Annotated in this window: 56 protein-coding genes and 1 rRNA gene (1 of these 57 cut by a window edge); 34 read left to right on the forward strand and 23 right to left on the reverse strand. The window is 73.0% G+C overall.

Going from position 1 to position 55,831, the window contains the following annotated elements; translation table 11 throughout:
• Nucleotides 1–93: ribosomal RNA gene (rrf, locus tag DFQ13_RS11165) — 5S ribosomal RNA — on the forward strand; the annotation flags it as partial.
• A 79-nt stretch (nt 94–172) separates the two neighbouring features.
• On the opposite strand, the gene DFQ13_RS11170 is transcribed toward rrf, so the two are convergent.
• Entirely contained in the window at nt 173–787 is a 615-nt protein-coding gene (locus DFQ13_RS11170) for an alpha-ketoglutarate-dependent dioxygenase AlkB (RefSeq protein ID WP_110080133.1), read from the reverse strand.
• A 132-nt stretch (nt 788–919) separates the two neighbouring features.
• Between DFQ13_RS11170 and DFQ13_RS11175 the strand changes: the two genes are divergently transcribed.
• Complete coding sequence (locus DFQ13_RS11175; protein ID WP_110079756.1) at nt 920–1,321, forward strand: hypothetical protein; 402 nt, start codon at nt 920–922, stop codon at nt 1,319–1,321.
• 38 nt (nt 1,322–1,359) lie between these two features.
• Here DFQ13_RS11175 and DFQ13_RS11180 read toward each other — a convergent pair whose 3' ends face one another.
• Nucleotides 1,360–2,679, reverse strand: a complete 1,320-nt coding sequence (locus DFQ13_RS11180) for an NAD(P)/FAD-dependent oxidoreductase (protein ID WP_110079757.1) — start codon at nt 2,677–2,679, stop codon at nt 1,360–1,362.
• 144 nt (nt 2,680–2,823) lie between these two features.
• Between DFQ13_RS11180 and DFQ13_RS11185 the strand changes: the two genes are divergently transcribed.
• From DFQ13_RS11185 to DFQ13_RS11195, 3 genes are all read left to right on the forward strand, one after another.
• Nucleotides 2,824–3,126, forward strand: a complete 303-nt coding sequence (locus tag DFQ13_RS11185; protein ID WP_035281286.1) for a hypothetical protein — start codon at nt 2,824–2,826, stop codon at nt 3,124–3,126.
• Between the two features lie 72 nt (nt 3,127–3,198).
• Nucleotides 3,199–3,618 (forward strand): hypothetical protein, encoded by a 420-nt coding sequence (locus DFQ13_RS11190; RefSeq protein WP_181399925.1) that lies wholly within the window; start codon nt 3,199–3,201, stop codon nt 3,616–3,618.
• Entirely contained in the window at nt 3,618–4,010 is a 393-nt protein-coding gene (locus DFQ13_RS11195; protein ID WP_035281283.1) for an SRPBCC family protein, read from the forward strand. The genes DFQ13_RS11190 and DFQ13_RS11195 overlap by 1 nt, the downstream gene beginning before the upstream one ends.
• Nucleotides 4,011–4,086: 76 nt before the next feature.
• Here DFQ13_RS11195 and DFQ13_RS11200 read toward each other — a convergent pair whose 3' ends face one another.
• Nucleotides 4,087–4,239, reverse strand: coding sequence for a hypothetical protein (locus DFQ13_RS11200; RefSeq protein ID WP_181399926.1), 153 nt, complete (start codon nt 4,237–4,239; stop codon nt 4,087–4,089).
• A 251-nt stretch (nt 4,240–4,490) separates the two neighbouring features.
• Between DFQ13_RS11200 and DFQ13_RS11205 the strand changes: the two genes are divergently transcribed.
• Genes DFQ13_RS11205 through DFQ13_RS11215 form a run of 3 tightly spaced genes read left to right on the forward strand, consistent with a single transcriptional unit; the run spans nt 4,491 to nt 7,697 of the window.
• Nucleotides 4,491–5,690: a PP2C family protein-serine/threonine phosphatase gene (locus tag DFQ13_RS11205; RefSeq protein ID WP_035281281.1), complete on the forward strand. Its 1,200-nt coding sequence runs from the start codon at nt 4,491–4,493 to the stop codon at nt 5,688–5,690.
• Nucleotides 5,680–7,257 carry a sensor histidine kinase gene (locus DFQ13_RS11210; protein ID WP_110079760.1) on the forward strand — a complete coding sequence of 526 codons (1,578 nt, stop codon included), beginning with the start codon at nt 5,680–5,682 and terminating at the stop codon, nt 7,255–7,257. The genes DFQ13_RS11205 and DFQ13_RS11210 overlap by 11 nt, the downstream gene beginning before the upstream one ends.
• Before the next feature lie 14 nt (nt 7,258–7,271).
• A complete protein-coding gene (locus DFQ13_RS11215) occupies nt 7,272–7,697 on the forward strand; it encodes a response regulator (protein WP_035281299.1) in 426 nt (141 codons plus the stop codon).
• On the opposite strand, the gene DFQ13_RS11220 is transcribed toward DFQ13_RS11215, so the two are convergent.
• Complete coding sequence (locus DFQ13_RS11220) at nt 7,681–8,001, reverse strand: hypothetical protein (RefSeq protein WP_035281279.1); 321 nt, start codon at nt 7,999–8,001, stop codon at nt 7,681–7,683. The genes DFQ13_RS11215 and DFQ13_RS11220 overlap by 17 nt on opposite strands.
• Nucleotides 8,002–8,133: 132 nt before the next feature.
• Nucleotides 8,134–9,546 carry an SDR family NAD(P)-dependent oxidoreductase gene (locus DFQ13_RS11225; protein WP_035281296.1) on the reverse strand — a complete coding sequence of 471 codons (1,413 nt, stop codon included), beginning with the start codon at nt 9,544–9,546 and terminating at the stop codon, nt 8,134–8,136.
• A 214-nt stretch (nt 9,547–9,760) separates the two neighbouring features.
• Here DFQ13_RS11225 and DFQ13_RS11230 point away from each other — a divergent pair, with 214 nt between their 5' ends.
• Nucleotides 9,761–10,534 (forward strand): enoyl-CoA hydratase/isomerase family protein, encoded by a 774-nt coding sequence (locus DFQ13_RS11230; protein ID WP_035281277.1) that lies wholly within the window; start codon nt 9,761–9,763, stop codon nt 10,532–10,534.
• Between the two features lie 145 nt (nt 10,535–10,679).
• On the opposite strand, the gene DFQ13_RS33740 is transcribed toward DFQ13_RS11230, so the two are convergent.
• From DFQ13_RS33740 to DFQ13_RS11255, 5 genes are all read right to left on the reverse strand, one after another.
• On the reverse strand, nt 10,680–11,234 hold the full coding sequence (locus DFQ13_RS33740; RefSeq protein WP_181399927.1) for a DUF6319 family protein: 555 nt from the start codon (nt 11,232–11,234) through the stop codon (nt 10,680–10,682).
• Between the two features lie 112 nt (nt 11,235–11,346).
• Nucleotides 11,347–12,567, reverse strand: coding sequence for an FAD-dependent oxidoreductase (locus tag DFQ13_RS11240; protein ID WP_181399928.1), 1,221 nt, complete (start codon nt 12,565–12,567; stop codon nt 11,347–11,349).
• A 25-nt stretch (nt 12,568–12,592) separates the two neighbouring features.
• Entirely contained in the window at nt 12,593–14,155 is a 1,563-nt protein-coding gene (locus tag DFQ13_RS11245; RefSeq protein WP_110079762.1) for a DUF4153 domain-containing protein, read from the reverse strand.
• Nucleotides 14,156–14,254: 99 nt separating this feature from the next.
• Nucleotides 14,255–15,274 (reverse strand): HAMP domain-containing sensor histidine kinase, encoded by a 1,020-nt coding sequence (locus DFQ13_RS11250; protein WP_035281272.1) that lies wholly within the window; start codon nt 15,272–15,274, stop codon nt 14,255–14,257.
• Nucleotides 15,271–15,978, reverse strand: coding sequence for a response regulator transcription factor (locus DFQ13_RS11255; protein WP_110079763.1), 708 nt, complete (start codon nt 15,976–15,978; stop codon nt 15,271–15,273). The genes DFQ13_RS11250 and DFQ13_RS11255 overlap by 4 nt, the downstream gene beginning before the upstream one ends.
• A gap of 110 nt (nt 15,979–16,088) precedes the next feature.
• On the opposite strand from DFQ13_RS11255, the gene hrpA reads away from it, so the two are divergent.
• A complete protein-coding gene (hrpA, locus tag DFQ13_RS11260) occupies nt 16,089–19,991 on the forward strand; it encodes an ATP-dependent RNA helicase HrpA (RefSeq protein ID WP_110079764.1) in 3,903 nt (1,300 codons plus the stop codon).
• Nucleotides 19,992–20,000: 9 nt separating this feature from the next.
• On the opposite strand, the gene DFQ13_RS11265 is transcribed toward hrpA, so the two are convergent.
• A complete protein-coding gene (locus DFQ13_RS11265; protein WP_035281265.1) occupies nt 20,001–21,077 on the reverse strand; it encodes a type III polyketide synthase in 1,077 nt (358 codons plus the stop codon).
• Complete coding sequence (locus DFQ13_RS11270) at nt 21,074–21,814, reverse strand: methyltransferase domain-containing protein (RefSeq protein WP_035281262.1); 741 nt, start codon at nt 21,812–21,814, stop codon at nt 21,074–21,076. Before DFQ13_RS11270 ends, DFQ13_RS11265 begins: the two co-directional genes overlap by 4 nt.
• A gap of 105 nt (nt 21,815–21,919) precedes the next feature.
• Here DFQ13_RS11270 and DFQ13_RS11275 point away from each other — a divergent pair, with 105 nt between their 5' ends.
• Nucleotides 21,920–22,735, forward strand: coding sequence for a UbiA family prenyltransferase (locus tag DFQ13_RS11275; RefSeq protein WP_035281290.1), 816 nt, complete (start codon nt 21,920–21,922; stop codon nt 22,733–22,735).
• Nucleotides 22,736–22,750: 15 nt separating this feature from the next.
• Here DFQ13_RS11275 and DFQ13_RS11280 read toward each other — a convergent pair whose 3' ends face one another.
• Nucleotides 22,751–23,656 carry a sensor histidine kinase gene (locus DFQ13_RS11280; protein ID WP_181399929.1) on the reverse strand — a complete coding sequence of 302 codons (906 nt, stop codon included), beginning with the start codon at nt 23,654–23,656 and terminating at the stop codon, nt 22,751–22,753.
• Nucleotides 23,657–23,798: 142 nt separating this feature from the next.
• On the opposite strand from DFQ13_RS11280, the gene DFQ13_RS11285 reads away from it, so the two are divergent.
• Both DFQ13_RS11285 and DFQ13_RS11290 read left to right on the forward strand, forming a co-directional pair.
• The gene (locus DFQ13_RS11285) at nt 23,799–24,572 is read left to right on the forward strand and encodes an ion transporter (RefSeq protein WP_035281257.1); all 774 of its coding nucleotides are present in this window, start codon (nt 23,799–23,801) and stop codon (nt 24,570–24,572) included.
• A gap of 98 nt (nt 24,573–24,670) precedes the next feature.
• A complete protein-coding gene (locus tag DFQ13_RS11290) occupies nt 24,671–25,777 on the forward strand; it encodes an aminotransferase class V-fold PLP-dependent enzyme (RefSeq protein WP_219994373.1) in 1,107 nt (368 codons plus the stop codon).
• Here DFQ13_RS11290 and DFQ13_RS11295 read toward each other — a convergent pair.
• Nucleotides 25,774–26,001 (reverse strand): hypothetical protein, encoded by a 228-nt coding sequence (locus DFQ13_RS11295; protein ID WP_035281252.1) that lies wholly within the window; start codon nt 25,999–26,001, stop codon nt 25,774–25,776. The genes DFQ13_RS11290 and DFQ13_RS11295 overlap by 4 nt on opposite strands.
• Nucleotides 25,998–27,194 (reverse strand): S8 family serine peptidase, encoded by a 1,197-nt coding sequence (locus DFQ13_RS11300; protein WP_110079767.1) that lies wholly within the window; start codon nt 27,192–27,194, stop codon nt 25,998–26,000. The genes DFQ13_RS11295 and DFQ13_RS11300 overlap by 4 nt, the downstream gene beginning before the upstream one ends.
• Nucleotides 27,195–27,364: 170 nt before the next feature.
• Here DFQ13_RS11300 and mshC point away from each other — a divergent pair, with 170 nt between their 5' ends.
• A complete protein-coding gene (mshC, locus tag DFQ13_RS11305) occupies nt 27,365–28,591 on the forward strand; it encodes a cysteine--1-D-myo-inosityl 2-amino-2-deoxy-alpha-D-glucopyranoside ligase (protein WP_110079768.1) in 1,227 nt (408 codons plus the stop codon).
• 367 nt (nt 28,592–28,958) lie between these two features.
• On the opposite strand, the gene DFQ13_RS11310 is transcribed toward mshC, so the two are convergent.
• The gene (locus DFQ13_RS11310; RefSeq protein WP_035281245.1) at nt 28,959–29,879 is read right to left on the reverse strand and encodes a PAC2 family protein; all 921 of its coding nucleotides are present in this window, start codon (nt 29,877–29,879) and stop codon (nt 28,959–28,961) included.
• Nucleotides 29,880–30,175: 296 nt separating this feature from the next.
• Here DFQ13_RS11310 and DFQ13_RS11315 point away from each other — a divergent pair, with 296 nt between their 5' ends.
• Together DFQ13_RS11315 and DFQ13_RS11320 are read left to right on the forward strand one after the other, a co-directional pair.
• Nucleotides 30,176–30,868, forward strand: a complete 693-nt coding sequence (locus tag DFQ13_RS11315; RefSeq protein WP_233438365.1) for an HAD family hydrolase — start codon at nt 30,176–30,178, stop codon at nt 30,866–30,868.
• Between the two features lie 37 nt (nt 30,869–30,905).
• On the forward strand, nt 30,906–31,169 hold the full coding sequence (locus tag DFQ13_RS11320; protein WP_035281242.1) for a phosphoribosyl-ATP diphosphatase: 264 nt from the start codon (nt 30,906–30,908) through the stop codon (nt 31,167–31,169).
• A gap of 576 nt (nt 31,170–31,745) precedes the next feature.
• On the opposite strand, the gene DFQ13_RS11330 is transcribed toward DFQ13_RS11320, so the two are convergent.
• Complete coding sequence (locus DFQ13_RS11330) at nt 31,746–32,672, reverse strand: RecB family exonuclease (RefSeq protein WP_110079770.1); 927 nt, start codon at nt 32,670–32,672, stop codon at nt 31,746–31,748.
• Between the two features lie 180 nt (nt 32,673–32,852).
• Here DFQ13_RS11330 and DFQ13_RS11335 point away from each other — a divergent pair, with 180 nt between their 5' ends.
• Nucleotides 32,853–33,983 carry a site-2 protease family protein gene (locus DFQ13_RS11335; protein WP_181399930.1) on the forward strand — a complete coding sequence of 377 codons (1,131 nt, stop codon included), beginning with the start codon at nt 32,853–32,855 and terminating at the stop codon, nt 33,981–33,983.
• A 106-nt stretch (nt 33,984–34,089) separates the two neighbouring features.
• Nucleotides 34,090–34,917 (forward strand): tRNA (adenine-N1)-methyltransferase, encoded by an 828-nt coding sequence (locus DFQ13_RS11340; protein ID WP_035280412.1) that lies wholly within the window; start codon nt 34,090–34,092, stop codon nt 34,915–34,917.
• A gap of 163 nt (nt 34,918–35,080) precedes the next feature.
• Here DFQ13_RS11340 and DFQ13_RS11345 read toward each other — a convergent pair whose 3' ends face one another.
• From DFQ13_RS11345 to DFQ13_RS33745, 4 genes are all read right to left on the reverse strand, one after another.
• A complete protein-coding gene (locus DFQ13_RS11345; protein ID WP_110079772.1) occupies nt 35,081–35,506 on the reverse strand; it encodes a hypothetical protein in 426 nt (141 codons plus the stop codon).
• A gap of 116 nt (nt 35,507–35,622) precedes the next feature.
• A complete protein-coding gene (locus DFQ13_RS11350; RefSeq protein WP_110079773.1) occupies nt 35,623–36,465 on the reverse strand; it encodes a Twin-arginine translocation protein TatA in 843 nt (280 codons plus the stop codon).
• 198 nt (nt 36,466–36,663) lie between these two features.
• Nucleotides 36,664–37,452, reverse strand: coding sequence for a nuclear transport factor 2 family protein (locus tag DFQ13_RS11355; RefSeq protein WP_110079774.1), 789 nt, complete (start codon nt 37,450–37,452; stop codon nt 36,664–36,666).
• 197 nt (nt 37,453–37,649) lie between these two features.
• Complete coding sequence (locus tag DFQ13_RS33745; RefSeq protein WP_035280399.1) at nt 37,650–37,985, reverse strand: hypothetical protein; 336 nt, start codon at nt 37,983–37,985, stop codon at nt 37,650–37,652.
• A 621-nt stretch (nt 37,986–38,606) separates the two neighbouring features.
• On the opposite strand from DFQ13_RS33745, the gene arc reads away from it, so the two are divergent.
• The 9 genes from arc to DFQ13_RS11405 all read left to right on the forward strand — a co-directional run bounded on the left by arc (nt 38,607) and on the right by DFQ13_RS11405 (nt 47,220).
• Nucleotides 38,607–40,427, forward strand: coding sequence for a proteasome ATPase (gene arc, locus DFQ13_RS11365; RefSeq protein ID WP_035280397.1), 1,821 nt, complete (start codon nt 38,607–38,609; stop codon nt 40,425–40,427).
• A 72-nt stretch (nt 40,428–40,499) separates the two neighbouring features.
• The gene (locus DFQ13_RS11370) at nt 40,500–41,423 is read left to right on the forward strand and encodes an aldo/keto reductase (RefSeq protein WP_110079776.1); all 924 of its coding nucleotides are present in this window, start codon (nt 40,500–40,502) and stop codon (nt 41,421–41,423) included.
• Between the two features lie 79 nt (nt 41,424–41,502).
• Nucleotides 41,503–42,204: a hypothetical protein gene (locus tag DFQ13_RS33750; protein WP_181399931.1), complete on the forward strand. Its 702-nt coding sequence runs from the start codon at nt 41,503–41,505 to the stop codon at nt 42,202–42,204.
• A gap of 174 nt (nt 42,205–42,378) precedes the next feature.
• A complete protein-coding gene (dop, locus tag DFQ13_RS11380) occupies nt 42,379–43,887 on the forward strand; it encodes a depupylase/deamidase Dop (protein WP_035280390.1) in 1,509 nt (502 codons plus the stop codon).
• A 109-nt stretch (nt 43,888–43,996) separates the two neighbouring features.
• A complete protein-coding gene (locus tag DFQ13_RS11385; protein WP_035280388.1) occupies nt 43,997–44,191 on the forward strand; it encodes a ubiquitin-like protein Pup in 195 nt (64 codons plus the stop codon).
• A gap of 56 nt (nt 44,192–44,247) precedes the next feature.
• Complete coding sequence (gene prcB, locus DFQ13_RS11390; protein ID WP_110079778.1) at nt 44,248–45,120, forward strand: proteasome subunit beta; 873 nt, start codon at nt 44,248–44,250, stop codon at nt 45,118–45,120.
• A gap of 49 nt (nt 45,121–45,169) precedes the next feature.
• Nucleotides 45,170–45,934 carry a proteasome subunit alpha gene (gene prcA, locus DFQ13_RS11395; protein ID WP_035280384.1) on the forward strand — a complete coding sequence of 255 codons (765 nt, stop codon included), beginning with the start codon at nt 45,170–45,172 and terminating at the stop codon, nt 45,932–45,934.
• Nucleotides 45,931–46,155, forward strand: a complete 225-nt coding sequence (locus tag DFQ13_RS11400) for a hypothetical protein (RefSeq protein ID WP_110079779.1) — start codon at nt 45,931–45,933, stop codon at nt 46,153–46,155. Before prcA ends, DFQ13_RS11400 begins: the two co-directional genes overlap by 4 nt.
• A gap of 108 nt (nt 46,156–46,263) precedes the next feature.
• A complete protein-coding gene (locus tag DFQ13_RS11405; protein WP_052020912.1) occupies nt 46,264–47,220 on the forward strand; it encodes a LysR family transcriptional regulator in 957 nt (318 codons plus the stop codon).
• A 452-nt stretch (nt 47,221–47,672) separates the two neighbouring features.
• Here DFQ13_RS11405 and DFQ13_RS11410 read toward each other — a convergent pair whose 3' ends face one another.
• The gene (locus DFQ13_RS11410) at nt 47,673–49,166 is read right to left on the reverse strand and encodes a bifunctional phosphatase PAP2/diacylglycerol kinase family protein (RefSeq protein ID WP_035290591.1); all 1,494 of its coding nucleotides are present in this window, start codon (nt 49,164–49,166) and stop codon (nt 47,673–47,675) included.
• 147 nt (nt 49,167–49,313) lie between these two features.
• Between DFQ13_RS11410 and pafA the strand changes: the two genes are divergently transcribed.
• Nucleotides 49,314–50,672, forward strand: coding sequence for a Pup--protein ligase (gene pafA, locus DFQ13_RS11415; RefSeq protein ID WP_035290589.1), 1,359 nt, complete (start codon nt 49,314–49,316; stop codon nt 50,670–50,672).
• 82 nt (nt 50,673–50,754) lie between these two features.
• Here the strand turns inward: pafA and DFQ13_RS11420 are convergent, their stop codons facing one another.
• Nucleotides 50,755–50,958, reverse strand: coding sequence for a cold-shock protein (locus DFQ13_RS11420; protein WP_035290586.1), 204 nt, complete (start codon nt 50,956–50,958; stop codon nt 50,755–50,757).
• A gap of 365 nt (nt 50,959–51,323) precedes the next feature.
• On the opposite strand from DFQ13_RS11420, the gene DFQ13_RS11425 reads away from it, so the two are divergent.
• The 6 genes from DFQ13_RS11425 to DFQ13_RS11450 form a co-directional block, all read left to right on the forward strand.
• On the forward strand, nt 51,324–52,298 hold the full coding sequence (locus tag DFQ13_RS11425) for a helix-turn-helix transcriptional regulator (RefSeq protein ID WP_035290583.1): 975 nt from the start codon (nt 51,324–51,326) through the stop codon (nt 52,296–52,298).
• On the forward strand, nt 52,295–53,269 hold the full coding sequence (locus tag DFQ13_RS11430) for a helix-turn-helix transcriptional regulator (protein WP_110079780.1): 975 nt from the start codon (nt 52,295–52,297) through the stop codon (nt 53,267–53,269). Before DFQ13_RS11425 ends, DFQ13_RS11430 begins: the two co-directional genes overlap by 4 nt.
• Nucleotides 53,270–53,335: 66 nt before the next feature.
• Nucleotides 53,336–53,566 (forward strand): bacteriophage holin, encoded by a 231-nt coding sequence (locus DFQ13_RS11435; protein ID WP_035290579.1) that lies wholly within the window; start codon nt 53,336–53,338, stop codon nt 53,564–53,566.
• Nucleotides 53,567–53,601: 35 nt separating this feature from the next.
• On the forward strand, nt 53,602–53,877 hold the full coding sequence (locus DFQ13_RS11440) for a twin-arginine translocase TatA/TatE family subunit (protein ID WP_407643154.1): 276 nt from the start codon (nt 53,602–53,604) through the stop codon (nt 53,875–53,877).
• A gap of 136 nt (nt 53,878–54,013) precedes the next feature.
• Nucleotides 54,014–54,964 carry a twin-arginine translocase subunit TatC gene (gene tatC, locus DFQ13_RS11445; protein WP_110079782.1) on the forward strand — a complete coding sequence of 317 codons (951 nt, stop codon included), beginning with the start codon at nt 54,014–54,016 and terminating at the stop codon, nt 54,962–54,964.
• Between the two features lie 59 nt (nt 54,965–55,023).
• Nucleotides 55,024–55,831, forward strand: the 5' portion of a protein-coding gene (locus DFQ13_RS11450) for a diacylglycerol/lipid kinase family protein (protein ID WP_084176448.1). The gene runs 74 nt beyond the window's last position; the window shows 808 of its 882 coding nt (coding positions 1–808); the start codon lies at nt 55,024–55,026; the stop codon falls past the right edge of the window.

Raw genomic sequence — 55,831 nt, forward strand, 5'->3', positions numbered from 1 at the left:
ACGCCCGGTCCCATCCCGAACCCGGAAGCTAAGCCTGCCAGCGCCGATGGTACTGCACTCGTGAGGGTGTGGGAGAGTAGGACGCCGCCGGACTAAAATTGAGGCCCCAGGCCCGAGAAACCACGTTTCTCGGGCCTGGGGCTTTTTTTGCGTCCAGCACCCGATTGCGAGATCAGCGGACGTCGTGCGGGCGGAATTGGATGCTGATGCGCGGGCCGACCGGACGGGTCGTCTTCGGAATGGCGTGCTCCCAGGTGCGCTGGCAGGAACCCCCCATCACCAGCAGGTCCCCGTGACCGACCGGGAAGCGGAGGCTTTCACCACCCTCTCGCGGTCGCAGCAGCAGCGGCCTGGGGGCGCCGACGGAGAGGATGGCGACGAACGTGTCGCTGTGCGCGCCCCGGCCGATGGTGTCGCCGTGCCACGCCACGCTGTCACGACCATCCCGGTAGAAGCAGAGACCGGCAGTGGTGAAGGCTTCCCCGTAGTGACCGCTGAGGGCGGTCCGCGCCCGGGTCAGAACACGGTGGGGGAGTGGCTTGTCGGCGTTGTAGAAGCTGAGCAGGCGGGGGACGTCGACCACCGCGTCGTACATCTGGCGGCGTTCTGCCACCCAGGGGACCCCGGTCACGAGGTGTTCGTACAGGGTGTCGGCGCCGCTGAGGTAGTCGGGCAGCAGGTCGACCCAGGCGCCGTGCGCCAGGTCGACGCGGCGGGCCCGGGTGAGGTCACCCAGCTCGGGTTCGGCCGAGCTGTCCCACAGCGATCCCTGGAACCCCGACGACATGCCCGGCACCGTACACGAGGCGTCGAACACGTGTTCCACTCCGCGGGTGCCACCGGATTTCGCGTTTGAACCCCGGCGACCCGTGGTACTCCCCGCTGCCGGAACCGCTTGTCCGGAGAACCGAGGTTTCCCGTGGCCACCACACGTGCCCATCTCCCGCTGAACCCGACCAGCCCCAACCTGGCTGTCGAGTCCAGCCGCACCCCCGCGCGCCGACCGCCGCTGCCCCGCCCCGCGCCCGTGCGCCCGGGTCTGCGCCTGCGCGCGGCGATCGACACCGCCCTGTCCGGACTGGGCACCGACGGCGCCGAGACCACCGCGCAGGCGTTGGTGACCGGCCTGGCCTGGACCGCCGCGTGCGGCGAGACCTGTCAGGTCGCCCCCCAGGTCGCCGCCGTCCGCGCCGCGATCACCGCGCTGGGCGCCGGGGACCTGGACTCCGCCGGGGTGCTCCTCACCGAGGCCGCCCGCGTCCTGCACGACCTCCCGCCGCTCCCCGTGCCCCGGCACGCCGCCGCCGACGACCTGCGCTAGTCCGCACCTCCCCCGGCCGGTCCCGACCCGGCAGGCGGTCAACGCGCGTGCCTGCCCTGCTGCGCCGCCCTGGTCGCCAGTTCGAACTCGGCGCGGGGTTCGCGCAGCTCGCCGAGCGAGGCGACCTGCCGGGGGAACAGCGCCGCCAGCACCCAGTCCGCCACGATCCGCGCCTTGCGGCCCGCGGTGGGCATGGTGGCGAGGTGGTAGGCGCGGTGCATGAGCCAGGCGGGCAAGCCGGTCAGCTTCACCCCGTAGACCTGCGCCACCCCGCGGTAGAGCCCCAGGCTGGCCACCGAGCCCGCGTTGCGGTGCCGGTACTCCCGCAGCGGCTGGTCGCGCAGGGCGGCGAGGACGTTGGCGCCCAGCAGCTTCCCCTGCCGCACGGCGTGCTGGGCCGAGGGCGGGCAGAACGCCCCGGGTTCCTCGGCCGCCAGGTCCGGGACCGCCGCGCTGTCGCCGCCCGCGAAGACCTCCGGGTGCCCGTGCACCCGCAGGGTGGCGTCGCAGAGGACCCGGCCCTTCTCGTCCAGCGGCAGGCCGCTGCCGCGCAGCAGCGGGTGCGGCGCCACGCCCGCGGTCCAGACGACGGTGTCGGCGTCGAACTCGGTGCCGTCGGAGAGCACCACGTGCCCGTCGACCACCGACTTGAGCTGGGTGCCGGTGCGAACAGCGATGTCGCGCTCGCGCAGCTTGGCGACGGTGTACTCGCCCAGGTCGGCGCTGACCTCGGGCATGATCCGGTCCATGGCCTCGACCAGGGTCCAGCTCAGGTCGGACGGCTCGACGTTGTCGTGGAAGCGGGTGGCGTAGCGGGCGAGGTCCTGCAACTCGGCCATGGCCTCCACCCCGGCGTACCCGCCGCCGACGAAGACGTAGGACAGCAGGGCGCGCCTGCGGGCCGGGTCGGTGCAGTCGTTGGCGGCGTCCAGTGTGGACAGGACCTGGTTGCGCAGGCCGATGGCCTCGCCGAGGCTCTTGAAGCCGGTGGCGCGCTCGGCCAGGCCGGGGATCGGCAGCGTCTTGGAGATCGAGCCGGGGGCGAGCACCAGGTGGTCGTAGGGGACTTCCTCGGTGCTGCCGTCGGCCAGGTCGGCGGTGACGGTCTTGGCCAGCGGGTCGACGTCGGTGACCCGCCCGGCGACGACGTGGCAGCCGCGCAGCACCTCGCGCAGCGCCACCACCACGTGCCGGGGTTCGACGTTGCCCGCGGCCGCCTCCGGCAGGAACGGCTGGTAGGTCATGGCTGACTCCGGGTCGATGACCGTCACGGTCGCCTCCCCGGGCCCGAGTTCGCGTTGCAGGTGGCGGGCCGCGTACATGCCCACGTACCCGCCGCCGACCACAACCACGCGCATGGTGCTCCTCCAGGAGTCGGATCTCCGGGGCGGCTTCCCCGCGCCGGGACGGGCAAACGTCACCTACTCGGGTGGACCAGCCCGCCAGGGCTCGGTTTCCCGCCCAGGAGGGAGCAGGCTCACGAAAAAGCCTAGGAGTGACCTATGACACGGCAGCTTGACAGGATTCCCTTCCCCGGTTCCCCGTCCCCGGGGCTCGACCTGCGGCTGGCGGTGGCGTCCGCGCTGACCGCCCTCACCCCGCCGGTCGCCGCCCCGACCCTGGTGGACGTGGCCGACGCGCTGCTCGGCGCGCTGGCGCGGACCGCGGCCACCGGCGACACCTGCCTCGTGCTGCCCGCGGCCGAGGCCGTCGCCGACGCGAGGGCGTTCCTGCGCGGCGGTGACCCGCGGTCGGCGACCACGGCCCTGGTGCGCGCCCGCGACCACCTGGACCGCAGGCTCTGAGGGGTGCACGGCGGTCACCGGGGTGGTGATCGGCAGGTGTGGGACCGCCCCGGTCCGGGTAGTCCAAGTGGAGTGAGCACAACATCCCCGGACGAGGCCACCGTCGAGGCGGTCGGCAGGGTCACCGAGGCGCTGGAGACCATCGAGCGCGCCCGCGGTCACCTGTACTCCTTCCACCAGTTGACCGGTTCGGCCGACCTGGCCCTGGGTGAGGCGGTGGACCTGCTGGAGAAGGCGGGGCACCGCGAGCAGGCCGAGCTGCTGCGCCGCGAGCTGGTCGGTCGCAACGTCCTCGAAGGACGGTGGACCTTCCAGGTGATCGAGGAGTACGAGGACGTCTACTACGACGCCTTCCGCGCCCTCGAGCGCCAGGTCCGCGACGACCTCACCGGCGGTCGGCGCCACCTGGCGGAAGCGGCGATGAAGGAAGACCGCCGCACGCACGGCGAAGCCCACCACGAAGCCACCCCGAACGACGCACAGGAGAGCTGATGCCCACCTACAAGAGGTCCGTCACCCTCAACGCCGGTTCCGACCGCGTGTTCAACTACCTGTCCGACGTGAAGAACCTGCCGGAGTACTTCGACCGCCTGGACTCGGCGAAGCCGGTGGGCGGGCAGAAGAACCCGGACGCGGTGCAGGTCAGCGCCGACCTCGACGGCAAGGAGGTCGAGGGCGAGGCGTGGTTCCGGGTGGACCGGACCAACAACAGCATCGAGTGGGGTTCGGAGGAGCACGGCGACTACCGCGGCAAGCTCCAGGTGACCCCGGACCAGAACCGGTCGATCGTCGACCTCGAACTGCACTCCCCGCACGGTGGTGACGAGGTGGTGCGGGGCCTCGACGCGACCCTTGAGCACGTGCGCGGAATCCTGGAGCCGTAAGGCCGTCCACCCGCTGGACAGCGAAAACCGCTGCCGGTCTTCGACCGGCAGCGGTTTTCGGGGTGGTGTGGGGTCCTCAGCGGCGACGGCCGTTGCGGAGCTTGGCGACGGCTGCCTTGGCCCGCTGCTGGTTGCGCGGGTCCTGCGCCGCCTGCCTGGCCTTGTCCATCATCGCCCGCCCCTTGGGGCCGCTGAGGAATGCCTTGATGCGGTTCAACAGGCCTGCCATGCGAGTTCTCCTTCGTCTTCTCTTTCCGGAGAGGTACCCAGCTCCGCGCCCGCCCAATCAGTACGGTGTGCTGGTGAGCAGCTTGCCTTCGACCGACGCGGCCCCGCCGCGCTCGGGGTCCCCCGGGTCCCGGCGGGGGGTGTTGTGTTGATCGTGTCCCGGCGTGTCCCTGGAACGTGACGGCCGCTCCCGTAACATCGCCGCACGACATACCCGGACGCAGCGCGTCGGACACCGTGGAGCAGGTGGAAATGGATGCAGTCCTGGCGACCCAGGACCTGGTTCGGGTGCTCCTGGTGGAGGACGACGCGGGGGACGCCCTCCTCGTCGAGGCCCTGCTGGAGGAAGCCGCCGCCCCGATCCGGTTGACCAGGGCGCACACCGTCGGCGAGGCGGTGGCGCTGCTCGACGGCCAGGACTGCGTGCTGCTGGACCTGGGCCTGCCCGACGCGAGCGGGTTGCAGGCGGTGCGCCAACTGGAGCAGGCCAACGGCGGTGAGGTGGCCGTGGTGGTGCTCACCGGGTTGGCCGACGAGCAGCAGGGCATCGCCGCGGTGGCCGCGGGCGCGCAGGACTACCTGGTCAAGGGGCAGGTCGACGGCGACCTGCTGACCAGGGTGATCCGCTACGCGGTGGAGCGGGTGCGCAGCGACGAGATCCAGCGGCAACTGCACCAGGAGCGGGTCTACGCCTCGGAGAAGGCCAGGCTCGAACGCGGGCTGCTGCCGTCGCCGGTGCTGTCCGACGACCGGTTGCAGGTGGTGCCGCAGTACCGGCCGGGCAGGCAGCGGATGCAGCTCGGCGGCGACTTCTACGACGTGGTGCAGGTCGAGGACGGCACCGTGCACGTGATGATCGGCGACGTCTGCGGCCACGGCCCGGACGAGGCCGCGCTGGGGGTGCACCTACGGGTGGCCTGGCGCGCGCTGGTCATGGCCGACCGCCCGCTGGACGAGGTGCTGGCGACCATGCAGCGCATCCTGCTGCACGAACGGCACCTCGACGGCCTGTTCGCCACCATGTGCGTGCTGTCCATCGCCGCCGACCGGCGCACCGCCGAGCTGCGGCTGGCCGGTCACCCGCCGCCGGTGCTGCTGACCCCGGGCGGCCCCGGTCTGCTCTCGGCGCCGATCGGGGTGCCGCTGGGGGTGCGGGCCAAGGCGGCGTGGGCCTCGGCGACGGTGGAGCTGGGCGACCGGTGGTCGGTGGTGCTCTACACCGACGGGCTGATCGAGGGCCGGATGGGCGACACGTCCGAGCGGTTGGGCGTGGAGCGGCTGGCCGAGCTGGTCGGCGAGCTGTCCAGCGCGGGCCCCGGGTGGCGGGCCACGCTGCTGGAGGACCTGATCCAGCGCGCCAGGGTGCTCAACCAGGGCGACCTGGTCGACGACGTGGCCGCGCTCCTGATCAGCCGGGTCGACCAGGACCCCCCGCCCGGCCATGGGGGCTGAGCGGGCGACGCGGTGGTCGCTGCGCCGGTGGGTCGCGGTGGCGGTGCTGGTGCTGGTGGTGGTGTTCGCCGGTGGGTCCACCGCCGGGGCGCGGGCGATCGCCGACCTCGACCGCGCCCGGGAAGACCTGGTCGATCGGGTCGACCCCGCCCTGCGGGAGGCGTTGCGGCTCGACACGGCCCTGGTCGACCAGGAGACCGGGGTACGCGGTTACGCGCTGACCGCCCACCCCGGTTCCCTGGAGCCGTTCACCTCGGGGGTCGGTCGGGCCGAGGCGGCGGTGTCGGTGCTGCGCGGGCTCGTCGCCGGGCTCCCCGAGGCGCGGGCCGCGCTGGACCGGGTGGTCGCCGAGGCGGGGCGGTGGCGGGTGGCCCACGCCGACCCGGCGGTGGCGCGGCTGGGGTCGGGCGGGTCCGTCGACGCCGCCGCGGTGGCCGGGGGCAAGGCCGCCTTCGACCGGGTGCGGGCCGCCGTGGACGGGTTGCAGTGGACGCTGGGCGCCGCCAGGGAGGCGGGGCGGGCGGCGCTGTCGGACGCGGCGTCGTCGCTGGTGGCCGTGTGCGTGCTGGTCGCGGTCGTGCTGCTGGCGGCGTTCGTGGCGGTCACCGCGGGGGTGCGGGTGGTGGTGGCCGGTCCGGTCGCCCGGTTGGCGGCAGGCGTGCGGCGGGTGGTCGCCGACGACGACTTCGCCCGGCCGCTGCCGGTGGGCGGGCCACGCGAGGTCACCGGGTTGTCCGACGACGTGGACTCCATGCGGCGGCGGATCGTCGCCGAGGTCGCGGCGCAGCGGGCCGTCAACGCCGAACTGGACCTGCGCACCGGGGAGCTCAGGCGGTCGAACTCCGAGCTGGAGCAGTTCGCCTACGTCGCCTCGCACGACCTGCGGGAGCCGCTGCGCAAGGGCGCCGGTTTCTGCCAACTCCTCGAACGCCGGTACCGGGGGCAGTTCGACGAGCGGGCCGACCAGTACCTCGGGTTCGCCGCGGACGGCGCCCGGCGGATGCAGGGGCAGGTCAACGACCTGTTGGCGTTCAGCCGCGTGGGCAGCCAGGACCGCGAGCCCGCGCCGGTGGACCTGGGTGCGGTGGCCGCGCTGGCCGTGGCCGACCTGGGTCCGGCGATCGAGGAGTCGGGCGCGGTGGTCGAGGTCGGGCCGCTGCCGACCGTGCTGGGGGAGGGGCCGCTGCTGACCGGGGTGTTCCGCAACCTCATCGGCAACGCGATCAAGTTCCGCGGCGAGGACCCGCCGCACGTGCGGGTGGAGGCCCGGGACGAGGGCGAGGAGTACGCGGTGGCGGTGACCGACAACGGCATCGGCATCCGGCCGGAGTTCGCCGAGCGGGTGTTCGTCATCTTCCAGCGCCTGCACACCAAGGACGCCTACCCCGGCACCGGCATCGGCCTGGCGATGTGCCGCAAGATCGTCGAGCACCACGGCGGCCGCATCGGGGTGGAGCAGGTCGAGCGCGGCACCCGACTGCGCTTCACCCTGCCCAAGCCGGACCCGGCTAGGCTGGCGGCCGCACACCACACGGGGGACGCCCCCGGGAAAGCCGAGAACCCGTGACCGAGCCCAGCGCCATGAAGATCATCGATGTCCTGCTCGTCGAGGACGACGACGGCGACGTGCTGATGACCCGTGAGGCCTTCGAGCACTACAAGATCCGCAACCAGCTGCACGTGGTGCGCGACGGCGAGCAGGCCGTGCAGTTCCTGCGCCGGGAGGGCCAGTACGAGGGCGCCCCGCGCCCGGACCTGATCCTGCTCGACCTCAACCTGCCCCGGTTCGACGGCCGCCAGGTCCTCGCCGAGATCAAGGCCGACGCCGCGCTGCGCCTCATCCCGGTGGTCGTGCTGACCACGTCCGAGGCCGAAGAGGACATACTGCGCAGCTACCAGTTGCACGCGAACGCCTACGTGACCAAGCCGGTGGACTTCGACCGCTTCATCGAGGTCATCCGCAAAATTGACGAATTCTTCGTCACCGTGGTCAAGCTGCCCCGCTAGGCGGTTTGATCCGGTCACCGGGGTTGCGCCTGGTGCGGCGCGGGAAGCGGCGGACGGTGGGGGCGGGCGGCACGGCGTCCAGCCCGCTGCCCCTCGGCCGTCGCAGCCGCCGCGGCCGGGGGACCCGCGGGTCGGTGGTGCCGGTGAGCTTCATCCGCACCGAGGTGACCAGGCAGGCCAGGGCCACCGCGGCGAGCAGCGCGCCCACCACGGTCCAGAAGGTGGTGTCGGTGCGCAGGCCCACGGTCAGGGCTCCGGCGGCACCCGCCGCCGAGAGCACAGCCTCGACCACGTAACCCCGCATCGCCCCCGCCTCCCGATCACCCGCGACCGCGTCACGGCTGTGGGGGTGGAGTACCCACTCCACCGCTTCTCACGCCACCCGGGCGGGCGACGGCGGATCGGTTGTGGTCCTCGACGCCCAGCGGGTTCCCGCTCACCACGGCGAGGGCGCGTAGTCCTTGAGGAAGCAGCCGAAGACGTCCTCGCCGAGTTCACCGCGGACGATCGGGTCGTACACCCTGGCGGCGCCGTCGACGAGGTCCAGCGGGGCGTGGAAGCCCTCGTCGGCGAGGCGCATCTTCGTCGGGTGCGGGCGCTCGTCGGTGATCCAGCCGGTGTCGACCGCGGTCATCAGGATGCCGTCGGCGGTCAGCATCTCCTGGGCGCTGGTGCGGGTCAGCATGTTCAGCGCCGCCTTGGCCATGTTGGTGTGCGGGTGGCCGGGGCCCTTGTAGGCGCGGGAGAACTGGCCCTCCATCGCGGACACGTTCACCACGTACTTGCGCCGAGCCGCCGCGGCGGCCATCACCGGGCGCAGCCTGCTGATGAGGATGAACGGCGCGGTCTGGTTGCAGAGCTGCACCTCCAGCAGCTCCATCGCGTCGACCTCGTGCACCCGCTGGGTCCAGCTGTTGACCGCGTGCAGGTCCGGCACCAGCCCGCCCGCGTCGATCGCGGTGTTCGCCGCGATCCGGTCGGGGGTGGCGGAACCGGCGGTCAACGCCAGCGCGGTCATGGTGTGCGCGTCCATCGCCCGCCAGTCGGTGGACCCGACCGCCCCGGCCAGCGCCGCCGGGTGCGCGTCGGAGGTGCGGCCCATGCTGATCACCTCCGGCCGCGGGCCGTCCGGCGGCGGCGCGGACTCCGCCTCGGCCAGCAGCGCGTAGGAGCCGGGGGAGCGGCGCACGGTCTGCGCGGCGTTGTTGATCAGGACGTCCAGCGGGCCCGCCGCGGCCACCGCGTCGGCCAGGTCGACCACCTGGGCCGGGTCGCGCAGGTCGACCCCGACGATGCGCAACCGGTGCAGCCAGTCCCCGGCGTCGGGCATCGCGGCGAAGCGGCGCACGGCGTCGTTGGGGAAGCGGGTGGTGATGGTGGTGTGCGCGCCGTCGCGCAGCAGCCGCAGCGCGATGTACATGCCGATCTTCGCCCGGCCACCGGTCAGCAGCGCCCGCCTGCCGGTGAGGTCGGTGCGGGCGTCGCGGCGCGAGCGGTTCAGCTCCGCGCACCCCGGGCAAAGCTGGTGGTAGAACGCGTCGACCTCGTGGTAGCGGCGCTTGCAGGTGTAGCAGGCGCGGGCGCGCAGCAGCGTCCCGGCGGTGGCCCCCGGGGTGTTCGACACCAGCGGGATGCCCTGGGTCTCGTCGTCGATGCGCTGCGGGGACCCGGTGGCGGTCGCCTCGGTGATCCGCCGGTCGTTCTCCGTCACCGCCGCCCGCCGCGCCGACTTGCGCCGCTGCTTCACCGACTTGAACACCCCGGCGGTGGCTCGCCGGATCGCCACCGCGTCCGGGTGCTCGGTGGGCAGTTCGTTCACCTCGGCCAGCACGGCCAGGCAGGCCGCCATCCGCTCCGGGGCGATGCCGGGGTGGTCGTGCTCCGGTTGAACTTCCCCTGCCACCGTGTCGGCCACTGTTTCGGCTGTCATGTCCCCACTCCGTGCTCGCGCGTGCGGCCTACCACTCTAGAAGGCCCGTTCGGGTGACCCGGATCGCACCGGTGGGTGAGGCCCCGGGCGGCACAATGGGCCGGGTCCATCGCAACGGAGCTGGGAGTGCGTCGTGGGTGTGGGTCTGGAGCGCGTCGGGTCGGTCGCCGTGGTCACGGTGGCCTCGCCGCCGCTGAACCTCTACACCGCCGACCTCCAGGAGGAGTTCGCCGCCGTCCTCACCCGCGTCGAGGCCGACCAGCCCCGCGCGGTGCTCTTCCGCGCCGAGGGCAAGCTCGTCAGCGGGGGCGTGGACGTGTCCCTGTTCGACGCCCAGGCCACCCGCGAGGACGCGCAGCGGCTGTTCGACACCATGCTCGACCTGCCCGAGCGGGTCGCCGCCCTGCCCTGCCCCACCGTCTTCGCCGCCCACGCCCTCTGCCTCACCTGGGCGTTCGAGGTCGCGGTCGCCTGCGACATCCTGCTCGCCGCCGAGAAGGCCTCGTTCGGCCTGGTCGAGAACGTCATCGGCCTCACCCCCACCATGGGCGGCACCCAACGCCTCGCCGCCCGCGCGGGCGTCGGCCGCGCCAAGGAGTTCGTCATGACCGGCGACCGCTACCCGGCGGCGGTGCTGGAGCGCTGGAACGTGGTCAACCGGGTCCTCCCCGACGCGGGTTTCGCCGAGGCGGCCCTCGCCTACGCCGACCGCCTCGCCCAGGGCCCGACCAGGGCGCACGCGGCCACCAAGGAAATCCTGCGCCACTTCGAGGCGGGCGGGGTCCCCGAGGCGAACCAGCACGTCACCGCCATCGCCGCCGACCTGTTCGACACCGAGGACCTGCGCGGCGCCGTCCGCTCCTTCCTCACCGAAGGCCCGGGCAAAGCCACCTTCCACGGCCGCTGACCCCCACCGAACCCCGGTCCCGGAACGGCACCGGGCCGGGTGGGCGCCCGGCGCAGCGCGCCACGGCGACCTCCCGGCCCGGTGGTGAGCGGAAACGACCTGCCGCGGCGCCTGCGGTCGAGCCGCCGCCCGGGAGGCCGCGGGCTCAGTTGTCCTGCAGGTCCGACAGCGCGGCCTTGACCTTGGCCAGCTCCGCCTCCAGCTCCTCCATCCGAGCCCGGTGCTGCTCGCGCGCGGCGTCCAGCACGGTCTCGATGGCCTTGGCGATGTCCTCGTGCAGTTCGGCGGCGGCGCGCGACACCGCGGCGGCGGCCACGCTGACGCCCTGCATCATCCGCTTGCCGCCCTGGGTCAGCTCGGCCTGCCACTCGCCCTCGGCGGTGCCGGTGACGGTGAGGGTCAGCTCGACGGTGCGGGTCTTCTTGGCGGTGCTCGCGGCGCGGGTCGCCTTCGGCTTCTTCGCCGGGGCGGGCTTGTCAGCGGGCTGGGCAGTGGGCGCGTCGGCGGGCTTGTCCTGCGCCGCGTCCTCGGCCCGGTCGCCGGACTGGTCCTCCGGCTCGGTCGCGGGGGCCTGCGGCGTGGCGGGCACGACCGCGGCGGCGGTCGTCGGGGTGGGCGCCGCGGTGCTGGTCGCGGGGGTGGTGGCCGGGGCGGGCTCGGCTGGTGTGGTCACGGTCTCGACACCGGTCTCGGTGGACACGATCGACTCCCTCTCAGGGCACGTGGTGAACGCGCATTAGAACACTAGTTCGGTTGGAGCGGATCACCGGGGCGGCCGGGCGGGTCGGCGCGGGCCACCGCTTGGGCGCTGCTCAGCGCGCGGTCAGCACCGCTTTCGCCGTTCGCCGACCGGAGACCAACGCGCCCTGGATCGACGGCGTGTCCCGGTGGTCGCCGCACACGTACAGCCGGTCGCCGATGGACACCGGTCGCCGCAGCGGGCTCCCGGACACCGGCAGCGCCTCGGGTATCCGGTAAGACCGTACCGGCCGCCACGCGGAGGTGTCGCGGTGGTAGAGCCGGGCCAGGTGCGCCCGCACCGCCTCCTCGCCCGGGTCCTCGTCGCCGACGGACGTGGACGACACCAGCACCCGGCCCGGGGCGTAGTCCGGGTTGGCGTTGGTGAGCACGACGCTGTTGGTCAGCGGGCCGCGCCCGGCGGCCTCCAGCACCAGCGCCGCCTCGGCGACCGGCGCCACGTCGGCCAGGTGGTAGTGGGTGACGCAGCCGCGCGTGCGGACCTCGGGCAACCGGTCGGGGAGCAGCCGGTGCGCGGTGGGGCCGCCGGTGGCGACGACGACGTGCCTGGCGGTGACCGCGCCGAAGTCGCCGGTGACCCGGCCGGGCACCACCTCGGTGATCGGGAAGCTGTACTTGACCGCACCCGCGGGCAGCCGCGCGGCGAGCTGGTCGGGGATGGCCCGCATCCCCGCCGCGGGCACCCCGATGGCGCCGCGGGCGAAGCTGCGCAGCACGAACTCGGCGAACCGGGTCGGCACGGTCAGCTCCGGGTCGAGGAACACCCCGGCCAGGAACGGCCGCAGGAACCGCTCCAGCACCGGGCCGGTGATGCCGTACTCGGCCAGCCGCTGCCGCAGCGGCCGGTCGTCGCGGCCGCGCAGGGTGGCGGGCGGGGCGGCGGCCACCGCGGCGGCGTAGGCGCCCAGCAGCGCCTTGCGCGGCAGCGAGCCGATCGGGGCGCGCAGCGTGGCGGCCAGCCGGGCGGGCTCGCGCCGCGGGTCGGCCACCAGGTGCAGCCCGTCGTCGTCGCTGACCAGGGCGCCGGGCAGGAACGGCCGCAGCCCCAGCGCCTCGACGTCGAGCAGGTCCCGGGCGGCCGGGTAGGCGGCGTTGAACACCTGGAACCCGCGGTCGAGCAGCACCCCGTCCACCGCGTCGGTGCGCACCCGCCCGCCCGGGGCCTCACCCGCCTCCAGCACGACGACCTCGCGCCCGGCCCGGGTGAGCGTCACCGCCGCCGCCAGCCCGGCCAACCCCGCCCCGACGATGACCGTCTCCACCTCGCTGCTCACGCCGCCAACGGTAGGAGCCCCGGTCTCACCGCGCCGGACGGCAGTGCGGGAACGACGCCGGATCGGTACCCGCCAGCACCTCGCGCGCCCGCGCCCGACCCAGGTTCCACCCGGTCACCGTCTCGGCCGGGCCGTAGGAGGCCGACAGCGCCTCCCGGTGCCCGTTGAGCACGCAGGCCCATTGGTACTCGGGCAGCTCCGCCAGCGCGGGCACGGCGTCGGGGGAGAGCCTGCTCAGGTAGACCAGGTCGAGGTTGCCGGTTTCGGCGTAGCGGGCCACGTTGCGCTCGGCGACGAACCGCTCCGGGTCGAGCAGGCCGACGCCGAACACCGCCAGCAGCGCCGAGACCAGCACCGCGCCCGGCAGCCAGCCCGCCCGCAGCCGCGCCCCGGCCACGAGCACCAGCAGGCACACCAGCCCCAGCCACAGCTCCACCACCTCGACCTGCAACCGCAGCACGGTGAAGCCGTAGGTCTGCTGGTAGGTCCACATCCGCACCAGCGCGGAGGCGACGATCACCAGGGTCAGCACCACCAACCCGCCGAGCAGTGCGCGCAGCCACCCGCGCTCGACGGCGGTCTCGCGTGGCGCCACCCGGGCGGCGATCCCGACCACGGCCAGGGTCAGCACGGTCACGACCAGAAGCTGCCAGAAGCCGCCCCTGGCGTACTCGGCGTAGGTCAGACCGGTGGTGCGCAGCACGTGCTCGCCGCCGCCGAAGAGCACCCGTAGCTGCACCGCGACGAACCCGGTGAACAGCAGCACCAGCACCCCCACCGGCCCGGCCCACTCCACCACCGCGGCCCGCCGCCCAGCCGGACCCGAGGCGGGTTCCGGCAGCCCGGCGGGGGAGTCGAGCAGGTAGCAGCCGCCCAGCACGACCAGGCCCAGCACCGCGAACACCCACACCCAGCGCACCCCGGCGGCCAGGTCCAACTGCGGGATGAGCGCCTCGAACAGGTCGGCGAACGCGGCGTCGGCACTGGCCAGCAGCGACCCGAACACCACCAGCACCAGCAGGCCCAGCGCCACCGTGCGCAGCACCCGCACCCGGGAACCACCCCGGCGCAGCGCGCGCAGGCCCGCGCTCGCCCAGGGCAGTGCCCGCACCGCGCCCGCCCACAGCACGACCACACCGAACACCAGCTCGCGCACGGTCCGCCCGCCGGTCACCGACAGCGCCACGGCCACGCAGGCGCCGAGCACGCACAGCGCGGTCAGCCAGTGCGCGGCCCGCAGGGTCGGCACGGTCATCAGCGCCGCGCCCAGCAGCAGCCACCGCCAGTCGGCCCGGACGCGCCCGCCCGCGGTGAGGAGGGCCGTGGCCACCCCCAGTGCGGCCACGGTCCACCCCACCCCGGGCCGGTCCAGCGGCAGCACCGACGCCCCGACGGCGGCGACCGCCCCCACCAGGAGCAGGACGGTCCTCGACGCGGCGGGCGAGCGCCGGACCCAGTGCTCGGCCGCCCACGACCCCGGCGGCGGCCACGGCCGGGTGAGCACCGGCTGCGCGGTCGGCGGTGCCTGCGCGGCCGTCGCAGCGGATGCGGCAGCGGGGGAAGGGTCGGTGGGTGTCGGTCCGGGCATGCGGGGACTCCAGGGTGTGCTCAGGGGTCGGTCACGGCACCCGTGGGCGTGGCCCGGGGTGTGCTCTCGCGGTCTTGGGATCAGGTCGAGCGGTGCCGCTCAGGCGGGCAGGGTGACCCGGATGCGGCAGCCGCGGTCGCCGTCGACCACGGCGATGCTGCCGCCGTGCAGCTCCACCACCCAGCGGGCGATGGCCAGGCCGAGGCCGGTGCCGCCGCCGGTGGCGCGCTCGCCCCGGCTGAACCGGCGGAACACCAGGTCCCGCTCGGCCTCGGCGATGCCCGGCCCGTCGTCGGCGACCTCCAGCAGCAGCCCGGCGGGACCGGCCGAGGCCAGCACCCGCACCTCCCCGTCGGCCGGGCCGTGCCGCACCGCGTTGTCGAGCAGGTTCACCAGCACCTGGTGCAGGCGCTCGCGGTCGGCGCGCACGGTCGCGGCGGTGGGGGAGACCGAGGTGCGGAACACGACCGCGCGCCCGGTGGCCGCCGCGTTGACCTCCGCCTCGGCCACGACCTCGGCCAGCAGCGGCGCCACCTCGACCTCCTCGCGGTCGAGCGCGTGCACACCCGCGTCGATGCGGGACAAGTCCAGCAGCTCGGTCACCAGCCTGCCCAGCCGCTCCGCCTGCGCCAGCGCGGTGCGCATGGTGGCCGGGTCGGGCTCGCTGACCCCGTCGACGACGTTCTCCAGCACCGCGCGCAGCGCCGCGATCGGGGTGCGCAGCTCGTGGGAGACGTTGGCGATCAGCTCGCGGCGGCTGCGGTCGGCCTCGGCCAGGTCGGTGCTCATCTGGTTGAACGCCCGGCCCAGCTCGCCCACCTCGTCGCGGGCGGTCACCCGGACCCGGCGCGAGTAGTCCCCCCGGGCCATCGCCCGCGCCGCCGCGGTCATCTCCCGCAGCGGCCTGGTCATGCCGTGGGCCAGGATCTGCGAGGTGATCACCGCGCCGAGGATCGCGGTGATCGAGGTGGTCGGCGGCAGCCAGCCGATGTTCCACCAGAACCAGGCGAACGCGGCGCAGCCCGAGGCCACCAGCAGGATGCCGATCTTGAGCTTGATCGAGCGCACCGGGTCCAGCGGGCGCGGCAGCCAGTCGGCCAGGGTGTTCAGGGCGGTCACGCGGGCACCTCGCTCATCGGGATCTCCAGCGCGTAGCCCACGCCGTGGACCGTGCGGATCAGGTCGGCGCCCAGCTTGCGGCGCAGCGCCTTGACGTGGCTGTCGACCGTGCGGGTGCCCGCCGCCTCGCCCCAGCCCCAGATCTCGGCCAGCAGCCGCTCCCTGGGCTGCACCGCGCGCGGCCGGGCCGCCAGGTGGGCCAGCAGCTCGAACTCGATCGGGGTCAGGTGCGCCTCGACACCGCCTCGCCGCACCCGCCGCTGCGCCGAGTCGACCTCCAGGTCGCCCACCACCAGCACCGGTTCGGTCGTGGTGGCGGCGCGCTCCACCCGGCGCAGCAGGGCGTGCACCCTGGCGGTCAGCTCGCGCGGGGAGAACGGCTTGGTCATGTAGTCGTCGGCGCCCACGCCCAGGCCCACCAGCAGGTCGGTCTCGTCGTCGCGGGCGGTGAGCATCAGCACCGGCACCGGCCGCGCCGCCTGCACCCGGCGGCACACCTCCAGCCCGTCGAACCCGGGCAGCATCACGTCCAGCACCAGCAGGTCCGGGCGGTGCGCGGCGGCCGAGGCGACCCCGGCCGGGCCGTCGTGGGCCAGCTCCACGTCGAACCCCTCGGCGCGCAGCCGCGCCGCGATGGACTCCGCGATCGTGGGGTCGTCCTCGACCACCAGCACCTTCCGCCGCGGTCCCGTGCCTGTCCCCATGTCACGGACTCTAAGCGGGGTCCGTGCGGGAAGGCGTCGGAGCGTGTGAACGTTCTGTGGAGGTAACTCGGATGAGAACGCCGCCCGGCGTTGCCTAGGCTGGGGAGCAAATGAGCGCCGACACCACCCCGAACCAGGCCGACCTGCGCGCGCGCCTGCCCGAGCTGATGCTCCGCGACCAGCGCAGGCTGGGCCGCAGGCTCGACGGGCTGCGCAAGACCCGCGACCCCGCCCGCCGCGCGGCCACCCTGGCCAGGGTCGCCGAGGAGGTCGAGGCCGCGGTCCGGCGGGTGGAGCTGCGGCGGTCGTCGCTGCCGCCGCTGAAGTACCCGGAGGAACTGCCGGTCACCCAGCGCCGCGAGGACATCCTCGCCGCGATCCGGGACAACCAGGTGGTGATCGTCGCCGGGGAGACCGGGTCGGGCAAGACCACCCAGATCCCGAAGATGTGCCTGGAACTGGGCCGCGGGGTCACCGGGCTGATCGGGCACACCCAGCCGAGGCGGATCGCCGCGCGCACGGTGGCCGAGCGGGTGGCCGAGGAGATCGGCACGCCGCTGGGGGAGACCGTCGGCTGGAAGGTCCGGTTCACCGACCAGGTCGGCGACCGCACCCTGGTCAAGATCATGACCGACGGCATCCTGCTGGCCGAGATCCAGCACGACCGGCTGCTGGCCCAGTACGACACGATCATCATCGACGAGGCGCACGAGCGCAGCCTCAACATCGACTTCCTGCTCGGCTACCTGGCCAGGCTGCTGCCCAGGCGCCCGGACCTCAAGGTCGTCATCACCTCGGCGACCATCGACCCGGAGCGGTTCTCCCGGCACTTCGGCGACGCCCCGATCGTCGAGGTCTCCGGGCGCACCTTCCCGGTCGAGGTCCGCTACCGGCCGCTGGTCGACCCCGAGGACCCCGACGCCGACCCGGACCGCGACCAGACCCAGGGCATCGTCGAAGCGGTCGAGGAGCTGTCGGCCGAGGGGCCGGGCGACGTGCTGGTGTTCCTGTCCGGTGAGCGCGAGATCCGCGACACCGCCGACGCTCTGAACGCGGCGAACCTGCGCAACACCGAGGTCCTGCCGCTGTACGCGCGGCTGTCCTCGGCCGAGCAGCACCGGGTGTTCCAGCCGCACACCGGCAGGCGGGTCGTGCTCGCCACGAACGTCGCCGAGACGTCGCTGACCGTGCCCGGCATCAAGTACGTCGTCGACCCGGGCACCGCGCGCATCTCCCGCTACAGCAACCGGCTCAAGGTCCAGCGCCTGCCCATCGAGGCGGTCTCGCAGGCCTCGGCCAACCAGCGCAAGGGCCGCTGCGGGCGCACCTCCGACGGCATCTGCATCCGGCTCTACAGCGAGGACGACTTCCTCGCCCGCCCGGAGTTCACCGACCCGGAGATCCTGCGCACCAACCTCGCCTCGGTCATCCTGCAGATGGCCGCCGCCGACCTCGGCGAGATGGTCGACTTCCCGTTCATCGAACCCCCGGACAAGCGCCACATCGCCGACGGCACCCAGTTGCTGCACGAACTCGGTGCCCTCGACCCGGCGCAGACCGACCCGGCCAAGCGGCTGACCCCGCTGGGCCGCCAGCTCGCCCAGTTGCCCGTCGACCCCCGGCTGGCCCGCATGGTCATCGAGGCCGACAAGAACGGCTGCCTGGCCGAGGTCATGGTCATCGCCGCCGCGCTGTCCATCCAGGACCCGCGCGAACGGCCGCAGGACAAGCAGCAGGCCGCTGCGGAGAAGCACGCCCGCTTCGCCGACCCGGACTCCGACTTCATCAGCTACCTCAACCTGTGGAACCACCTGCGCGAGCGGCAGAGGGAGCTGTCCAGCAACAGGTTCCGCCGCGAGTGCAAGGCGGAGTTCCTGAACTACCTGCGCATCCGCGAGTGGCAGGACATCCACAGCCAGCTCCGCCAGGTCGCCAAGCAACTGGGCATCACCCCGAACGAGACGCCCGCCGAGCCGCGCAACGTGCACATGTCACTGCTGTCGGGCCTGTTGTCGCACATCGGTTTCCGCGACCCGGCGGGCAAGGAGTACGTCGGCGCCCGCAACGCCAAGTTCGCCGTGTTCCCCGGGTCGGCGCTGTTCAAGAAGCCGCCGCGCTGGGTGATGGCGGCCGAGCTGGTGGAGACCTCGCGGCTGTGGGGGCGCATCGCCGCCCGGATCGAACCCGAGTGGATCGAACCGATCGCCGAGCACCTGGTGCGCCGCAACCACAGCGAACCGCACTGGGAGGCCAAGCAGGGCTCGGTGGTGGCGATGGAGCGGGTGACGCTCTACGGGCTGCCGATCGTGGTCTCCCGCAAGGTCCAGTACGGGCGCATCGACCCGGAGCTGTCGCGCGACCTGTTCATCCGGCACGCGCTCGTCGAAGGCGACTGGCAGACCCGCCACCACTTCTTCCGCGACAACCGCAAGCTGCTCGACGAGGTCGAGGACCTCGAACACCGCTTCCGCCGCCGCGACATCGTCGTCGACGACGAGACCCTGTTCCGCTTCTACGACGAGCGCGTCCCCGCCGAGGTCGTGTCCGGGCGGCACTTCGACTCGTGGTGGAAGAAGACCAGGCACGAGCACCCGGACCTGCTGACCTTCACCAAGGCCATGCTGGTCAACGACAGCGTCGACGTGGACGAGGACGCGTTCCCGGACGCGTTGCGGCAGCACGGCCTGACCCTGCCGCTGAGCTACCGCTTCGAACCCGGCCGCGACGACGACGGCGTCACCGCCCGGGTGCCCATCGCGGTGCTCAACCAGCTCAACGGCGACGCCCTGTCGGTGCAGGTGCCCGGGCTGCGCGAGGAGGTCGTGACCGCGCTCATCCGGTCGCTGCCCAAGCCGCTGCGCCGCAACTTCGTCCCGGTGCCCGACTTCGCCAAGGCGGTGGTGCGCAAGCTCGCCCCCACCGAGGAATCCCTCCCCGACGCCGTCGGCCGCGAACTGCGCGCCCTCACCGGTGTCCTCATCCCGCGCGACGCCTGGCAGCTCGACGCCGTCCCCGCCCACCTCAAGACCACCTTCCAGGTCGTCGACGGGGACAAGACCCTGGCCACCGGCAAGGACCTCGGCGCGCTGAAACAGCAGCTCAAGTCCCAGCTCCGCGAGTCGCTGACCGCGGCGACGGTCGACCTCGCCCGCCGGGGCCTGACCTCCTGGACCATCGGCACCCTGCCCAAGGTCGCCCGCACCGAGCAGAACGGCCTGGTCGTCACCGCCTACCCGGCCCTGGTCGACGAGGGCGCCACGGTCGCGGTCCGGATGCTCGACACGGCGGTCGAGCAGCGGGCGGCGATGTGGACCGGCACCCGCAAGCTGGTGCTGCTCAACGTCGCGTCCCCGACCAAGCACGTGGTCCGCTCCCTGTCCAACCAGGCCAAGCTCGCCCTGTCGCACAACCCGCACGGCGGCGTCCCGGCCCTGCTGGCCGACTGCGTCGACGCCGCGGCCGACCACCTCATCGCCCAGGCGGGCGGCCCGGCGTGGACCGAGGCGGGCTTCACCCGCCTGCGCGAACACGTCCGCACCCGCCTCAACGCCACGGTGGTCGAGGTCCTCGACGCCGCCCGCAAGGTCGTGCAGGCGTGGAACGACGTGGAGCGGCGCCTGGGGACCACCCGCGGCCCGATCTTCGTCGAACCGCTGGCCGACATCCGCGAACAGCTCGCGGGCCTGGTCTTCCCCGGCTTCATCACCGCCACCGGCGTCGCCCGCCTCCCGCACCTGGAGCGCTACCTGCGCGGCGTCGACCGCCGCCTGGACAAGCTCCCCGAGCGCCCGGACCGGGACACGGCGTGGATGCACACCGTGCAGGACCTGGAGGACGCCTACCACGACGCCGTCCAGCAGCGGCACCCCGCGGCGCGCGACACCGAGGAGGTGCGGGCGGTGAAGTGGATGATCGAGGAACTGCGGGTCAGCTACTTCGCCCAGACGCTCGGCAGCGCCGGGTCCATCTCGGACAAGCGCGTGCAGAAGGCGATCGCCGCGCTCATCCCCTGAGAGGTCCGGTCAGGTGCCGCCGCGCAGCAGCGCCGCGTAGAGGGTCAGGCCCGGGCCGAACGCCAGCACCACCACCGGTTTGCCGGAGGCGAGCTTCCCGGTGCGGCGCAGCTCCTCCAGGATGATCAGCACCGTCGCCGAGGAGCAGTTGCCGTACTCGCGCAGGACGGTGCGCGAGGCGTCCAGGGCGTCGGCGGGCAGTTCCAGTTCGCGGGCGACCGTGTCGAGGATGCGGGGCCCGCCCGGGTGCACCGCCCACGCGCCCACGTCGTCCACCGCCAGGCCGTGGCGGGTCAGGAGGTCGTCGACCAGTGGGCCGACGTGGCGGGCCAGGACGGCGGGGACCTCGGGGGACAGCTCCATCCGGAAGCCCAGGTCGGTGATGTCCCAGCGCATGTGGCCGGAGGTGGCGGGGTCGGTGCGCGCGGCCACGTCGGTGACGCTCAGCCCGCCGCCCCCCGGACCGCCGTCGCCGGGGCGCAGGACCACGGCCGCGGCGGCGTCGGCGAACAGGGCGTGCGTGATGACCTGGGACAGGTCGTCGGTGGTGGGCTGGGCGTGCAGGGAGGTCAGCTCCAGGCACAGCAGCACCGCCGGGCGGCGGCGGGCCACGACGTAGTCCGACACCGCGCCCAGGCCGGGCAGCGCCGCGTAGCAGCCCATGTGGCCGATCATCAGCCGCTGCACGTCCGCGGGCATCCCCAGGTCGGCGGCGAGGCGGATGTCCAGGCCCGGGGTGGTGTAGCCGGTGCAGGACACCACCGCGAACATGCCGACCTCCTCGGCCGACAGGCCCGCGTCGGCCAGGGCGGCACCCACCGCCTCCTTGCCCAGGCCCGGCGCCTCGTCGATGTAGCGCTCCATGCGCCGCTGCGTCGACCAGGTCGAGACGTCCTCGACCACCGGGTCGGCCACCGCGTGCCGGTGCCGCACCCCCGCGGCCCGGTACAGCCGCTCGGCCACCCGGGAGTTGCCCAGCCGGGGGGCGAAGAAGTCCGTCCACAGCGCGTCCTGGTCCATCCTGGCCGGGAACGCGCACGCGCCGCCCGCGATCACCGCCGCTGAGCCGGTCGTACCTGCGGTCATGTGCTCCTCTTCCTGCCGATCCCTTGGAACAGCACGGATGTCGTCGGTGCGGGCACCATCCGGACGCCGTCGCCGCGCCCGGCGAGCAGGCGCACCACGTCGAGCGCCGAGGGGCGGATACCCCGCAACGCGATGCCGACCCCGTTGTCGGCGCACAACCGCACCAGGTGCGCCCGGTCCACGAACAACGCCGGGTCGTGGATGCCCTTCGGCGCCGCGCCCGGCACCCGTTCGGCGATCGTCACCGCCACCAGCCGCGCCAGCCGGGTGTCGGCGATCGTGTCGACCACCAGCAGCCCGCCGGGGCGCAGCACCCGGCACGCCTCACCGACCGCGGCGGGCAGGTCCGGGACGTGTTCGAGGATCTCGCCCGCGCACACCACGTCGGCGCACCCGTCGACCAGCGGCACCCGGCCCACGTCACCGCGCACGGCGGTGACGCCGTGGTCGGCGGCCAGCGCCAGCGCGCTGCGGGTCAGGTCCACCCCGACGTGGCGGTAGCCCTTGCCCACCAGGTGCGGGGCGAGCAACCCGGCACCGCAGCCGAGGTCGACCAGCACGGCACCGGGTCGGGGGGCGGCGGGGACCAGTGCCGCCCTGGCGGCGGCCAACCAGTGCAGCATGGCGAACTCGCCGCGTGGCAGCCACCACTGGTCGGCGAGCGCGTCGTACTGCTCCGGGTTGTTCCGCCCGAGGTCCGGGGACCGGTCCCGCTCAGCTTTCGGGCGGAGAGGCACAGGACCTACGCTCGCACACCGGCAGCGGTTCCGCTGGACCACGGCCCACCCGCTGGACCGGGGCGCCGGGTGGTCGGCGCTGCCGAACGCTGCGAGGCTGATCAGGTGCGCGCATCGACTGCCCTGGCCCTCGTGCGGGCCTGCCACCCCGAACCCACGGTCGCGGTCACGGCGGTCGCCGCCGGGCTCGCGATCAGCGTCGGGCGCCCGGCGTGGGGTGTGGTCCTGGTCGCCGCCGCCGTGTTCACCGGCCAGCTTTCGGTGGGCTGGCTCAACGACTACCTCGACGCGGACCGGGACCGGACCGTGGGCCGCGCCGACAAACCGCTCGCGGTCGGGGCGGTGTCGCGGCGCGCGGTCGGTGTCGGGATCACCTGCGCCGCCGCGCTGTGCGTCCCGCTGTCGCTGTCGACGGGCTGGCTGCCGGGGGCGGTGCACCTGCTCGCCGTCGCCTCCGCCTGGTCCTACGACGCCTGGTTGAAGTCGACGGTCGCGTCCGTGGTGCCGTACGCGGTGTCGTTCGGGCTGCTGCCGGTGTTCGTGGTCCTCAGCGGGGAGGTCGCGCCCGCGTGGTGGCTGGTGGCCGCCGGTGCGCTGCTGGGGGCGGGGGCGCACTTCGCCAACGTGCTGCCGGACCTGGCCGATGACGCGGTCACCGGGGTGCGCGGTCTGCCGCAGCGGCTCGGTCCGCGCTCCGCGGCCGTCGCGGTGGTGCTGCTGCTCGCCTCGATGGCGTGCCTGGCGTTCGGGCCCGTCGGGGGTCCGGCGTGGACCGGGTTGTGGGCGTTGGGGCTGGCCGTGGCCGCGGTCGTCGCGTCGGTGGTGTGGGGGCGGGGTGACCGGTCGCGTGGGTTGTTCCGGGCGGTGATGGTCACGGCGCTGCTGGCCGTGGGACTGCTGCTGGTCTCACCGCTGGGGTAGCGCTCCGGGGGCGGCCTAGCGGTCGACCTGGAGGCGGACGACGGTGCCGGTGCCGGGTGCGGAGCGGATGCTGACCAGGTCGCAGAGGCGGTTGGCCAGCCAGACGCCGCGGCCGCCCTGGACGGCGGGGATGGGGGAGACGCGGCCGACCAGGGGGTTGGTGATGTGGCCGCTGTCGGTGACCTCGCAGGTGAAGGTGCGGTCGTCGTGCCAGGTGCGGAGGGTGCCCCGGTCGCCGCCGTGCACGATGCTGTTGGTGACGATCTCGTTGGTGGCCAGGGTCAGGTCCAGGGCCCGGTCGCGGGACAGGCCGAAGGCCGAGGAGCGGACCGTCACCAGGTCGCGCAGCTCGGGCAGGTCGTCCAGGGTGAAGTGCACGTCGTCGAGGTCCAGGGGGGCGGTGGCCTCCGGCAGGGGGCGGGCGAACACCGCGTAGCCGTGGTCGGGGTCGTAGGCGGCGCCCGGTCTGCTGGTGCCCCCGTCCAGCACGGTGGGGTGGGTGTGCTCGGCCTCGGGCAGCGCGTCCGCGTCGACGGTGCAGCGCAGGCGGAAGTCGATGGCGTCGTCGAAGGCGAGGTTGAGCAGGGCCTCGTGCAGCGCGGTCTCGGCGGCCGCGGCCGGGTCGTGGGTGGCGCGGGTGGAGTTGCCCACGCAGCGCAGCGGGCCGCGCGCGGTCTCCAGCAGGTCGCGCAGGGTCGGGATGAGACGGGCCGGGTTGCGGCCCAGGTCCGTGGTGTCGACCACCCGCACCCCGCTGCCGTCGAGGGCGTCGGCGAGCAGTTCCCGCCCGCGCGGGCCGAGCAGGGCCACCGCGGTCTCGCCCTCCCGCACACCCTCCCGCAGGAAGTCCACGGTCGCCGCCACGTACGCGTCGTCGTCGCGGTGGACCAGCGCTTCGTGCACGAACCCGGCTGTGCCCATGCTCGTCCCTCCGTCGGTGGGTGCCCCCGCGGAGCGAAGACGCCCGAGGCCGACCCGCGTCGCGGGCACGGGCAGCGTACCCGCGCGGACCCCCGGAGCAGGGCGAGTGGCCGGGTGTCGCGTGGTCCGGAAGGGTGATGTCATGGTCATCACCGCCGCCGCGAAGAAGCACCGGGTCGCGCTCGACGACTGGGTCATGCTCGGACTCGCCGTGGTCTCGGTCGCCCTGCTCGTCTACCGGGCGCTGTGGAACCCGCCCACCCACGTCGGCGAACTGATCGTCCGGATCGACTGGGCGTTCTGCGCGGTGTTCGCCGTCGAGTTCCTCTGGCGGTGGCGGCTGGCGGGCTTCACCGGCCGGTTCGTCCTGCTCAACTGGTACGACGTCATCGGCATGGTCCCCTGGGCGCACGTGCTGGTCCGCGCCTTCCGGCTGCTGCGCGTCGTGCGGGTGGTGACGCTGCTGACCAGGCTCCAGCGCCCGGTCGACCGCTCCGTCGGCGAGGAACTGGCGCACCGGGCGATGGGCCGCTTCGGCGGCGTCCTGATCGACGTGGTGAAGAAACCGCTCACCGTGGCCGTGCTGGAGGAGGTCGTCTCCGTGCTGCGCACCGGCCACTACGCGCGCAACATCGCCAGCGCCCTGGAGGAGAACCGGGCCGAGATCCGGCAGATGGTCCTGGAGAAGCTGAAGGAAGACCCCCAGGTCGGCAAACTCCGCCGCCTCCCCTTCCACGACGAGGTCGTGGGCGCGGTCTCCGAGGCGGTGCTGCGCGTGGTCCTGGAGATGCTCGCCGACCCCCGCACCGACGAACTGATCTCCGACCTGCTCCGGGAGAACATCGACCAGATCCGCCAGGCCGTGCGCGCGGGCGACCACCAGAACCTCCCCGACCCCGCCCCGCCGGGTCTCTGACCCACCACCCTGGACCCCGCCGCCCCGGGGAAGCCACCGGGGTCCACTGCCTGGAAACGCGGTGTCCCCGACCCGGTCCGGCTGGCAGCATGGGCCGGGTGACCTTCTCCCTCGACCCGGCCGTGCACCACCTCAACCCCGGCGGTTTCGGCATCGTGCCGGTCGAGGTCCGCGAGGCCCAGGCCCGGTTCCGGGCCGCGTCCGACGCCAACCCGATGCGCTTCCACCGGGTCGACACCCCCGCCCTGGTCGCCGCCGCCCGGGAGGCGGCGAGCGGGTTCCTGGGAGCCGACGTGGTGCTGGTGCGCAACGCCACCGAGGCCGCCGCGACCGTGCTCGCCTCGCTGCCGCTGGGGGAGGGGGACGAGATCCTGCTCTCCGACCACGGCTACGGCGCCGTGGCGATCGCCGCGCAGGCCGCTGCCGACCGGGTCGGCGCCCGGCTGCGCGTGGTGCACTTCCCCGCCGACGCCGGGCCGGACGAGGTGGTGGCCGCGTTCACCGGTGGGCTCACCGCCGCCACCCGGCTCGTGGTCGTCGACGCGATCACCTCGCCGACCGCGCTGGTGCTGCCGGTCGCCGGGGTCGCGCAGGCGTGCCGGGAGCGCGGTGTCCCGGTGTTCGTCGACGCCGCCCACGCACCCGGTCACCTCGACCAGCGCCCGGACCTGCTCGGTGTGGACTTCTGGGCGGGCAACCTGCACAAGTGGGCCTACGCCCCGCGCACCAGCGCTGGGCTGTGGATCGCCCCGCCGTGGCGCGACCGGGTCCGCCCGCTCGTGCCGTCCTGGGACCACCCGGCCGGGTACCCGCGCTGGTTCGACCACGCGGGCACCGGCGACTACTCCGGGTGGATGGCGCTGCCCGCCGCCTTCGACCACTGGCGCGCGGTGGGCGGCTGGGACGCGGTCGCGGCCAGTTCGGCGTTGCTGGACCGGGGCGTCCGCCTCGTCGCCGACGCCCTCGGTGCCCCCGGGCAGGTCAGCGCGCACCACGCCCCGCTGATGCGCCTCGTCGCCCTCCCCTCCGGGCTGGTCGCCGACTTCGACGACGCCGCGCGCTACTACGGGGAACTCAGCGCCCGCGGCATCGAGGTGCCGGTCATCCACTGGCACGGCGCCGCCTACGTCCGCGTCGGCGCCACGACCCACACCACCGAGGACGACTTCGCCGCGCTCGCCGCCGCCCTCGCCGAGGGCCGCTAGAACCCCCAGTCCGACCGTTCCAGCTCGATGCCCTCCACGCCGAGGACCGCGCGCACGCCCGCGACGCCCGCCGGGTCGATCGACCCGGTGACCACGCCGACGTGCTCCAGCACCGCGTCCACCGACAGGCCCACGGCGCGCAGGTCGGCCACCAGGTCCGGCAGCCGACCCATGCCGTCGTCGTCCACGGTCACCAGCACCCGTAACGGACCGGGGTCGGTCACGGGGCCTGCACCAGACCCGCCCCGACGTCGGTGCTGGGCAGCGGCTGCCGGATGGCCGACTGGGCCAGCCGGGCCCACAGCGCCCACGACCGCGCGCCGGTGGCCTGGGCGATCAGCGCCGCCACCCCGGCCACGTGCGGGGTCGCCATGCTGGTGCCGCTGATCCGGTTGTGCCGCAGCGGCATCGGCCACGACGACAGCACGTCCACCCCGGGCCCGACCACGTCGACCGAGCCGATCCGGTCCACGGTGCCGCAGGAGAAGTACGCGATCGCCTCGGCCGCGTCGACCGCGCCCACGGCCAGGATCGACGGGCAGTTCGCCGGGTGCCCGACCGGGGCGACCGCCCCGGTGCGCCGGTCGGACTCGTTGCCCGCCGCCGCCACGATCAGCGTGCCCTGCGCCATCGCCCTGGTCGCCACCCGCTCGAAGGTGCGGGAGAACGGCTGCCCCGGCTGGGTCGCCGCGCCCAGCGACATCGACACCACCGCGCACCCGTTCTCCACCGCCCAGGCGATGCCGGACAGGATGCCGCCGTCGGACCCGGAACCCCCGTCGCTGAGGACCTTGCCCACGTAGATCTCCGCGGCCGAGGCGATGCCGTAGCCCGGTCCGTCGCCGGGCTCGCGCGGCCCGCACGAGGTGCCGACGCAGTGCGTGCCGTGCCCGTGGCCGTCCTGCGCGCTCTCCCCGGGCACGAACGACTCGGCGGTGACCTGCCGCCCGGCGAAGTCCGGGTGCGCCAGGTCGAACCCGGTGTCGAGGACCGCCACCCTGATCCCCGCCCCGGTCGCCGTGCTGAGCTGCGCCCCCACCGCCTGCAACCCCCAGGTGAACACGCTCTCGTCCACCGCGACCGCGGTCTGGACCTCCTCGGCGGTGATGGCGCGCACCCGCCGTTCCCGCTCCAGCCCCGCGATCGGCCCCGACGCCGCCGCGGCCCGGGCCAGTGCCTCCGCCTGGTCTGGGTCCGCGTCGACCACCGCGACGCCGAGCCGGTCGAGCACCAGCCCGCCCGCGCCGCGCAGGTCCGCGCCCGGACCGGTGGCGTCCACGGTGGCGGCCACATCGATCCCGGCGATCCGGTTCAGCTCCCGGGTCCCGGCGGCCACGGAGTCGTCCTCCAGCAGCACCAGGTACCGGCCCGTCGTCCCGTCGTCCGCTGTGCCGTCGTCCCTGCTGGGAGTGGTCATCGACCTCACCTCGTTCCTTCCGGTGGGCCGTGTCCGCCCACCTGAGGGTCTCTCGAATACCTTGACAGGACTGTGACGGCCATTACAGCCCTGCTACCCGAATGGCCCACCGCCGTCCGCCCAGTGCGACACCTCTCCCGTGTCCGGGAGCTGCCGTTACTGTCGGGGCCATGCAGACCTGGCAATCCCACCCGGTGCCCGAGGTGGACGGCACCCCACGGCCGCTGCGCCTGTTCGACACCTCGTCGGGGCAGATCCGGCCGACCACCCCGGGCCGCACGGCCACCATGTACGTCTGCGGGATCACCCCGTACGACGCCACGCACCTGGGGCACGCGGCGACCTACCTCGCCTTCGACCTGGTCCACCGGCAGTGGCTCGACAACGGCCACGACGTGCACTACGTGCAGAACGTCACCGACATCGACGACCCGCTGCTGGAACGGGCCGAGCGGGACTCCGACGACTGGGTCGTGCTCGGGATGCGCGAGACGGCGCTGTTCCGCGAGGACATGGAGGCGCTGCGGGTGCTGCCGCCGCGCGAGTTCGTCGGCGCCGTCGAGGCCATCCCGGAGATCGTCGAGGCGGTCGGCAAGCTGCTCGCCGACGGCTCCGCCTACCGGGTGGACGACGAGGAGTACCCCGACGTCTACTTCGACCACACCGCCACCGGCCGCTTCGGCTACGAGTCGAACTACGACGAGCCGACCATGGACCGCTTCTTCGCCGCCCGCGGCGGCGACCCGGACCGCAAGGGCAAGCGCCACCCGCTCGACGCCCTGCTGTGGCGCAGCGCCCGCCCCGGCGAACCGAGCTGGCCCGGTGACCTCGGCCCCGGCCGCCCCGGCTGGCACGTGGAGTGCTCGGTCATCGCCCTCAACCGGCTGGGCATGACCTTCGACCTCCAGGGCGGCGGATCGGACCTGATCTTCCCGCACCACGAGTACAGCGCCGCGCACGCCGAGGCCCTGACCGGCGAGCACCCCTTCGCCCGGCACTACGGCCACTCGGCGATGATCGGCCTGGACGGCCTCAAGATGTCGAAGTCGCGGGGGAACCTGGTCTTCGTCTCCCGGCTGCGCGCCGACAAGGTCGACCCGATGGCGATCCGGCTCGGCCTGCTGGCGGGCCACTACCGCCAGGACCGCTCCTGGACCCAGGACATCCTCGACACCGCCCTCGCCCGCCTCGACCGCTGGCGCACCGCGGTGTCGGCCGCCACCGGCGCCCCCGCCGACGACCTCGTCGCCCGCATCCGCGACCACCTGTCCGACGACCTGGACACCCCCGCGGTCATCGCCGCGGTCGACGCCTGGGCGGCCCAGCCCGGCTCCGACCCGACGGCCCCGGGCAAGGTCCGCACCGCCGTCGACTCGCTGCTCGGCGTCCTGCTCTGACGGTCCGGCAGCCCGGTCGGGGCTGACCGGCCCGCTGGACCGGTTCGCGCTGGACCGGTTCGCGGTGGACCGGGCCGGTGGTCCGGTCCACCGCGAACCGGACCGCTCCCGGGCCGCCGTCCTCCGGCGCCCGGGAGCCCCGCCGCGGAACCGCCCGCATGGCCCGCGGGCGGACCCACCTGAGTCACACCCCGAGCATGCCCGCCGGGTCGCCCTCCGGCCGGTCGCGCCGGGTCACACCCCGCCAGGTCCCGCCGAGGTCACACTCCGGCCGGTCCTGCCGGGGTCACACCCCGGCCGGTCCTGCCGGAGGCACACCCCGGTCGGTCCCGGGCCCGACCCGCCGCGCCGGTCGGTCCTGGCGGGGTCACACCCCGGTCGGTCCCGGACCCGAGCCGCCGCGGCCGGGTCCCGGCCGCCGCCTGCGCAGGTAGCGCTCGAACTCGGCGGCGATCACCTCGCCGCTGGCCTCGCCCAGGGTGTCGTCGGCCTCGCTGCGCTCCTCGAGGGCGCGGACGTAGTTGCGCACGTCCTCGTCCTCCTCGGCCATCTCGCTGACGGTGGCCTGCCACTCCTCGGCCTGCTCGGGCAGCGCGCCGAGCGGCACCTCCACGTCCAGGATCTCCTCCACCCGGTGCAGCAGCGCCAGCGTCGCCTTCGGCGAGGGCGGCTGCGACACGTAGTGCGGCACCGCCGCCCAGATGGAGATCGCGGGCACCCCCGCCTGCACGCACGCGTCCTGCAACACCCCGACTATGCCGGTCGGCCCCTCGTAGCGGGAGCGCTCCAGGCCGAAGCGGGCGGCGGAGGTGGCGTCGTAGGCGGTGCCGGTGACCGGCACCTGCCGGGTGTGCGGGGTGTCGGCGAGCAGGGCGCCCAGGGTCACCACGGTCGTGATGCGCAGGTCCTCGATGTGCTGGAGCAGCTCGGCGCAGAACGAGCGCCACCGCATGTTCGGCTCGATGCCGTGCACCAGCACCACGTCCCGGTTGGACCCGGGCGGGCGGCACACCGACAGCCGGGTGGTGGGCCACTCGACCCGCCTGGTCACCCCGTCCACCATGCGGACGGAGGGCCGGGTCACCTGGAAGTCGTAGTAGTCGTCGGGGTCCAACTCGAGCAGGGGGCTGGCGTCCCAGGTCAGCTGCAGGTGCTCGATGGCGGTGCTCGCCGCGTCGCCCGCGTCGTTCCAGCCCTCGAACGCCGCCACCATGACGGGGTCGACGAGTTCCAAGGGCTCGGTGCTGGGCTCGCGGTCGGCGGCCATGTGCGGGTCCGGATCGGTCACCGGCCCAGCCTACGGCCCACCCCCGATCGTGGTAGATCACCGGTCGCGAGTGGCTGGCCGGGCGTGTCGGGTGGTGGTGCGGGGCGAACGGCGCTCCGCCCGATGGGCCCTCCCCCGATCGTGGTAGATCACCGGTCGCGAGTGGCTGGCCGGGCGTGTCGGGTGGTGGTGCGGGGCGAACGGCGCTCCGCCCGATGGGCCCTCCCCCGATCGTGGTAGATCACCGGTCGCGAGTGGCAGGCCGGGCGTGTCGGGTGGTGCGGGGATCGAAGGCGCGCGGATCGTAGGGTGGGGCCATGCCGAGCCAGCGCGTCGACCCCGCCCTGCCCGCCGCCGTGCTCTGGGACATGGACGGCACCCTGCTCGACTCGGAGAAGCTCTGGGACATCCCGCTCTACGAGTTCGCCGAGCGCCTCGGCTTCACCCTCGCCGCCGAGACCCGCACCGCGATGATCGGCAGCAACGTCCCCACGACCATGGCCCTGCTGTTCGCGCAGGCCGGGATCGAACCGTCCGCCGACGACATCCGCGAGGCGGTGGGCTGGATCGATGCCCGCATGGCCGACCTGTTCGCCACCGACCTGCGCTTCCGCCCCGGCGCCCCCGAGGCCCTGCGCGCCGTCCGCGCCGCGGGCCTGCCGACCGCGCTGGTCACCTCCACCGAGCGCCCGCTGACCGAGATCGCCCTCGACGTGATCGGCCGCGAGTTCTTCGACGTCACCGTCACCGGCGACGAGGTCGACGGCCGCAACAAGCCCCTGCCGGACCCGTACCTCAAGGCCGCCCGCCTGCTCGGCGTGGACCCGGCCGAGTGCGTCGCGGTGGAGGACTCGCCCACCGGCACCGCCGCCGCCGTCGCCGCGGGCTGCGTCACCGTGGTGGTCCCGTGCGAGGTCGACGTCCCCGGCGGCGAGCGGCGCGTGCTGCGCGAGTCCCTGGTCGGCTTCGACGCGGACGCCCTGCGGGCACTGGTGCCCGCCACCCGGTGAGGTCCGCCGCCCGCCGGTGGTGGCAGGATCTTCGACCGTGAAGACCTTCGACGAACTGTTCGCCCAGCTCCTCGACCGGGCGCGGACCCGCCCGGAGGGCTCGGGCACCGTGGCCGCGCTGGACGCGGGCGTGCACGCGCAGGGCAAGAAGGTCCTGGAGGAGGCGGGCGAGGTGTGGATCGCCGCCGAGCACGAGTCGGACGAGCAGTTGGCGCTCGAGGTGTCGCAACTGCTGTACCGGGTGCAGGTGCTGATGATCGGCCGCGGCATCACGCTGGAAGACGTCTACCGCCAGCTCTGATCACTCTTCTGTGGACAGTCCTCGGCCTTAGGGTGCCGGTCTTTTGCCGGGGTGTCCGGGTGGGTGGATGTGCTCTGTTTAGAGCCCGGTCTTTGTGTGGGTGGTGCCCGGCTGGGTGGATGTGTTTGGCCGGGGCCCCTATGGCGATCATGTGCTCCAGTGTGACCGGGTGGGGCTGAAAAGATGCCCCACCGCCCAGGCAGGCTGTCACATGATCGCCACCCCCGGCCAAACACATCCACCCACCCGGGCGTTTGCTTAGCCGGGCCGCCGGTTGGTGGGGTGGTCGGCCTGCGTTAGGAGATCTACCCACCCGGGCCTGTCTGGAGCCGGGCCAGCGGTTTTCGGGGTGGTCGGCTGGCCAACCGCATCCACCCGCCCGAGCATTCGGTCGCCGGGTCGCCGGGTCGCCGGGTCGCCGGGTCGCCGGGTCGCCGGGTCGCCGGGTCGCCGGGTCGCCGGGTCGCCGGGTGGTTGGCTGGGCAAGCGCACCCACCCACCGGGGCACGTCCGTAGCCGGGCCTGCGGTTTCGGGGTGGCTGGCTTTGAGGGCGGGTCCTGGTTCTGGTCTTGGTCCTAGTCCGCTCGGTCGAGGGGGGTTTCCTCGCCGGGGTCGGGTTCGGGCCAGCCGGGGTAGGGCGGTGGGGTGCCGCCGAAGGCGGGGCAGACGGCCTGGTAGGAGCACCAGCCGCAGAGCTTGCTCTGGTTGGGGCGGAAGTCGCCGGTCTTGCCCGCGCGGAGGATGGCCTCCCAGATGGCGTCGAGGGTGCGCTCGAACCGGGACAGCTCCGCCTCGTCCGGGGCGTAGGCGAGGTTCTGGCGGTCGGCCAGGTACATCAGTTGCAGCCTGCTGGGCACCACGCCGCGCAGGCGCCAGAGGGCCAGGGCGTAGAACTTCATCTGGAAGAGGGCCTTGGCCTCGCCGATCTCCCTCGGCGCCGCGCCCGTCTTGTAGTCGACCACCCTGATCTGGCCGGTGGGGGCCACGTCCACGCGGTCGATGAAACCGCGCAGCAGGACGCCGGACTCCAGTTCGGTCTCCACCATCAGCTCGCACGCGTCGGGCTGGAGCCTGCGGGGGTCCTCCAGTTCGAAGTAGCCGTCGATCAGGCCGTCGGCGGTGGCGAGCCAGGCCGCGGTCTCCTCGGCGGACCCCGCGTCGTCGAAGATCGTGGCGAGTTCGGGGCGTTCGGCGAGGAGGTCGGTCCAGGTGGGGGTGAGCAGGTCGTGGGCGGCGGCGGGGAGGCGGTCCTCGGCGGGCAGGGCGTAGAGGCGCTCCAGGACCGCGTGCACCACCGTGCCGCGCACCTGCGCCTTGGTGGGCTGCTCGGGCAGCCGGTCGACCGCGCGGAACCGGTAGAGCAGCGGGCACTGCTTGAAGTCGCTCGCCCGGGACGGTGACAGGGCGGGCCTGCGCCGGGCGCGCCTGGTCGTCGCCGTGCCGCCCGCGCTCGTGCTGTCGGTGCCGTTCGTGCCGCTGGTGCTCTCCGTGCCGACTGCCATGGGGTGAACCCTAGCGACGGCCACCGACAGTTCCGGCCACCGCCACCCTCGGTGGTGGTGGCGTGGTGGGCTGCCGCCGGGAGGTGAACGGCCACCCGTTCGCGGCACGCGGTCCACCCTGAACGGGGGACTTCTCGTGGATCACTGCCGCCCCACACCAGCGGCCCTAGGCTGTGGCAGGTGTCCAGCGCCGCCCACCCGACCGCCCGCGAGCGCGATGGTGGTCTGCTGCTGTTCCGCTACAGCGGCGTGCCGGTGGTGCTCGCGCCCTCGTGGTGGCTGGGTTCGCTGGCCGTCGTCGTCTTCTACGCCCCGCTGGTGCGCACGCTGATGCCCGGGGCGTCCGCGCTCACCTCGATCCTGCTCGCCGCGGCCTTCGCCGTCCTGCTCGGCGTCTCCGTCCTGGCCCACGAGCTTGGGCACTGCGTCGTGGCGCTGCGCCTGGGGCTGCCGGTCCGCAGGCTGCGGCTGTTCCTGCTCGGTGGGCTGTCCGAGATCTCCCGGACGCCGCGCAGGCCCGCGCACGAGGGCGTGGTCGCGGCGGCGGGGCCCGCGGTGTCCATCCTGTTGGCCGCCGCCTGCGGGCTCGGTCTGCTGGTGATGCCCCCGGGGGGACCGGTGTGGCTGCTGGTGCTGGAGTGCGCCTTCGCCAACACCGCCGTCGCCGTGTTCAACCTGCTGCCCGGCCTGCCGCTGGACGGGGGGCGGATGCTGCGCGCGGGCGTGTGGGCGCTGACCGGCCGCCGCGGCCTCGGGACCAGGGCGGCCGTGCTGGGCGGCTGGGTCGTCGCCGCGCTGCTGGTGCTGTGGGCGCTGTGGGGTCTGGCCGAGGGGAGCCAGGACCGGTGGCTGCGGCTGGGCGTGTGCCTGCTGACCGCGTGGTTCGTCGTCGCCGGGGCCGGGGGTGAGCTGGCCTCCGAGCAGCACCGCGAGTGGCCCGCGGGCCTGCGGCTGGTCGACCTGGTGCGGCCGGTCCTGCAACTGCCCGCGGAGAGCCCGGTGGCCGACGCGCTGGCCGCCGCCTCCGGGCGCGGGGTGGTCCTGGTCCGCGCCGACGGCGTGGCCGCCGGGCTGCTCGACGAGACCGCCGCCCGCGCGCTCGCCGAGGTGTCCCCGTTCAGCCCGGCCGAGCAGGCCGCGCAGCCGATCCGCCCCGAGTCGGTCCTGCTCGCCTCCGAACCCGGCGAGGACATCGCCGAGCGCGTGCACACCACCGCGGCCTGGCAGTTCGTCGTGGTCGACGACGACGGCCGCCCCTCCGGGGTGCTGCACCGCGACGACCTGCGCGCCGCCCTCGAGAACCGCCCCTGAGACCGGCTCCGCGACCGGCTGCGGAGGACCGGTACCCGGGTGCCCCGGGCGCGTCTGCGACCATCTCTTGTCGTTCAGGTGTTGGCGAAGGTGAGGCGTGGTGGCGGTGCGGAAGGTCAGTGGCCCGTTCGAGGTGGGGGACCGGGTTCAGCTCACCGATCCCAAGGGCAGGCACTACACCCTGGTCCTGGAGGCGGGGGAGAAGTACCACACGCACCGGGGGGCGCTGGCCCACGACGACGTGATCGGGCAGCCGGAGGGGTCGGTGGTCAGCTCCGCGGCGGGCACCTCCTACCTGGCGCTGCGCCCGCTGCTGAGCGATTACGTGCTGTCCATGCCGCGCGGCGCCCAGGTGATCTACCCGAAGGACGCCGCGCAGATCGTGATGCAGGGCGACATCTTCCCCGGCGCGCGGGTGCTGGAGGCCGGTGCCGGGTCCGGCGCGCTGACCTGCTCGCTGCTGCGCGCGGTCGGCCCGACCGGCACGGTGACCTCCTACGAGATCCGCGAGGACCACCTCGTGCACGCCGAGCGCAACGTGGTCCAGTTCTACGGCGAGCACCCGCCGAACTGGGAGCTGAAGCTGGGCGACCTGGCCACGCACACCGGTGAGGTCGACCGGGTCATCCTCGACATGCTGGCCCCGTGGGACATGCTGCCCACCGTCGCCGAGCACCTCATCCCGGGCGGGGTCCTGGTGACCTACGTGGCCACCACGACCCAGCTCTCGCGGGTGACCGAGGCGCTGCGCGAGCAGACCTGCTGGACCGAGCCGCACGCCTGGGAGACGCTGATCCGCCCGTGGCACTCGGTGGGCCTGGCGGTCCGCCCGGAGCACCGGATGATCGGGCACACCGCGTTCCTCATCACCAGCCGCAAGCTCGCCGACGGTGTCGTGGCCCCCAAGCCGCAGCGCCGCCCCAGCAAGGGCTAGGCCGTGTTTCGAAAGCCCGTGTTCGCGATAGTCGCGCCGGATGCGGCCCCTGGCGGCACGGGAGGAGGACACCGATACAACCCCGGTATCGGCGCCCTCCTCCCGCACCGCCAGGAACCACCCCGATCACGACTCTCATCGAACGAGACTTCCGAAACACGGCCTAGCGGACGCACCAGGTCCCGGAGCGCAGCTCCAGGGTCAGCGGCACCGTCGAGGTTTTGCCCCCGGCGGTGACCGCCACCTGGGCGACCGCGGTGGCGCCGTCGACGGCCGGGTAGGCCACCAGGTCCGCGTGCGCGTCCGGCGGGGCGCCGTCGGCGGCGCCGACCCTGGCCGGGTCGCAGCTCACGGCGCGCATGGCGTCGGGGTCCCGGTCGTTGATCGCCGCGAGGGCCCGGTCGGTGAGGGCGCGCAGCGCCGGGTCGTCGGTCGGGGCGAGGGTGCGCGTCGCGCCGGTGGAGTCGACCGGGGGAGCGGGGGCGTCCTCGCCCGAGGTGGAGGCGATGGCCACGGCCACCGCGGCCAGCAGCCCACCGGCGAGCACCGCGGTGGCGACGCCGCGGCGGTGCGGTGCCTGCTCGGTCATCCGGCCCTCCCGGTTCGGCGTAGCCCATACGGTAGGCGGCCGGGGGCGGTGGCGGAAGACGCCGGAGGGGCGGACCGAATCCGGTCCGCCCCTCCTCGTCTGCCCGGGTCAGCGCGTCAGATCGACACGCACCAGCCCTTCGCGCCCTTCTTGAGCACGATCGGGAAGTCGATTGGCGAGCTGGACGCGACCACCACCTTGGTGTCGACCTTGCCGTCGGAGTCGCCGAAGGTGGTGGGCTCGCCCACCACGGTCACCTCGCCGCCGTTGGGGGCCACGCTGGTGTACATGATGCCGGGGGAGCCGTCGCAGGTCAGCGACTTGGCGGTCGCCTCGTCCTTGTCGTTGACCGCCTGGGCGTACTTCGCGCCGGTGGCCTTGATGTCCTCGCCGCCGCCACCGGCCTCGCCGCCGCCCCCGCCGCCGCCCGCGGTGGTGGTCGTCCTCTTGGTGGTGGTGATCTCCTCGTCCGAGGCGGTGGTCCGCGTGGACTTCTTGGTCGTCGTCGTGGGCGCCTCGGAGCTGCTGGCGGCCGGGGGGGCCGCCGTGCCGCCGTTGTCGTCGCTGTCCCTGGTGAGGAAGAAGATTCCGGTGCCGATGCCCGCGAGCACCACGACCACGGCGGCGACGATGGCGATGATCTTGCCGGTGCTCGACTTCTTCGGCGGCTGCCCGCCGGGGCCGCCGTAGGGGTCCTGCCCGTACTGGCCGGGCTGCTGCCCGTACTGGCCCTGCTGGCCGTACGGGTCCTGCTGCTGCTGGCCGTAGGGGTCCTGCGCGCCGTACTGCTGTTGGGTCTGGTCGTAACCGCCGCCCTGCTGCGGGTACTGCTGGGTGGGGTCGTAGCCGCCCGGTTGCTGCTGGCCGTAGGGCTGCGGCTGCTGCTGGCCATAGGGGTTGTTCTGCTGCCCGTACGGGTCCTGGCCGTAGGGCCCGGGCTGCTGCGGTGGGTAGGTCATCGAACCCAGACTCCTCGTTGATCACCGGTCACGGTCACCGGTTGCGCCACGTGTCGCGACAGGTGCCGGGGAGGTCCCCGGGGCGGACGTACCCGGAGGATACGCGGGCCCGCGGGCTTCGCGGATCATCCGGCACCCCGTGCCGGAGACCCGCCTGGACTCGGCGAACGGGCTGGTCACCGTCGCGCCGCCGAGCTGTCAGGTCTTCTCGCCGCAGAACTTCCAGGTGCCGGATTCCTTGACGATCTTGATCTCGATCTTCACTTCCGACGTCGTGCCGGTGTCGGTCGTGAGGTTGAGCTTGAAGCCGCCGGAGGCGATGCTCCCGGTCACCGTGGGCTCGTCGCCCGGCGTGGCCTCGATCTTGTACGGCTTGAGCTCGTCCTCGAGCGAGGTCGTGTCGGTCCCGTACTTCTTCTTGTAGGCCTCGCAGGCCTTGCCGACCACGGCGGAGAAGGACTTGGACTCGTAGGCCTTCATGTACTCCTCGACCACCTCGGCGGGGCCGGAGGTGTCCGCGGGCTTGGTGGTCCTGGGCGCGCTGCTCTTCTTGGTCGAGGTCGGGCCGTCGTCCTCCGACGTCGGCTCCGCGCTGGTGCTGGTGCCCGGTTGCGCGGTGACGGGGTCGTCGTCGCGGGTGAGGAAGAAGATGCCCACGCCCGCGCCGCCGAGCAGCACCACCACGGCGGCGACGATGGCCACGATCATCCCGGTGTTGGACTTCTTCGGCGGCTGCCCGCCGGGTCCGCCGGGGAAGCCGCCGACGCCCTGGTAGGCGGTCTGCTGGGCGTACGGCTCCGGTGCGGCGTACGGGTCCTGCTGGGCGAAGCCGCCGGTGTTCGGCTGGCCGTACCCACCGCCCTGGCCGTAGCCGCCCTGGCCCTGGCCGTACCCGCCCTGTCCGCCCGGTTGCTGGCCGTATCCCCAACCGCCGGGTTGGTCCGGCTGCTGGCCGTAGGGTCCCGGCTGCTGCGGAGGATAGGTCATGCTCGCCCCTGACTCGTAGTGCTCGTGCCGCGTGCGGCGACGGTGTGTGGCCGTGTCGGATGGACGGGCCCGCGGGCCGTCGCGTTCCCTCCGGAGGTCACCCGAATGGGTTTCGGGATGCAACCACATCGTATTTGCCGGGAGCTGGGGCGGGCACGGGGCGGCCCCGAACGGGTGACGGAACGGGAATGCCCAGCTCAGCGCACGGCGGAGAACCGGTCGACGCACCAGGTGCCGTCGGCCTTGCGCTCCATCCGGACGCGGCCGTTGCGCGGCTCGCCCTCGTACTCCACCGAGAAGTTCACCGTCGCCCGGTCGCCGTCCTCGGTGACGTCGCCGATGATCCTGGGTTCCTCGAACCGGCCGATCTCGGTGGCGCCCACGGCGTCGTCGGGGTCGCACAGGAGCTTGTTGTAGGCCTCGTGGTCCGCGTCCGCCGTGGCGGCCAGCGCGGCCTCGGCGGTGCCGCGCGGGGTGGTCAGGTCCGTCCCACCGGTCAGGACGAGGACCAAAGTGACTGTGATGCCGATCACAGCGATGCCGCCGATGCCGAGAACCCAGGGCAGCGCGGAGCGCTTCGGGCGGGGTGAAAAAGCGTCACTCGGAAGGCCGTAGGGGTTCGATTGCGTTGCGTAGCCGCCAACAGCCGGGTAACCCGCCTGCTGGGGCTGTTGCCAGCCGTAGGGCTGACCGGTCGTGGGATCGATCTGGGGGAGCGGCCCGCCGGGCTGACCCGGTTGCCCCGGCTGCGCGGGCGCCTGCCCGGGGAACTGTCCGAACTGGCCCGGCTGCTGCGGGAACGGACCGGACGGCTGCCCGTACGGGCCCGGTTGCTGCTGCGGGAACGAACCGGACGGGGGGAACCGGCCCGGCTCTTCGCCGTGCGGTCCCGGCTGCTGCGGAGGGTTGGTCATCGGGTCGTCCCCTGGGTAGTCGTGGCCGGGTCACCTCTCGCGCTGCGTGCCCGGGCGAGCGCGCGCGGTTGGCCTAGTGCACCGACGCACGGTAGCGGTCGGGGGCCGCGCGGCGGCATCCGGTCGGCCGTCCGGCGGGTGTTGCGACGGGGTGACACGCAAGTTCCGACCTCCGGATGCCCTGTCCTTGTCGGTGATCGCCGGTACCGTAGGGGTACGAGTTCGGGAGGAGGTGCCGACATGCAGCACGATCGTCCCGGCAGTCGGCCAGAGAACGCCGATGGTGAGCACGGAGACGCGCCTGACCTGGGGGCCGAGCGCCCCGGTGGGTCGGAAGCAGCGCAGATCCGTTTCCTCGAAGAGGAAGTCGCTCTGCTGCGCCGGAAACTGACGGAATCCCCACGGCATTCGCGGCTCCTCGAGCAGCGACTGGCGGAGGCCTCCGAGCGGGTGAGTCAGCTCACCGAGCGGAACTCCAAGCTGGTCGACACGCTGCGCGAGGCGCGAAGCCAACTGCTGGCCCTGCGGGAAGAAGTGGACCGCCTCGCCCAGCCGCCCAGCGGCTACGGCGTGTTCCTCGAGCAGTTCGAGGACGGCACGGTCGACGTCTTCACCGCCGGGCGCCGGATGCGGGTCTCGGTCTCGCCCGCGGTCGAATCCGGGACACTCCGACGTGGCCAGTCGGTGCGCCTCAACGAAGCCCTCACCGTGGTCGAGGGCGGCGGGTTCGAGCGCACCGGCGAAGTGTCCACACTGCGGGAGCTGCTCACCTCGGACGACGAGGAAGGCCCCACCCGCGCGCTCGTGGTCGGCCACGCCGACGAGGAGCGCGTCGTGTGGCTGGCCGACCCGCTGGCCGACTCGCCGCTGAAGGCGGGCGACTCCCTGCTGGTCGACGCCAAGTCCGGGTACGCCTACGAGCGGGTCCCCAAGGCCGAGGTCGAGGACCTCGTGCTGGAGGAGGTCCCGGACGTGGACTACCACGACATCGGCGGCCTGTTCCGGCAGATCGAGCAGATCCGCGACGCCGTGGAGCTGCCCTTCCTGCACAAGGACCTCTTCGCCGAGTACGAGCTGCGCCCGCCCAAGGGCGTGCTGCTCTACGGCCCCCCCGGGTGCGGCAAGACGCTCATCGCCAAGGCGGTGGCGAACTCGCTGGCCAAGAAGGTCGCGGCGGCCCGGGGCGACAGCGCCCCGAAGGACGCCAAGTCCTACTTCCTCAACATCAAGGGCCCCGAGCTGCTCAACAAGTTCGTGGGCGAGACCGAGCGCCACATCCGGCTCATCTTCCAGCGCGCGCGGGAGAAGGCCTCCGAGGGCACCCCGGTGATCGTGTTCTTCGACGAGATGGACTCGATCTTCCGGACCCGCGGCTCGGGTGTGTCCTCGGACGTGGAGACGACCATCGTCCCCCAGCTCCTCAGCGAGATCGACGGCGTCGAGGGCCTGGAGAACGTCATCGTCATCGGCGCCTCCAACCGCGAGGACATGATCGACCCGGCGATCCTGCGACCCGGCAGGCTCGACGTGAAGATCAAGATCGAGCGGCCGGACGCCGAGGCGGCGAAGGACATCTTCTCCAAGTACCTCACCGCCAACCTGCCGATCCACGCCGACGACCTGGCCGAGTTCGGCGGCTCCCGCTCCACCTGCATCGACGCGATGATCCAGCACACCGTCGAGCGGATGTACGAGGAGACCGACGAGAACCGGTTCCTGGAGGTCACCTACGCCAACGGTGACAAGGAGGTCCTGTACTTCCGGGACTTCAACTCCGGGGCGATGATCCAGAACATCGTCGACCGGGCGAAGAAGTCCGCGATCAAGTCCGTGCTGGAGACCCAACAGCCCGGTCTGCGCGTGCAGCACCTGCTGGACGCGATCGTCGACGAGTTCGCCGAGAACGAGGACCTGCCCAACACCACCAACCCCGACGACTGGGCGCGCATCTCCGGCAAGAAGGGCGAGCGCATCGTCTACATCCGGACCCTGGTCACCGGCAAGAACACCGAGACCGGGCGGGCGATCGACACCGCCAACAACACCGGTCAGTACCTGTAGCGACAGCGGTTCCCGACAGGCCCCGCGCACCGCGTGCGGGGCCTGTCGGCCTGTCCGGGGCACAATCGGGGGGTGTCCACGCTCAGCAGGCTCGCCCTCGGTCTGGCCGCCCTCGGCAGGCCCGCCTACATCAACCTCGGCCGCGACGGCGCCCTCCCGGCCTCCCGGGGCGTGGCGGAGTTGCGCGCCGCCACCTGGGACGTGCTCGACGCCGCGTACGCCGCCGGGCTGCGCCGGGTCGACACCGCCCGCTCCTACGGCCGCGCGGAGGAGTTCCTCGCGGGCTGGCTGACCGCCAGGGACCGCCCGGACGTCACTGTCACCTCGAAGTGGGGCTACGCCTACGTCGGCGACTGGCGGGTGGACGCGCCGGTGCACGAGGTCAAGGAGCACACCCTCGACCGCTTCCGGTCCCAGCTCGCCGAAACCCGCGCCCTGCTGGGGGACCGGGTGGCGCTGTACCAGGTGCACTCGCTGACCGTGGACAGTCCACTGTTCACCGACGACGCCCTCCTGGGCGCGCTGGCCGAGCTGGCGGGCTCCGGGCAGCGCCTCGGGTTCTCCACCTCCGGGCCGGCCCAGGCCGACACCGTGCGGCGGGGCCTGGAACTGGAGCGCGACGGGGTGCGGCTGTTCGACGCCGTGCAGTCCACCTGGAACCCGCTGGAGACCTCCGCGGGCGCCGCCCTGGCCGAGGCCCACGCCGCGGGCGTCGAGGTGACGGTCAAGGAGGCGCTGGCCAACGGCAGGCTGGCCGTCGACCCGCCCGCCGCCGTCGCCGAGGCCGCCGAGCGCTCGGGGACCACCCCCGACGCCGTCGCGCTGGCCGCGGCGCTGGCCAACCCGTGGGCCGACGTCGTCCTGCTCGGGCCCGCGGGCACCGCCCAGTTGCGCTCCAACCTCACCGCGGCCGACCTCACCGCCCCTGAGCTGCCCGACCTCGCCCAGGAACCGGGGGAGTACTGGTCACTCCGGGCGTCCCTCGCCTGGAACTGAATCCCCCGATCGGGTGGGCGGTGATCGCTGGCGGTAAGTTGCCGGTGCTCCCCGCCGCCGAACCCCCCAGAGGACGACTGTGCGTCGTGTGCACGCGCTGGCCGCGGCCTGCGCCGCGGCCCTGCCCGCCACCCTGCTGGCCGGGTGCTCGAACCGGCCGAACGACCTCGACACCTACTACGCGGACCCGACCACCGAGTCCGCCGCGGCGGCCCCGGTGACCACCCCGCCGCCCGCCCCGACCCCGACCACCCCGCCCGGGCCCACGCCCGCCGAGGCGGTCACGGCGGCGTACCTGACCGCGCGGGACCTGACCGAGGAGAACGTCACCCCCGTCGAGGCCCCCACCGCGTCGGTGGCGATCACGCTGCCCGACTGCGCCATCAACCTCGGTGCCCGGGCCGACGCGGGCGGGAAGACGAGCTGGCGCTACAGCAAGGGCTCCACGCTGCGCCAGGTCGTCGTGCACACCCCGACCGAGGCCGAGGCCACCGAGGTGCTCGACGCCGCCAGGGCCGCCCTGGACTGCACCTCGTTCACCGTGCGGGGCACCAGGTACCTCATCGACGAGGGGCCCAAGCTCGCCACCGTGCCCGGCGCGGACAGCCAGCTCACCTGGTGCGCCAGCGGCACCGCCCGGGTGAGCTGCACGGTCGTCCTGAGCCAGGGGCGGCTGCTCACCGCCGTCACCGTGGAGGCGGGGACGGCCAAGGCCGCGCGCGACGCGATCACCCGCCTCGCCCCGGTCGCGGCCGAGGCCCTCTCCCGCGACCCGACGTAGCCACCGACCAGCAGACCGATCAGGACTCCTCTGCGCTCCCGGGGATCTTCTCGGGAGGTGGCAGTGGCGTCGAATGCCGGGAGTATTCGGAATTCGGGTGAACATCGGCCGGGCCGCGCGAACTGCATCGCGGCTCACGGCGGTGGTGTCGGTCCGGACCCGTAGGCTGGGCCCATGCGGCGGATCATGGGAACCGAGGTCGAGTACGGCATCTCCGTGCCGGGCGACCCCACGGCGAACCCGGTGTTGACATCGACCCAGGTCGTGCTGGCCTACGCCGCGGCGGCGGACATCCCCCGGGCCCGGCGCGCGCGCTGGGACTACGAGGTGGAGTCGCCGCTGCGGGACGCCCGCGGCTTCGACCTCGGGGTCCCCGGCATGGCGCCCACCGACCCCGACGTGGAGGACCTGGGCGCGGCGAACGTCATCCTCACCAACGGCGCCCGGCTCTACGTCGACCACGCGCACCCGGAGTACTCCGCGCCCGAGGTCACCAACGCCCGCGACGCGGTGATCTGGGACAAGGCGGGGGAGCGGGTGATGGAAGAGGCCGCGATCCGCGCCGCCAGCGTCCCCGGCCAGCCCCGGCTGCAGCTCTACAAGAACAACATCGACAACAAGGGCGCCAGCTACGGCACCCACGAGAACTACCTGATGTCCCGCAGCACCCCGTTCACCTCGGTGATCGCCGGGCTCACCCCGTTCTTCGCCTCCCGCCAGGTCGTCTGCGGCTCCGGCCGGGTCGGCCTGGGCGCCTCCGGCGACGAGGCGGGCTTCCAGCTCTCCCAGCGCGCCGACTACATCGAGGTCGAGGTCGGCCTGGAGACCACGCTCAAGCGCGGCATCATCAACACCCGCGACGAGCCGCACGCCGACGCGGACAAGTACCGGCGGCTGCACGTGATCATCGGCGACGCCAACCTGGCCGAGACGTCCACCTACCTCAAGGTGGGCACCGCCGCGCTGGTGCTGGACATGATCGAGACCGGTGTCCGCTTCGACCACCTCAAGCTGGCCGACCCGGTCCGCGCGGTGCACGTGATCAGCCACGACCCCACGCTCAAGGCCACCGTCGACCTGGCCAACGGCCGCAAGTTCACCGGCCTGGACATCCAGCACGCCTACCACGAGATGGTCGCCGAGCACCTCGACCGCGCCGACGTGGACCGCGTCGCCCTCGACGTCCTCGACACCTGGGGCAAGATCCTCGACGAGCTGCGCCGCGACCCGATGGAGACCGCCGACCGGCTCGACTGGACCGCGAAGCTGCGGCTGCTGGAGGGCTTCCGCGCCCGCGACGGCCTCAACTGGAACTCCCCGCGCCTGCAACTGGTCGACCTGCAGTACTCCGACGTGCGGCTGGACAAGGGCCTCTACAACCGGCTGGTCGCTCGCGGCTCGATGAAGCGCCTGGTCAGCGAGGAGGAGGTGCGCGCGGCCGTGACCGCCCCGCCGCTGGACACCCGCGCCTACTTCCGCGGCCGCTGCCTGGAGCGCTACCCGACCGCGATCGCCGCCGCGTCCTGGGACTCGGTGATCTTCGACCTCGGCCGCGAGTCGCTGGTGCGCATCCCCACCCTGGAGCCGCTGCGCGGCACGAAGCAGCACGTCGGGGCCCTGCTCGACGCCGCGAACACCGCCGAGGAGCTCGTCGACGCGCTGACCGGCGCGGCCAAGCGCTGACCGCCGGGGGATTTCGCCGGGAGCCGAAATCGGACCCGGCGCGGACCGCGACGAATGTCGGTGGGTATCGGTAGGGTTCGGAGTAGGCCAGCCACGACCGGGAGGCGACATGTCCCAGGAGCAGACGCAGCGGCAGGGCGGCGGGGACGGCGACGAGGGTGTCGACGACACCACCGCCGCCGGCCAGGAGCGCCGGGAGAAGCTCGGTGACGACACCGACGCCATCCTCGACGAGATCGACGACGTCCTGGAGGAGAACGCCGAGGACTTCGTCCGGGCGTACGTGCAAAAGGGCGGCGAGTAGGTCGTCCGGGTAGTCCGGGCTCCCTCCACCTCCGCGCGACAGGAACGAAAGAAGGCATGGAACACACCTCGTCCCGAAGCGGGCTCGGCTCCTCGCTCTCGCCCGCCCACCTGTCGGCCGGAACGTCGTCGTTCACCGACTTCCTGCGCGCCCAGGCCCCCGAGCTGCTGCCCGGGGGCACCGGCCGCGGGCGCACCGCCGACATCCGCGGCGGCGAACCCCGCCAGGACGTCCCGCACGGCACCACGATCGTGGCCGTCACCTTCGCCGGTGGCGTCCTCGTCGCGGGCGACCGGCGGGCCACCCAGGGCAACGTCATCGCGCAGCGGGACATCGAGAAGGTCTTCATCACCGACGACCACTCCTCGGTCGGCATCGCGGGCACCGCGGGCCTGGCCGTGGAGATGGTCCGGCTCTACGCGGTGGAGTTGCAGCACTACGAGAAGATCGAGGGTGTCTCGCTGTCGCTGGACGGCAAGGCGAACAAGCTGGCCAGCATGGTGCGCGGCAACCTCGACGCGGCCCTGGCGGGCCTGGCGGTGCTGCCGCTGTTCGTCGGCTACGACGTGGAGGCCGACGACCCGGCCCGGGGCGGGCGGATCGTCTCCTTCGACGTCACCGGTGGCCGCTACGAGGAGCGCGCGGGCTTCTACGCGATCGGCTCCGGCTCCACGTACGCCAAGTCGGCGCTCAAGAAGCTCTACGCCCCCGACAGCGACCGCGACGCGGCCGTCCGCACGGCCGTGGAGGCCCTGTGGGACGCCGCGGACGACGACTCGGCCACCGGCGGGCCCGACCTCGCCCGGCGGATCTACCCGAGCATCGTGACGATCACCGCCGAGGACGGCGCGGTGCGCCTGACCGACGAGGAGATCGGCGCGGTCGCCGAGGCCGTGGTCCGCGACCGCTTCGAGCGGCCGCGCGGCTGAGCCCGATGACCAGCACCAGCACCACCAGCCGCACGAAGGAGCCTGCCCCGTGACGATGCCGTTGTACGCCTCGCCCGAGCAGCTGATGCGCGACCGCTCGGAGTACGCCCGCAAGGGCATCGCCCGGGGTCGCAGCGTCATCGCGCTCAAGTACGTCGACGGGGTGGTCTTCGTGGCCGAGAACCCGTCGTCGACCCTGCACAAGGTCTCCGAGATCTACGACCGCATCGGGTTCGCGGGCGCGGGCCGCTACAGCGAGTACGAGAGCCTGCGCCGCGGCGGCATCCGGCACGTCGACCTGTGGGGCTACTCCTACGACCGGCGCGACGTCTCCGCCCGGCAGCTCGCCAACGTGTACGCGCAGACCCTCGGCACCGTCTTCACCGAGCAGGTGAAGCCGATGGAGGTCGAGCTGTGCGTGGCCGAGGTCGGCGTCACCGCGGACAAGGACCAGCTCTACCGGCTCACCTACGACGGCTCCATCGTCGACGAGCCGCAGTTCCTGGTCATGGGCGGGGTGACCGACCCGATCGTCACCTCCCTCAAGGAGGGCTACGCCGAGGGCCAGGACCTCGCCGCGGCCATCCGGACCGCCCTCACCGCGCTGGCCGCGGGCGCGGGCAACGGCGGTGAGTCGCAGCCGGGCAAGCTGGAGGTGGCGATCCTCGACCGCACCCGCCCGCGCCGCGCCTTCCGCCGGATCGAGGGGGCGGCGCTGACCGCGCTGCTGCCCGTCGAACCGGCCGCCGAGGACGAGTCCCCGGCCAAGCCGATCGAGGACGTCGAACTGCCGCCGGAGAACCCGGCCGAGTGACCGCACCGCAGCCGTTCACCGAGGTCGTCCTGATCACCGGGGCGACCTCGGGGCTCGGTGCGGCTCGGACCCGGTACGGCGCGACCGGCTCCCACGAAGGCGCACCCGCCCGCCTCCTGGCCGAGTCTGCCGTGACCACGTCCACTCTTGACCTGGCCGAGCGGCTGCGCCTCGTCGCGGCCACCGCCGGACGGCTCCAGGTCGGGAGCCACCACCCGTAGACGGGTCCGCCGCGGTTTTCACACGCCGGGTGCGGCAAATTGTGCCGTTCTTCCCACGGACGGGTCCTGGGTTGTCACGCACACCCGGTCAAGGCATATAACTTCCGAATGAGTGAGCTGGAACTGCGCCACCTGCGGGTGATCCGCGCGGTGGCCGACGCGGGCAGCCTGTCGAAGGCGGCGGTGCGCCTCGGCGTGTCCCAGCCCGCGCTGACCGCCCAGCTCCAGCGCCTGGAGCGCAGGCTGGGCGGCCTCCTGTTCGCCCGCACCGCCACCGGCGTGGTCCCCACCGACCTCGGCGCCTACGTGCTGACCGGTGCCCGCGTCCTGCTCGCCGAGGTGGACGAGCTGATGGCGGGCATCCGCAGCCGCACCCTGGCCCCCGCGGCGGCGGGCCGGGTCCGGGTTGGCGGCCCGCCCGGCCTCATCGTGCCGCTGTTCGCCACCGCCCTCGCCGACCGCCTCGACGGCGTGGAAGCCGCCATCGACATCGAGAACCAGCCCGCCGAGCTGATCCGCCGCGTGGTCGACCGGACGGTGGACCTGGCGGTGCTGGAGGACAACCCCGGCTTCCGCACCCCGCTGCCCCCGGTGCTGCGCAGCCGCGTGATGTTCTGCGCCCCGCTGTTCGTCGCCCTCGCCGAAACCCACCCGCTGGCCGGTGCCCCCGAGATCGACCTCGCCGACCTGGCCCAGGACGCGTGGGTGCTGCCCTCGGCGGCCGAGGGCCCGGAGCAGGCCGCGTTCGTCCGCGCCTGCACCGCCCACGGCTTCACCCCGCGCATCCGCCACGAGCTGTCCGACTCGACCACCACCCGGGCACTGGTGCAGGCGGGTGCGGTGACCCTGGCGAAACCGGTCGCCAGGGAAGGCACCGGGCTGGTCATCCGCGGCCTGCGCAACACCCCGATGCGCCAGGAGATCGTCCTGGTCTGGCACGCCGACAACACCTTCGGCGAGGCCGCCCCGGCCGCGCTGCTGGCTGCCTATGCGCAGCTCACGGACACGAACCCGCTCTTCGCCGCCTGGTGGGACGAACACTCCCGAGGCGCTGCTCAGCCCTGAAGCCCGGACTTCGCTCGGTGGTGCCCGAGCGATCCGCTCGGCCGTGGCCGGGTTCAAGGGCCCGGTCGTTTTCGGGGCGTGCCCGGGTGGGTGGATCTGCTTGGGCGGGGCCCCTGCAGCGATCATGTGCCTGGTGTGACCGAGTGGGGCGAAAAGAGTGCCCCACTGCCCAGGCAGGCTTGCACATGATCGCTTCCCCCACCCAAGCAAATCCACCCACCCGGGCATGTCCGTAGCCGGGCTGGCGGTTGCGGGGGTGGTCGGCCGCTGCGCCGTTGAGGGTTCGGCGTGGCAGGCCGCCAGGCCGCCAGGCTGGCGGTTGGCGGGCTTGGTCGGCCGCTGCGTTGGCGGGGTTTGGGCGACTGGTGGCTGCGCCGATGGGGTTCGGGGTAGCTGGTGGTTGGACCGGCGGTTGGTTGGGCGGTTTGGGGTGACTGGGCCGGGTGGTGCCGTCAGGGCATTCGGTAGATCGACAGTGCGCGGGGGCGGGAGCGGAACTCGAACCGCTTGCCCAGTGGTCCGACCTCGCCGTCGGTGGCCACGCGGCGGTAGCCGTCGAGGAGTTGCACGTCCAGTGCGGCCATGTCCTGCTGGCGGTAGACGTGGCTGCGGGTGAGGGTCCTGGTCAGGGTGGCCAGGACGAACCGGGCCCGCGAGTACGGCAGGTCCGCGCGCAGGTAGCGCACGTCCAGCAGGCCGGTGTCCAGTGCGGGCCGCTGGGTCGGGGCGAAACCCTTCGGTGCGTACGTGCCGTTGCCGACGAACAGCATCCACAGGAACTGCGGCCTGCCGTTCAGCTCCACCCGGATGGGCTGGGCCGAGCGCAGCGTGCGGGCCAGGGCCACCGCGCCCGCGGGCCACTTGCCCCACTTCTTGGCGGCCAGGTGCTCGCGCATGCGCACCATCTCCGGGTAGCCGCCCAGGCTGGCGGTGTTGACGAACCACCGCTGCTCGACGTCGCTGTTGTCGGTGATGCGCACCTCGGCCAGGTCGATTTGCACCCCGGTGCCCTCCTCGGCGGACTCCACCGCCTCCTGCACCGACTCCACGCCGACGTCGCGCGCGAAGTGGTTGAGCGTGCCCGCGGGGACCAGGACCAGGGGCAGCCGGAAGTCCGCGGCCACCGCCGCGACCGCTGCCACGGTGCCGTCGCCACCCGCCACGCCCAGGGCCCGGACAGCGCCGTCGGCGGCCTCCACCTCGGCGGTGAGCTGCTCGATGATGCCCGAGCCGGGGGAGGGGTGGATCACCGTCGCCCGCGGCCAGAGCTGCTTGATGTCGTCGCCCGGGTCGGTGTTGTCCGGGCCGGAGTTGGGGTTGACCAGCACCAGCAGGCCCTCGCCGGCGTCCAGGGCGGCCAGCTCGGTGTGGTGGGCGGTGTGCGCGGGGCCCTCGTGGTCGGACTTGGGCCACCAGTGCCGGGTCGCCCAGGCCGCGCCGACGCCGATGGCCGAACCGGCCGCCACGTCGGTCGGCCAGTGCACCCCGGTGTGCACCCGGGAGTACGCCACCGCCGCCGCCAGCGGGGCCAGCACCAGCGCCACCGCGGGTGCCTCCATGGCCACCGCGGCGGTGAACGCCACCGCCGACGCCGAGTGCCCGGACGGGAAGGACGAGCTGGTCGGCCGCTTGGTGAGCCGCCGGTGCACCGGCAGCATGTCCGCCGCCGGGCGCCTGCGCGGGAACAGGTTCTTCGCCACCAGGTTCGCGCTCAGGCTGGCGATGGTGATCGCGCCCACCCCGCGCAGCGCCGCGCGCCGGGTCGGCCCCTTCCGCACCGCGAGCAGGGCCGCCACGCTGAACCACAGCCTGCCCTTGTTCGCCGAGGTGGACAGCGTTTTCAGGGCCGGGTCCAGCGGTGACCTGGGCAGCGCCCCGCTGCGGTAGACCAGGTCCTCGTCGATCCGGCCGACACTCTTGAACGACCTGCGCACTCGTCCGAACATGATCGTGGATTCAACCCGAATCGGTGACCGCCCGCCGGGTGGGGTGGGGCCGGGTGAGCGGCCGGTCACGGTGCGCTCGATAACAAAGCTGTGGACCTCCCCGATCGGCAGACGGTCCGCGTCGGGGTTTGCGCCTAGTCTGGGGGAATGCAGCGGCGGATCTTCGGCATCGAAACCGAGTTCGGCGTGACCTGTACGTTCCACGGGCAGCGCAGGCTGTCGCCGGACGAGGTCGCGCGGTACCTGTTCCGGCGGGTGGTTTCGTGGGGGCGTTCCTCGAACGTTTTCCTGCGCAACGGATCACGCCTCTACCTCGACGTGGGGTCGCACCCCGAGTACGCGACCGCGGAGTGCGACGACCTCGTCCAACTGGTCACCCACGACAAGGCCGGTGAGCGGATTCTGGAGGACCTGCTCGTCGACGCCGAGCGGCGGCTGGCCGACGAGGGCATCGGCGGCGACATCTTCCTGTTCAAGAACAACACCGACTCGGCGGGCAACTCCTACGGCTGCCACGAGAACTTCCTGGTGACCCGGGCCGGGGAGTTTTCCCGCATCGCCGACGTGCTGCTGCCGTTCCTGGTCACCAGGCAGCTCATCGCCGGGGCGGGCAAGGTGCTGCAGACCCCGCGCGGGGCCGTCTACTGCCTGTCGCAGCGGGCCGAGCACATCTGGGAGGGCGTCTCCAGCGCCACCACCCGCTCCCGGCCCATCATCAACACCCGCGACGAGCCGCACGCCGACGCCGAGCGGTACCGGCGCCTGCACGTCATCGTCGGCGACTCCAACATGTCCGAGTCGACCACCCTGCTCAAGGTCGGCACCGCCCACCTCGTGCTGGAGATGATCGAGGAGGGGGTCCAGTTCCGCGACTTCAGCCTGGACAACCCCATCCGGGCCATCCGCGAGATCAGCCACGACCTGACCGGCCGCAGGCTGGTCCGGCTGGCTGGCGGGCGCGAGGCCTCGGCCCTGGACATCCAGCGCGAGTACCACGCCAAGGCCGTCGAGCACGTCGCCCGCCGCTCCCCGGACCCGATGATGCAGCGCGTGGTCGACATGTGGGGCCGGGTCCTCGACGCGATCGAGGCCCAGGACCTGTCGAAGATCGACCGCGAGGTCGACTGGGCCATCAAGCACCGGCTGATCGAGCGCTACCGGGCCAAGCACGACATGGAGCTGTCGAGCCCCCGCGTCGCCCAGCTCGACCTCGCCTACCACGACATCCGCCGCGGCCGGGGCATCTTCGACCTGCTCCAGCGCAAGGACCTGGTGGCCAGGGTGACCGACGACAGCGAGATCGAACTCGCCAAGGACACCCCGCCGCAGACCACCAGGGCCAAGCTCCGCGGCGACTTCATCGCCGCCGCCCAGCACGCGGGCCGCGACTTCACGGTGGACTGGGTCCACCTCAAGCTCAACGACCAGGCGCAGCGCACCGTGCTGTGCAAGGACCCGTTCCGCGCCGTGGACGAGCGCGTGGAGCGCCTGATCGCTTCGCTGTAGGGGCCGCACGAACGACTGGGGGGCCGCGTCGGGTGACGCGGCCCCCCAGTCGTTCACGTGCGACCTGCCTGGTCGGACCAGGTCAGGAGGGAACGACGTTCTCCGCCTGCGGGCCCTTGGGGCCCTGGGTGATGTCGAACGCCACCTGCTGGTTCTCCTCCAGGGAGCGGTAGCCGGAACTCTGGATCGCACTGAAGTGGACGAACACGTCGGGCCCGCCACCATCCTGGGAGATGAAGCCGAAGCCCTTTTCCGCGTTGAACCACTTCACGGTGCCAGTCGCCATGCCTGTTCCTGTCCAAACCCGGGTGCCGCCGATCAGCACCCTCGTCCCGATCAACGATAGCGGCGTTCGCCGGTATCCCACATGTGTCTTTCCCCCGGTTCACAGCCGCGCAGGCGCTTCGGACCCCCTGCGCAACCGAGTTCAGCAAGCAATTATCTCCTATCAAGATATCCAGAACGGCGACCGTCCCTCTCTCATCAGAGCAGGGAAGAGGCGGATCAGGGACGCCACGGAAGGAGGATGTGAACTGTGGTTTCTCACTCTGCGTGTGACCGTTGTCGCGTTGGGGTGACTGCGGGGAGTTCGCACGCGTGTTCGGGCGTGGTGGGTGCGAGCGGGTGGTGGGTGGGCGTTATGGTGCGCTGGTGTCCGTCGCACGCGCCGAACGACTTGTGAACCTGGTGCTGTGCCTGCTCTCCACGCGGCAGTACCTCAGTGCGGAACGCATCCGGAAGATCGTCCCCGGATACGCCGACGCGCCCTCTGACGACGCCTTCTTCCGGACCTTCGAGCGGGACAAGACCGAGCTGCGCGAGCTGGGCATCCCCCTGGAGATCGGCCGCAACAAGGTGGCCGACCCCGTCGACGGGTACCGGATCGCCCGCCGCGACTACGAGTTGGGGGAGATCGACCTCGCCCCCGACGAGGCGGCGGCGGTGGCGCTCGCGGTGCGGTTGTGGGACTCGCCCGAGCTGACCGGGGCCGCGCACGGCGCCCTGCTCAAGCTGCGGGCCGCCGGGGTGGACGTCGACCAGGCCGCGCCGACGATGGTGGAGTCGAAGGTGCGCACCACCGAGCCCGCGTTCGGCCCGCTGCTCGCGGCCGTGCAGGCCGGGCAGGCGGTGGCCTTCCAGTACCGCAGGCCCTCGCCCGCCGAGCTGCGGGAACGGGTGCTCGAACCGTGGGGCGTCGTGTCCTGGCGGGGGCGCTGGTACGTCGTCGGCCACGACCGGGACCGGGGGGCGCCGCGCTGCTTCCGGCTGTCGCGGGTGGTGGGCGAGGTGCGCAAGGTCGGCAGGCCCGGGCAGGTCAGCAGGCCCGAGGACGTCGACCTGATGAAGTTCGTGGCCAGTTCCGGCGGCGAGCCGCAGCCCCCGGCCGGGGTGCGGTTGTGGGTCGCCGACGGCCGGGGCGCCGGGCTGCGGCGGTGGGCCGAGGTGGTCGAGCGGCGCGAGGTCGACGGTGTGCCGGGCGACGTGGTGGACCTGGAGCTGGCGTTCCCGGACACGGCGGCAGGCTGGATCGCCGGGTACGGCGCGGACGTGGTGGTGCTGGAACCGGACGTGCTGGCCAAGGCGGTGCGGGAGCGGCTGCTCGCCGCCGCGGGGGGTGGGCTGTGAGCGGGGCGCAGGATCGACTTCCCCGGCTGCTGGCGCTGGTGCCGTACCTGCTGGCGCGGCCGGGCATCCGCATCGACGACGCGGCGGCGGACTTCGGGGTGTCGGCGAAGCAGTTGCGCAAGGACCTGGAGCTGCTGTGGATGTGCGGGCTGCCGGGGTACGGCCCCGGTGACCTGATCGACATCTCCTTCGACGAGGACACCGTCACGATCACCTTCGACGCCGGGATGAACCGGCCGCTGCGGTTGACCGGGGCGGAGGCGACGGCGCTGCTGGTGGCGCTGCGGGCGCTGGTGGACACGCCGGGGGTGGCCGACGCGGACGCGATCCGGCGGGCGGTGGCCAAGATCGAGGCGGCGGCCGGGCAGGCGCGGCCCGCGGGGGTCGCGGTGGGGCTGGGCGTGCGGGAGGGCGCGGGGGCGGCGAAGGCGCGCGAGGTGGTGCAGCGCGCGTTGGGTGCCGGTCGGGCGCTGCGGATGACCTACTACACCGCGTCCAAGGACGAGATGACCGAACGGGTGGTGGACCCGATGCGGATGCTGATCGTCGACGGCCGCGGCTACCTGGAGGCGTGGTGCCGCCGCGCCGAGGACGTGCGGTTGTTCCGCCTCGACCGGATCGACGAGGCCGTGGTGCTGGAGGAGGCCGCGGCGGCGCCGCCGTACGCGGAGCCGACGGACACCTCCTCGGGGCTGTTCCGGGCGGAGCCCGACCAGCGGACGGCGACGCTGGTGCTGGAGCCGGACGCGCGCTGGGTGTCGGAGTACTACCCGGTGGAGGACGTGCAGGAGGTCGACGGCGGCCGGTTGCGGGTGTCGATGCGGTACGCGGACACCTCGTGGATGGTGCGGCTGCTGCTGGGCCTCGGCGGTGAGGTGCGGGTGGAGCAGCCGGTGGAGTTGGCGGAGCGGTTGCGCCGCCAGGCGGCGGAGGCGGTCGCCCGGATGGACCGTCACCTGGCGGCCACCTAGTCTCTCCCCGCTGTGCATGCTCAAGGGTGTGCGGTTGGTTACCGGTGTACCGGTAAGCTCCGGCGGGTGTCGTACCTGCCGAGTGCTGCCCTCGTCCTGGTCGGGTTGGGGTTGGTGACCGTGTTCGTGGTCCGCCTCCTGCGGGGGGCGGGTCGGGTTCGGTCGGCGGCGGGTGCGGCCAGGTCGGCGTTCGGGGATCGGGCGGGGTTGTTGCGGGCGCGGTCCGCGGCCTTGCGGGTCGCCGTCGCCGAGCGCGTACCATCGGCCAAGCGGGACGAGACAGGAGGACAGCGATGAATCTCGGACCATGGGAGATCATCATCATCGCGTTGGTGGTGATTCTTCTCTTCGGTGCGAAGAAGATGCCGCAGATGGCTCGCTCGCTGGGCCAGTCGATGCGCATCATCAAGGCCGAGACCAAGGGGATGCGCGGCGACGACGAGGCGGAGGCGAAGCCCGAGCAGGCCGCCCCGGCCGTGCGGCAGGCGCCCGCGCCGCAGTTGCCGCCGTCGACGCCGGAGAAGTCCCCGGAGCAGATGAAGGCCGAGATCGACGAGTTGCAGCGGAAGCTGGCGGCTCAGGACCAGGCGCAGAAGAACGCGAGCTGAACCGGTCCGGTCTTCCCTTCTGATCGACTACTGAGAGGTTCGGTTCCCTACGGTGGCGCGCGATCCGCACCGCCGGGCTGAAAGCCGCCGCGAGAAGAGGAAACTCAAGAGTCGCCGGCACAACCCCGACGGCACCATGACGTTGAAGGACCACCTCTACGAGCTGCGCAACCGGCTCGGCCTGGCGGTCCTGATCATCCTCATCGGCGGGGTGTTCGGCTTCATCTGGTTCTTCACGCCGCTGGGACCCGTGCCCGCGCTGGGCGACATCATCAAGCAGCCCTACTGCGCGCTGCCCGCGAACCTGAGGTTCGAGCCGAACGGGACGTGTCAGCTCCTGCAGACGCAGCCGTTCGAGGCGTTCATGGTGAACTTCAAGGTGGGCATCGCCGCGGGCATGGTGGTGACCGCGCCGGGGTGGCTGTACCAGGTGTGGGCGTTCATCACGCCCGGTCTCTACGCGAACGAGCGCCGGTTCGCGACGGTGTTCGTGGTCTTCGCGTCGCTGTTGTTCGCGGCGGGTGCGGTGTTGGCGTTCTACGTGATCCCGCAGGGCCTGGAGGTGCTGGTCTCCTTCGGCGGGTCGTTCTTCATCACGGCGTTGAACGCGAGTGACTACATCTCGTTCGTGCTGGTGATGCTGCTGATCTTCGGGGTGAGCTTCGAGCTGCCGCTGCTGGTGGTGATGCTGAACCGGGTCGGGGTGCTGTCCTACGAGAACCTGGCGAAGTGGCGCCGGGGGATCGTGTTCGGGCTGTTCGTCTTCGCCGCCATCGCGACACCGGGCACGGACCCGATCTCGATGGTCGCGTTGGGCGTGGCGATGACGGTGCTGTTCGAGGTGGCGGTGCAGCTTTCGCGGGTGCACGACCGGCGCAAGGCGCGCCGGGAGGCCGCGGAGGACCCGAACGCGAACCTGGCCGACGACGAGGCGACGCCCGCGGAGGCGTTGGCGCCGGTGGAGGTGGACCCGGTGGAGCCGGTGCAGCAGCACCCGGCGACGCGGCAGCAGGTTCCGCCGAAGCCGCCGCTGCGGGGCGGGAAGCCGACGGGCAAGCCGGGCGGGGGCTTCGACGACGTGACCTGACCGGGGTTCGCCGGTCGGGTGTGGACCTCGGGGTCCTCGGAGGGGGTTCGGTGGCGGGTCTGCGGGTTGCGCTGGCGGTGCACCCGGCGTCGGGGCACGGTGCGGCGGGTCGGGTGGCTCCGGTGGTGGCGGAGCGGTTGCGCGCGGTGTCGTCGCGGTTGACCGTGGTGGAGGCCGACACGGTGGAGCGGTCGCGGGCGCTGATGGTGCGCGCCCGGGATGAGGGGCTCGACGCGCTGGTGGTGCTGGGCGGGGACGGCTCCGCGCACCAGGCGGTGCAGTTCTGCGCGGAGCACGGGGTGCCGCTGGGTGTGGTGCCCGCCGGTACCGGCAACGACCTGGTCCGGGCGCTGGGGATGCCCGCCGACCCGGTCGCGGCGGTGGAAGCGGTGGTGGCGGCCCTGCGGGTGGGGGCGCGGCGGCGGATCGACCTGGGGCGGGTGGCCGGTGGTGCGTGGTTCGCCAGCGTGCTGTGCGCGGGGTTCGACTCGGCGGTGAACGAGCGGGTGAACCGGATGCGGTGGCCGCACGGGCGCAGGCGCTACGACCTGGCGATCGTGGCGGAGTTGGCGGCGTTGCGGCCGAGCCGGTTGGTGGTGGACACCGACGGCGGGGTGCTGGAGCTGGCGGCGACGATGGTGGCGGTGGGCAACACGGCCTATTACGGGGGTGGCATCCCGGTGTGCCCGGAGGCGGACCCGACCGACGGGCTGTTCGACCTGACCGTGGTGGGGGAGGTGTCCAGGGTGGACCTGGTGCGGATGTTGCCGACGATCCGGTCGGGGGCGCACGTGGGGCACCCGGCGGTGCGGGTGCTGCGGGCGCGGCGGGTGTCGTTGGGCGGGGACAACGAGTGGGTGGCGTACG

Source organism: Actinokineospora spheciospongiae (genome assembly GCF_003182415.1).
In the GTDB taxonomy this organism is placed as follows: domain Bacteria; phylum Actinomycetota; class Actinomycetes; order Mycobacteriales; family Pseudonocardiaceae; genus Actinokineospora; species Actinokineospora spheciospongiae.

Coding starts and splice junctions, on each gene's coding strand:
- DFQ13_RS11195 (WP_035281283.1), top strand. CDS start 3,618: ATGCCCACCTACAAGAGGTCCGTCACCCTCAACGCCGGTTCCGACCGC.
- pafA (WP_035290589.1), top strand. CDS start 49,314: ATGCAGCGGCGGATCTTCGGCATCGAAACCGAGTTCGGCGTGACCTGT.
- DFQ13_RS11345 (WP_110079772.1), bottom strand. CDS start 35,506: ATGACCGAGCAGGCACCGCACCGCCGCGGCGTCGCCACCGCGGTGCTC.
- DFQ13_RS11330 (WP_110079770.1), bottom strand. CDS start 32,672: ATGGCAGTCGGCACGGAGAGCACCAGCGGCACGAACGGCACCGACAGC.
- DFQ13_RS11300 (WP_110079767.1), bottom strand. CDS start 27,194: ATGACCACTCCCAGCAGGGACGACGGCACAGCGGACGACGGGACGACG.
- DFQ13_RS11200 (WP_181399926.1), bottom strand. CDS start 4,239: ATGGCAGGCCTGTTGAACCGCATCAAGGCATTCCTCAGCGGCCCCAAG.
- DFQ13_RS11170 (WP_110080133.1), bottom strand. CDS start 787: ATGTCGTCGGGGTTCCAGGGATCGCTGTGGGACAGCTCGGCCGAACCC.
- tatC (WP_110079782.1), top strand. CDS start 54,014: ATGACGTTGAAGGACCACCTCTACGAGCTGCGCAACCGGCTCGGCCTG.
- mshC (WP_110079768.1), top strand. CDS start 27,365: ATGCAGACCTGGCAATCCCACCCGGTGCCCGAGGTGGACGGCACCCCA.
- dop (WP_035280390.1), top strand. CDS start 42,379: ATGCGGCGGATCATGGGAACCGAGGTCGAGTACGGCATCTCCGTGCCG.
- DFQ13_RS11225 (WP_035281296.1), bottom strand. CDS start 9,546: ATGGCGGCCTGCCTGGCCGTGCTGGCCGAGGTGAACGAACTGCCCACC.
- DFQ13_RS11265 (WP_035281265.1), bottom strand. CDS start 21,077: ATGACCGCAGGTACGACCGGCTCAGCGGCGGTGATCGCGGGCGGCGCG.
- prcB (WP_110079778.1), top strand. CDS start 44,248: ATGGAACACACCTCGTCCCGAAGCGGGCTCGGCTCCTCGCTCTCGCCC.
- DFQ13_RS11285 (WP_035281257.1), top strand. CDS start 23,799: ATGGTCATCACCGCCGCCGCGAAGAAGCACCGGGTCGCGCTCGACGAC.
- DFQ13_RS11185 (WP_035281286.1), top strand. CDS start 2,824: ATGACACGGCAGCTTGACAGGATTCCCTTCCCCGGTTCCCCGTCCCCG.
- DFQ13_RS11405 (WP_052020912.1), top strand. CDS start 46,264: ATGAGTGAGCTGGAACTGCGCCACCTGCGGGTGATCCGCGCGGTGGCC.
- DFQ13_RS11255 (WP_110079763.1), bottom strand. CDS start 15,978: ATGGGGACAGGCACGGGACCGCGGCGGAAGGTGCTGGTGGTCGAGGAC.
- DFQ13_RS11245 (WP_110079762.1), bottom strand. CDS start 14,155: ATGCCCGGACCGACACCCACCGACCCTTCCCCCGCTGCCGCATCCGCT.
- DFQ13_RS11315 (WP_233438365.1), top strand. CDS start 30,176: ATGCCGAGCCAGCGCGTCGACCCCGCCCTGCCCGCCGCCGTGCTCTGG.
- DFQ13_RS11350 (WP_110079773.1), bottom strand. CDS start 36,465: ATGACCTACCCACCGCAGCAGCCCGGGCCCTACGGCCAGGACCCGTAC.
- DFQ13_RS11205 (WP_035281281.1), top strand. CDS start 4,491: ATGGATGCAGTCCTGGCGACCCAGGACCTGGTTCGGGTGCTCCTGGTG.
- DFQ13_RS11420 (WP_035290586.1), bottom strand. CDS start 50,958: ATGGCGACTGGCACCGTGAAGTGGTTCAACGCGGAAAAGGGCTTCGGC.
- DFQ13_RS11210 (WP_110079760.1), top strand. CDS start 5,680: ATGGGGGCTGAGCGGGCGACGCGGTGGTCGCTGCGCCGGTGGGTCGCG.
- DFQ13_RS11220 (WP_035281279.1), bottom strand. CDS start 8,001: ATGCGGGGTTACGTGGTCGAGGCTGTGCTCTCGGCGGCGGGTGCCGCC.
- hrpA (WP_110079764.1), top strand. CDS start 16,089: ATGAGCGCCGACACCACCCCGAACCAGGCCGACCTGCGCGCGCGCCTG.
- DFQ13_RS11280 (WP_181399929.1), bottom strand. CDS start 23,656: ATGGGCACAGCCGGGTTCGTGCACGAAGCGCTGGTCCACCGCGACGAC.
- DFQ13_RS11385 (WP_035280388.1), top strand. CDS start 43,997: ATGTCCCAGGAGCAGACGCAGCGGCAGGGCGGCGGGGACGGCGACGAG.
- DFQ13_RS11355 (WP_110079774.1), bottom strand. CDS start 37,452: ATGACCTATCCTCCGCAGCAGCCGGGACCCTACGGCCAGCAGCCGGAC.
- arc (WP_035280397.1), top strand. CDS start 38,607: ATGCAGCACGATCGTCCCGGCAGTCGGCCAGAGAACGCCGATGGTGAG.
- DFQ13_RS11215 (WP_035281299.1), top strand. CDS start 7,272: ATGAAGATCATCGATGTCCTGCTCGTCGAGGACGACGACGGCGACGTG.
- DFQ13_RS11180 (WP_110079757.1), bottom strand. CDS start 2,679: ATGCGCGTGGTTGTGGTCGGCGGCGGGTACGTGGGCATGTACGCGGCC.
- DFQ13_RS11410 (WP_035290591.1), bottom strand. CDS start 49,166: ATGTTCGGACGAGTGCGCAGGTCGTTCAAGAGTGTCGGCCGGATCGAC.